The following is a 47,817-nucleotide window of genomic DNA, read 5'->3' on the forward strand; positions in this document are numbered from 1 at the left end:
ATCCTGTATCTCCTTAAATCTATATTTTTTTTAAATAAAATACAAACTCTAAGACTTTATTACGTAACATGTCGGGTAAAAGGAATATAAACAATAGTAAATCCCACAGGATACAATAATTAATTTTATTGTTAGCACAGGAGATAGACTAATATAGAAAAATAACAACGGATAAATATGTTGTTTATCTCTATCGGAGCTAATTCAGCTACCGAGAATATCTATCTTTACTAATAAATACCCCTTAGTTATGACAAAACAACAAATATACTTATATTATTTACAAATTTTTATATTCCTTATCTGACTACGATAGTACCACATATACAGAATATTTTCAAGTTTTTTTAATATAATTTACATCTATATTACAATACATAAAATGGCATTAAAGCTATGGTTAGTTGTACTGATTTTCAGCCATAAACTCTATTAGTAAACTCTATTAGCAAGCACAGTAAGTGCATATGCACTTAAGAAAAAATGGACTTTAGTGTTCCACAATGGAGCTGCTATTTTCGTCCATTTTGCTTGCTGGGGAAATCCCCAAACCCCTGTAAAAAATATAAAATATAAAATATAAAATAAGCAGAAAATCTTTACTTATATTTTATCTTGATTTATAATATAGCTAGTATCAATTATCACACAATATCAAAAAGGAGGAACGGCGTTTGAACATATTTAGAGAACTAAAAAATTTAGCTTTAGAAAAAATAAATGAAGGCAAATTGTCCTATACTTTTGGAGATTTAAATTTTCAATTTTATGAAAGTAATGTGTGTGAATTTAATATTTCTACCATTACAGCAGATTTCCCTGTAATAAAATTTGAAGAAAGAAGCGATGAAATATTTACAGTTGCTGTTGCAGAAAAAAATGGAACTGAGGAAATATTATATGCAAAATCAAAGCAATTCCAAATGGATGACAGTATAACCACTTTATTACGATATTTTGATTATGGAAAAGATATAAATATTGTCGTCGGAGATTTATTAAAGTTGTAAATCAGGAGTTTTCTTGACAAAGAAATATAAAAATAAATGAAACCTGTATATCAAGTTTGTGCTTGATTTTACAGGTTTTTTCTTTTGTAAACTTTTAAATACATCTATGAATTTGGAGGTTATAATATGGCAAACAGAACAAGAAATAACGGAATATACCTTATGCTTTCCGATGATGAACTTAAAATTTTAAACAAAAAATATGAGCTCTCCGGTTGTAAAACTTTGCGTCAGTTTATTATGAAATGCATCCTTGGCAAGGATATTTTTGTATTGGATATGACAGTTTTTAGGGAACTTTCCGCAAGTATAGGTAGAATAACTGGCAGCATAAATCAGATTGCAAAGCGGGTAAATTCCACTGCAGTGATTTATAAAGATGACATCCTTGATATACAGGAGCTACTAAAAAAGCAGGGAAAAGATATTTACTCTCTGCGAAAAAAACTATATGACCTTGGAAATTTAGAAACCATAAATACGGAGGAGATATAATGGCTGTTACAAAGATTCATCCCATAAAAAAAACTTTGCACTTAGCCCTAAACTACATAATGAATGCTGATAAAACTGATGAAAAAATCCTTATTTCCTCTTTTAACTGCAATCCTAAGCTGGCTCATCTTGAGTTTGATCAGACAAAAAGAGAATGTAATTCCAAGGCAAAAATATTGGCAAGGCATTTAATTCAATCTTTTGCTCCCGGAGAAACCACTCCTGAACAGGCACACAAAATAGGTCTTGAACTATGTGAAAAGGTCTTTCAAGGAAAGTATGAGTATGTACTCACTACCCACATAGATAAGGGGCATCTTCATAATCATATTTTATTTAATAATGTAAGTTTTGTAACAGGTAAGGCATATCAAAGCAACAAAAGAAGTTATCATCAAATCAGAACTGTCAGTGATGAGATTTGTAAGGAAAACGGTTTATCTGTCATTGATGAAAACTATAAAAAATTCAAGAACAGATATTCCACAAACGGTAAAAGCTATATTGAATATATGGAATTTAAGAAAGGCGGTTCTTGGAAAAACAAGCTTCACCTTGCTATTGATAAAGCAATTCTAAAATCCGGTACTTACGAAGAGTTTTTAAAAGCAATGGAAGATTTAGGATATGAAATTAAGATTGGAAAGTATCTTTCATTCCGCCATAAAGACAAAAAAGATAGCGGAAGATTTACAAGAGCAAAGGCAAATGTACTTGGAGAAGATTATACAAAAGAGCGAATTAAAGAAAGAATTGAAGATCCGACTAAACAGCAGATTTATAATAAAGAACAGCTTTATGACAAACTCTCTTATAAAAAGCCTGATACTATTGTAAATGTAAAGAACAATGAAAAGGTAAAATCCTCAAAAGGTTATGAAGTGTGGGCAGGTAAACATAACATGAAAACAATGGCTTCATCCTTAAACGAAATGAGAAGATATGGAATAAACACCTATGAAGAACTGGAATTAAAATTAAAGAAGGCAGCCTCAGACAGGCAACAATTATTAGATCGAATAAAGCAAGTTGAACAGGAAATGAAATCCATATATTCTGTGATAGAGAATAAAAACACCCTTTCTAAAAATCAGCTGATCTATGACATGTATATTGAAGATAAAGAAAATATCACCTTTTATGAAGAATACAAGCCACAGATTATTGCCTATGAAATCGCCTTAAAAGAACTTGAAAAATCAGGATACTGTACATTAAGTATTCCGGAACTGTCAGATAAATATGCTGTTTTGGAACAGAAAAAAATTAGCCTTATGGAAGAATACTCCTATCAAAACTTCATGCTCCACGATCTTCAACAAGCAAAGAAAAATACGGATATATACCTTAATAACCATCTGGAAAAATAAAAGAAGGAGACCACTCCTACCTGATTTTTGGTAGAAAGCAGCCTCCTTCTTTATAAGTAACAAAAACATATAGACATAGTGGTAGACTTTTTCTTATAGGCTAATTCAAAACAGTATGATTACCCCCAGTGTTAAATTTTTCTGCAAGATCTGTTTTTTAATAACACTGTTTTCTTATACCTTGTCCATTTCTATAAGATAATCTTCTCTTCTTTTCCATACAACTAAAGAGATTATACCTATTATGATATAGTTTACCACCTGATTGGCTAAATCATTGTTTAAAAGGGGTAGGAAATAAGATTTTTCATTTGTAATAAACCCATTTACCAAAATACAATACACTGTCATAGAGCTGAAGAATGAAATGGCTAAATTAAGAATCTTTCCAATCAACCCAAATTTATCATGAATGAGCTTAAATAAGACAGAATATAGCACTACAGCCACTATTGCTGCTAATATATCCCAAAAATATACTGCATATTCGGATGAAAACTTGATGGAAAAATAATTGTGAGTATAGTACCAACTTGCTATAAATACCGCAAGCTTATCCATTGCAAATAAGCTTATTTTTACAAATGTTGTTCCTACAAACAGGATAACTCCCAAATATAGTATAATTAAGGCTATAAAAATAACAATCATATCATTTCATCCTTTCTACTAAATAATCCTATTTCTTATAATATAACGCCCCTCTCCTTTTTTAGCAAACCCTTATTTTAAGTTTAAAAGAGAATCAAAAAAAACAGGGGAAAGCAACTTATCAGGCTGCAATCCCCCTACTTTTATCTTTCTATCCCTTTTTCACTTTTCATTTTCCCTTGTTCTTGTGATCTGCCATCCGTTTTTTCTTTATAATCATTTAGTTTTTTAAGTGTTGAAACCTTCTCCTTTGTATCTTGAGATTGTCCTCTGGCTTTTAACAGCTTGGCGGAATATACCTTAAAGTTTGTATATTGCTTTCCATTCTTTCCGGTACTAAGCTTTTCTTTTCCTGAAAGCGAAACAAAATCACCTTTTCTAAAGTCCTTTACTGCTTGAACCTGCTCATTATAGGCAAAGCAATTCATAAACTTTACATTCCCCATTCCGTCATTTTGAGCAATAGAAAAGCTTGCCACTCTAAAATCCTGTCCCTCATTTGATCTTAGATCCTTTATTTCAACATCGGCGGTAAGATTACCTTTTATATACTGCTTTTCTTGATCCCCGTTATCTTTCATACCTGTGTTTGCTTTTTCAACATTGTTCTGTGTTGTAGACTTCCTATTCTCACTTACTTTTTGTCCGGTTTGCTCCTGTGTGCCTGCCTCTTTTTGTACCTCTTCCTGCCTCGTATCTTTCATTGTTTCCAATCCTTCATCAATAAAGTCCATAAATCTTTCATCAATCAACCCCATATAAGAGTCATTCATATAGTTGTCATAGGCATTATCAAGTATATCTTCATTATTTATATCTGTTTCCAGTGATATTATTCCCTTGATGAAATCACTATGATTGTATTCCGCCAAGAATGATAGCGTTTCTTTCATACTTTCAAAGCTGTTGTTTTGCATATTTGAAATACTTTTTAAATCATTTGCATATCTTCCGTTTACCCACTCAAACTTACCGTTTTCTTTATTTTCTTTAATTCCTGATGCTATAACAAATTGTTCACCTGTAAATAATACTGCCTGATTTTTCTTTACATCTAATACCGTTGTATGTTCTCCCAGTGCCGTTTTAATAATATCTCCTTTTTTTAAGTTCATAAATTCCTCCATTTCTGTCTTTACACTTTATTTTTCTATTAAGATTGAGAAAAGAGTACCCATAAAAGATACTCTCTTCCCATATTTTCATATGATATTTTTTATCCGGATCCTACCTTGCCTCCTCAAAGTATTCTAATTGATTTTCCCTTGCACCTGTTTGACTGATTTGTTCCTTATACCCGTTTAATTTATCTACTACAGAGTTTCTATCTCTTTTATTAAAATCTCCGATACTTTGTACCTTGCTGTCTCTAAAGTCGGCATCGTACCTGTCCGCTACACCGTCCAAGTCCGTATCTTTTTCTAACGGATCATAAAAATTCCCATCATCATCGATTTCAAGCCCAAGTGCCTCTTTTAACTTTTCTTCATCCACATAAATAAGCTCATTAAAATCCCAAAAACCTATGTTTGCCTTTATCTGCACAAGCTCACTTCTATCACTTGCATCAAGAGGATCATAGGTATACTGAAAGCTGTTAACTAAAGTATTATCAACATAGGTATTCATTTTATAATTGATTAAATCAAGGCTTGTCTGTATTTCATGCTTTTCATCCGGTGTAGTTGTATAAGCAAGCCCTATATCACTTAAATCGGGAAACAAAGTATCAAAATCCTCTATACTATGGTTTTCCTCATACTCCTTATTTAAGAAATGAATCAATTCTTCTTTTACCTCTTCAAGTAACGGATTTTTCCCTTCTGTTACTGCTTCTTTTTGCCCCATATCCAGTAGATTATTTACCTCAGCAAGCCTTAATGTCTTTTCTTTTAGAAGCTGTGCCTGAGAAAATTTCTTCTGAATTTCAAGTTTTGCGGTTTCAAGTTGACTTTCAGTATCATTAAGCTTACCTAAAGTTTGCTCCAGTCTCTCAGGCATTTTATCAAGGACATTATCCATTCTCGTTATATTTCCTATACCATCCGCTCCAAATTCACCATAATGATTCTCTTCGCCTTTTAGATTAAATTTATACTGATTTGAAAAGCTGTCATAGTATGCAAATAAATCAAAGTTTCTGTACTCTCCGATTTTTACTTCTTCCGACTTAAAATCATCCGTCTTTTTTATGCTTTTTATCTTGCTTATCAAAAATTCTCCGGCTTGTCTTTTATCCGTATATTTTTTGCCGTCAAGAATAAGAGAGGTGAATTTTGATACTGCTTCTTTATCCGACTTTTTCTCTGTTTCTATTGAATTTTCCCCTACATTCTCCAAACTTGACTGAATATATACTGCCTTATCTGTATTTTCTTCTCTATATGGCTCTACTGCTTTTATATCTTTTTTCAGATTTTCTATTTTATTTTTTAAATTTTCTATTTCTTTAGGGTAAACCTTTACCACCTTATCCTCAAGTTTATACAGGTTTGACTTGAAGTTGGACTCAAGCATTTTTAACTTAGATACCTCCACATCAAGATCCATCTTCTCACGAATTAAAGGATTACCTGTAGCAAGTGCCTTTATTTCAGCATAATTTAATGTAGCCTCATCCACATCTTCTGCAACTCTTACCGGTGTTTTACTTGTCATTATCTGTGAAATATACTTTTGTTTATTTTCAAGTGTTTGGAAAAGATAAGCATCAAAGGTGTTTTCAGTTACATATCTGAAGATATAAACATCCTTATTTTCATTTCCCTGTCTTACGATTCTTCCGGCTCTTTGAGAAAGATCCGCAGGTCTCCATGGGACATCAAGATCATGAATGGCAATGAGTTTATCTTGTGCATTGGTTCCTGCTCCCATCCTCTGTGTGGAACCTAAAAGCACACGAATTTCTCCTTTCCTTACCTTATCAAAGATAGCATCCTTTTCTCTGTTGTTGTTTGCATTATGGATAAATTCAATTTCCCCTTCAGGGATACCCATTACTATAAGCTTGTTTTTGATATCATCATAAATATTAAACTCGCTTGAGGGTGTAGACATATCACAAAAGACAAGCTGAGCCGACCTTTTATCTGCATATTTATCCCATATGCTGAAGATATTTTTTACACAAGTATTTACCTTGCTGTTCTCATCATCGGGAAGTAAGGGATTTATAAGCCTCTGATCAAGTGCCATCTTCTTTCCGTCATTAGTAATAAGCAGCATATTATCGACAGAGGAATCCACCTGTTTTGCTCGAACCTTATCCGCCCTTTCTGAAAAAGTTTCAAGTATTTGCTTTTGCTCCTCGGTAGGCTTTGTCTTTATGGTTTCAAAATGTGCATTTGGAACGGGAAGATTTAATACATCCGCCGTTTTTATATCCATGAACTGCTTAACCATGTTCATAAGCTCCGGGAGGTTGTAAAACTTTGAAAATCTTGTCTTACTTCTATATCCGTTCCCTTCAGGATTAAGCTCTATTGCCGTAACCGTTTCTCCAAAAGTAGATGCCCACGAATCAAAGTGCTGAAGGTGCATTTTTTTAAGTCCGTCATACTGAAGATACCTTTGCATGGTATAAAGTTCAGCCATACTGTTGCTAACCGGAGTTCCTGTTGCAAAAACAACTCCCTTACCACCTGTTATCTCATCCATATATCTGCACTTCATAAGCATATCACTTGACTTTTGCGAATCCGTTGCACTGATTCCTGAAACATTTCTCATTTTTGAAAACAGGTACAGATTTTTATATGCATGGGCTTCATCCACAAAAAGCTTATCAATTCCCAGTTCCTCAAAGGTTACCACATCATCTTTTTTATAATCATCATTAAGTTTCTTTAATTTTGCTTCCAGACTTTTCTTTGTTTTTTCAAGCTGTTTTACACTAAATCTTTGATCCCTGTCTCTTTTATACTCTCCAATAAATTCCACAATCTCATCGATCTGACTTTTAAGTTCATACTCCTGTCTTTCCTTTGAAATCGGAATTTTCTCAAATTGACTATGTCCGATAATCACCGCATCATAGTCTCCTGTTGCAATCCTACTGCAAAATCTTTTCCGCTTGTCCGGTGTAAAGTCCTTTTCCGTAGCACAAAGTATATTGGCTGCCGGATAAAGCTCGTTAAACTCACGCCCGAACTGTTCCACGATATGATTTGGAACTACAAACATGGCTTTAGAACTCATCCCAAGCCTTTTAGACTCCATCGCAATTCCTATCATCTCAAAGGTCTTTCCCGCCCCTACTTCATGTGCAAGCAGGGTATTCCCTCCAAAAAGTCCCCTTGCTATTGCATCTTTTTGATGTGGTCTAAGCTTAATTTCAGGATTTATTCCATCAAAAGGCAAATGCCTTCCGTCATACTCCCTTAATCGAATGGAATTAAATCTTTCATTATATTTTTTCACCAGTCTGTTTCTTCTGTCCACATCCTCAAAGATCCAGTTTTTAAATTCTTCTTTTATAATTTCCTGTTTACTCCTTGCAAGCATGGTCTCTTTTTGATTTAGAACTGATGTTTTTCTTCCATCCGAATCAATTATCTGGTCATATACTTTAGTATCTCTAAGATTTAGACTATCCTCTATAAGCTTATATGCACTCACTCTGCTTGTTCCATATGTGAAATTAGCCAGGTCGTTATTTTTATCTGTGCTTTTTCCCTCTACCCTATACTCTCCCGTAAAATCAGTATATTTAATATCTATATTCCATCTGTTTGATGCGGAGGTCTTTAACAGATTAAACATAAAGCTCTTATAGTCTTTTTCAGGTATCCATGTAGAACCCATCTTGACAGTTATATCACTTGCTTCAAGAGTTTTCGGCATTACTTCTTCTAACTTTTTCTTTTGATAATTAAGAGCTGATAATTCCTGTTTTAATACCGAAATTTTCTCTGTTATTTCTGATTTATGTGATAATTCTTCCTGCTTGGATCTTCCCCCGTCAATACCCGATTGTAATACCTGAGGCTTATCTAACTCCTCTTTATTTTTATTAACTTCATAATCTATATTTTTTATATATGCGTCTACTACTTCTATTTTCTCTCTGATATTACCTGATAAGTATTCATCTGCACTGACATATTCTCTTGAAAAATCCAATAAATCCAAAGCTGATGAAAAAGGCGTAATATCACTTGGTTCAAAACTGTCAAGATTTAAGAATATCTCTCCTTTTAGCCCTTCTATCAGCTCTTTTCTTATCTTTCCTGTAAGCTCCTCCATATACTCAAAGTTTACATTCCCTTTTTGAGATATAGAAAGAATCAGTGCTTCGCTTAAGCTATCCGTATGTTCAATTACCATAGCTTTTTTAATAGTTCTTTTTGTAAAAATGTCAGACTTACCGATAAAGTTACCCTCTTTATCTAGGTTTTCCAAGGTGGATACTAAAGAGTAGTTGGCATCCTCCTGAAGTAGTCTTTTATTTGCCCTTGAATTAATCAGTCCATATTTATTAGAAAAATCATCATAAAGCTTATTTAATCTCCCCTGTAAGGCTTTTATTTCCTCTTCCGGATAATCTTCCTTTTGATAGGTAATTACTCCTCTTAACGCTTTTTCTATTTCAAGATATGCTCCTATCTTCTCCTCATCAGCTTTATTTAAAAGTAACCTTTGCATAATGGAGTTTTCTCTAAAGAACACCTTATCTTCAATCACTGCATAGGAATAATTTTTAACATTGTCATCAGCCGAAAGTATTTCTGTTTCAAGTTCTTCATTTAACTTCGCCTTTTCATAAGTGCCTTTGATATTTTTAATTGCATCCTCAAGCTGCTCTTTTATTGATTTACTTTCATCTGCAATGCAAGCAAGAGTAGTGCCGAACCTGCCCGGTACTTCCTGCATACTACCAAGTACCATCTGTGGATTATCTACAAAGTATTTGTTATAGCTTAGTCCCTGCCTGTTCTTATCAAGCTTAACCCAGTCCTCATCTATCTTTAACAGCCTGTCTCTTTTCTTTAAGAAAATAATATCACTTGTAACCTCTGTGCCTGCTTCACCTTTAAATGTATTATTCGGCAGTCTTATAGCTCCCAGAAACTCTGCCCGCTCACTTATATATCTTCTTATGTCCTCATTTCTTTTATCCATTGTGCCTGATGAAGTTATAAAAGCAATCACTCCTTTGCTACGCACCTTATCCAGTGTTTTGGCAAAAAAATAATCGTGAATAAGAAAGTTGTTTTTTTCATACTCACGATCGGATACCCTATACTCTCCAAAGGGTACATTTCCTACAGCTATGTCAAAAAGATTATTTGAAAAAGCAGTTTCTTCAAAGCCTTTTACCTGAATATTTGCATTAGGGTATAACTTTTTAGCAATCTGTCCGCTGATACTGTCAAGCTCTATACCGTAAAACTTTGACTTTTGCATTGACTCCGGTAGGTTTCCTATAAACCTTCCCGTTCCCATACTTGGCTCTAAGATATTTCCACTCTCAAATCCCATATCCGATAAAGTATGATAAATAGCATCTATTACTACCTTTGGTGTATAAAAGGCGGTTAGCGTACTTTCTTTAGCAGCCTCATACTCTGACTGTGATAGGTTTTCTTTTAAGAACATCCTTGCCTCCTGCCACTGACCTCCCCGCTCTTCATCAAATACATCTGAAAGACCTCCCCAACCTACATAGCGGCTTAAAATATCCTGCTCTTCTTTACTTGCATTTCTGTTTTCTTTATTAAGTCTCTTTAGTACCTTTATTGCCTCAATGTTGTTTTTTAATCGCTCTGAGGGTGGTAGGACTTCATCTTCTCTTGTTATCCTGTAATTTGCAGGTATAATGTTTTTTGTATGTTCTCTACCTGTATATACATCTTCTTGTTTTAATGTTTCACTTAAAGATTCTTTATTTAAGACAGGTAAAGCTTCTTTATCTACACTTTTCTCCGGTGATTTTTCTTCTGTGGAAAGTATCTCAAAGTCAAGTTCGTTTTCATTTCTAAATGTCAGGATCTCACTTCCTGTAACAAAGCCGCTAAGATACTCTTCATTATCATCCAATTTTATTGTTTTACAGTTTCCATAATCACTTATTTCTGAAATCAGGTATTCCTTTCCTTGATATCTTACCTGCATACCTTCTTTAAAAATCGGCTCATTTACATTTTCTTGTTCATTTGCCTTTTTAATCTGTTCATTTATATAACCTGTAAGAAGTACATTTCTATGGTTATCATCAAGCAAGTAAGAGAGGTTTTGAAGCATTTCATGATAACTTTCATACTCGATTGCACGATTAGAATTAAGCATATATCCATTGTATCTCAGGTTTTGCTTTAGCTGTCTGTTTTTCATATCTAAAACAAGCTCCGCTTCATATCCGACTTTCCCGTCTATGCTGTTCGTTATATGCTCCGGTACTTTTAAGTTTCCTTCATCTACAGTCTTTTTAAGCAAAGTAAATTCTTCATTTTGTGGGTTGAATTGATATTCATCCTCTTTCTTTACTTCCTTAAAAGTCAGAGCAGATATAATCTCATTTTTAGCTCTAAGCTCTGATGCCTTTTTATTTTCTTCTTTTGATTTTGGCTGTTTTTGTACATCGGACACAATATCCTTATTTTCATATCGATCATTCTTTATTAAGTCTTTAATCCTTACTGCCACTTGACTCCAGCTAAGCATAACTTCCGGAGAGTTTCCCTTTTTAAGCCCGATTCCCTTAGCATCATGCCATTCACTGCTTTCCATATTTCCTGATAAAGCATGAGTTCTTCCACCTGTGCCGTACTCATTTTTTAAAAACTCCGCCTGTTCTGAAAGTGTATGATTTTCTCTAAAAAAGTCGGCAATCCGTTTTTCACCTCCTGAAATACCGCTTCCTCTTCTTAAATTTTCATCTATCTCATCTTCTGTGATAAATTCTTTTATCTTTGGTAGTTCAATAAGACCTGAACTAAATTCCTTCCTTGGTATCTCCAAATCATTCAGACTTTTTAAAATCTCTTCCACCTTGTGAAAATGAAATCTTAATATCCCCTTATTTTCCATATAGTCCTGTAAAAATATGCTATATTCTTCTCTAAGCTTATTTCTAAATTCAGGACTTCTAAGCTTTTCTGAAAGTTCTTCGGTTTCGTCAGGAAATCCGTTTTTTTCTGTTCGGTCAAGAACCTGTAGGTAAGCTTCTTTTACATCATCTGCAAAATCTCTTTTTAAGTACCACAATTTTTCTACAAGTTTTTTTCTTTCATAGTAAAAGGCTTCCGCCACCTCTACATTGGTTGCATATTCACCGCTTTCAATAAGTTCTCCTATACGTTTCGCTGCATTACTCCATGATAAAATCTGCATCGGATTTGTTTTTGATGAAATATCATTGGATAAGTAAACTCCTTCTTTATCATACCATGCACAAACCTTATTCCCGGCTACCTCATAACCGTTTCCACCTCTAAAGCTGCTTTGAAGGAAATCAGCTAATTCTTCTATACTTTTTCCCTTAGAATACTCAGCCAAAATCTTTAATCTTAGGTCTTCTTCATTTCCTCCATAAATTAAAACCGTATCTACTTCTTTTTGCTGTAAGGGCAAGTTAAATCGCACCTGACCGCCCTCATTCCCGGCAAAAGAAAAGGAAGTCTTTTCAACTTCCCTTTCAATATTTCTGATATTTAGTCGTGAATCACTTTCTATGCCCAGACTATCTGTTCCAATACCATCCTTGTAAGTGTCATATCGAGATTTTTCTTCAGTCCCATATATTTCAGAAAATCCTCCGACTTCAGTTCGTTTGTCAGCCCCCAGATTTGCATCATTTTCGGCTCTTCCTTCTCCAAAAACTCCTGTGCCTGTTCCTCTATATTTAGAAGATGCTCCATCAGTGTCTCTTTGTAATACATACTCTGATACTGATTCTCCCTGTTCTCCTTCAGGAATTTGAGCCTCTCCCTGCCAAATCTGTTCAGTCTGCTCTGATCTACTATCTTTGGCATCTTTATATTCGGTATCAAAACTTCCTCTCCATCTTCCATCTTCTCCAAACTGTATGTTCCCCCCTGTTTCTCGAACAGATTCTCTTTGACTATCGGGGTGTGGGTTTCTTCCTCCAAAAGATATTCCCTGTTCGCCAGTATTACTGTTTCTCTCATCAGCCAAGCCTCCTTTATTTTCTTCTATCTCATTATTTATTGCTCCGGTATTTTCACTGCTATCATTTACATTATAATGCTCCTTGTCGGTCTTTGTCTGCTCTTTTATCTCTATTTCTTTAAGTTTTTCTCTCTCACCTATCCTCCCTATTTCTCTTCCGATAGCTATAAGCATTTCTTTAGAAATTAAAGATATTTCTCCAAGAAGGCTGTCAATATCCTGTCCATGCTTAATACCTGATACGGTTTCCAGTTTGCCCTCATCAACAGGAATACCTATATCCATTCTTTGTGCAAGTGAAACCTTTATGGATTCTGTGATAAATTGCATCAATTCTACTTTGGTATAACTCTTAAGCGTATCATCCGTCATCATATCAAAGATGGTATATATCTTTTTCCTAACATATAAATCTATAAGTGCGGTTATCTTTTCTTCCTGTGAAAAAAGTAGCCTGCTGTTTCTTTCTTTAAAGCTGTCAATCAGTGAATCTACAGCTAAAGTATGCTTCTCAGGTTCATATTTCCACAGTTTTACTTCATTGATCTTATTTCCTATACTGACTGTTTGACTGACATCAAATACATACTTTACCTTTGGTATGCTTCTACTTAAATCAAGAATCGGTATTCCCTTTTCTCCTCTTTTTACACTTCTTCCAAGCTTTTTCCAAAAATCATACTCCGCACAGGCAGTTGCTCTCTTGTAGGTACTGTAAATACTTAACTGGTGCATATATGAGTATTTATAGTTATTTCCCATTGTCTTTAGAAAATCTTTGTAGGCACTTACATCCCTTCTGATTTCCTCTAAAGAGTGAGATAAAATATCACTGATTTTTTCAGTTGAATATCTTGGCATCTTTCCCTCCTTCTTATTTTCAGTCTCTTCTTGTTTTACATTATTTATAATATCGGCCTTTTCTTTATTCCAATCATAAAACTTTCTTATGCCGTTCATTGCCCTGTCTGCAATATAGTGTATATAGTCCGTACTTCCTCGCCTTTTATACCACTTATTTCTTTTAAGCCCGCTATTTTCCATAAGGCTGATTGACTTTTCCACATCTGAGGTGTAATAAAGCAACCTCCCAAGCATAAAAAAATCAGCCTCAGACCGGCTGTTAAAATAGTTTTGATAATTCCCGTTATATATTTGTCTTAGATCTTCTCCGCTATAGTTAAAGTATCTCCTATTAAAAAGTATGTTTAGAATATCATCTTGTGAAAATCTGTTTTTATCAGCCAAACTGCTTGGACTTAAATTAATCCTACCGACTTTGGATTCCCCATAATCTATCCTTGACATATATGTTTTATAAAGTGGCAACAGCTCCTGATTGATATTTACTATTTTACTTCTGTCTTTATCCTTTAATATATTCCCGGTTATCGTAAAAAATCTGTCCCTGTCATAAATTTCAAGGTTTTTATATCGCTTCCTTTCTCCCGGTACTTTACCCTTTCCTATAAAATGCAGTCCTGTTTTTGACGGAGAGATTTCCGCATAGGTGGAAATCCCTCTTAGAAAATCTGCTGTCATGGAAGCGGCATTTAAGTCCATACTGTATTCCATTATCTCATCACTTACCTTATCTATATCAATTCCTATATACCCGTCCCCTAAGAAAAATCCCAAGCCGGTTTCTTGATTTTTACATAAAGTATCCATGCAATCATCAAAACTGTGCCAAGTTTTTCTATCATTTGACTTGGCAGGTTTTCCATTTGGCATAATAGGCATTTTTGTGTTTTTTCCGTCTCTTACAATGATTTTATAAAGGCACCATCTTTTCTCTTGCTTTAATTCATCAGGAATATTTTTATATTTGATAAGGTCGGCTTCTTTCATTATATTTCCATTCTCTTATCCTTTTTTACTGTCTTTTCTCCTTTCCCATTTTCTTCCTGCCTGATCTTTTGCTGATTTTCTTTAAGTGTTTTTAATACGGAAGGTTTTCTTTCCATACTTTTAGGCTTTTTCTCATTGCTTTTTTGAATGTTTGTACCTTGCCTTTCACCTCCATTTCTCACAGCTGTTTTTTCACTTGTCTTAATGTCTTTATTTTCATTATCCGATTGACTAATCTCTTCCTTATTTCCCTTATTTAACTTTTCCTCATCCTTTTGTATCTCTTTAGATAAGGTATCCAGTTTTTCAAGGCAGTTATTAAGCTTCTTTTGCTGCTCTTTTATGAAACTTTGCATTGAGTTTACAAGTCCCTTTACAATTCCTATTTTCATCTCAACAAACTTTTCCTGTGCCTTCGTAAGGTTATAGGTAAGCTGATGTTTCATACTGTCATAAAGGTGCTTAATACTTCCTACCGCCTTTTCCTGAAGATTAATAAGAGATTTCCCTACTGCCCTAATATCCTTGGCAATAAGGGAGCTAAGGCTTATATTATCCATTTCATTAAGTCTTTTGATCTCCGCCTTAAGACCTGTTATTTCATCTTTAAGTGCCTTTAACTCTTCAATATTTACATCAAAGTCATTATTTTTTAGCTCTTCTTTAAGCTCCCCGGCAATTTTAAGCTGTGTATCCGTATTATCTTCTAAAAAGTCGGCTGTTTTTGTATATTCTTTTTTGATCTCATTTATAACTTCCTTGGTCTGTTCTTCCTGTCTTTGAATGTTTTTATTATCGTTCATTTCGTCCTCCTTAAATTCTGTTCTTTATTGTTTTTATAAGATCCATTGTAGTTGCGTAATTCCTGTATAACCTACTTCCCATATAAACCATGCAAATGCAATGGCATTGCTTTTATACTTTTCAAACTCGGCATTTTTAGCACAGTTAAGTCTTTTGGAAAATACATATACCTTTTTTATAGGATATTTTTTAAATAACTCATATCTTTTTTGTCCCTCCAAAAATGCTAAGCGAAAAAGCATTGCTATTTTTACTTTCGGGGCAGATATTTCAAGGGCGTGTTTTAGAAATTTATCCGCACAAAAATAAGGCGGATTGGTTACTATGTCTAAGGTATTTTCCTTAATCGTAAAAAAATCCACCTCTCTTTTGCTTCCATATCCTCTGTAACAAATATCCTCCGCTTTTACCCTGTATCCATGCTCTACCAGTACTTTTCCAATATGCCCCTGACCGCAGGCAGGCTCATATATTGTTTCTCTGAAATTTTCTCTTATTAAAAGCTCCTTTGTTGCTCTTTTATCTGTGGCATAAAAATCCAAGACCTCTCTGTCTTTACCAAGTTTCATCAATGTATCAAACATAGATTATCTTCCCTGATACTTGGCAATAGTTTCTTTTATCTCGGTTTCAACACACGATAAAAATGCTTCATTTGATGCTTTACCCAGTGCTATATCAGACAAGTTCATTTCCCACTTGGCTGTTGTTTTAGCTGACTTAAAGTTATCCTCCACTATCTCTATAAGAGCTTTTCCTTTTTTGGTTGCAATAAGATTTTTCTTATCTCTTTCTATGAAATCCTTGGAAATTAAATTTTCTATAATACCTGCTCTTGTTGCCGGTGTTCCAAGTCCCCTTCGCTCAACCTCAATTCCCTTTTGCAGTGCATCATTACCTGCAATCTCCATAGCCTTAAGAAGAGTATCCTCTGTAAAATGCTTTGGTGGTATCGTATATTTTTCTTTTATCTCTTTATCCTTGATTTTAAGTACATCTCCCACATTTATATCAGGTAATACAACATCTTCATTTTTCTTTGAACCGTACTGTTTAAGATATTTGGTAAAACCTTCATCTGTAATGACCTTACCGCTTACCTTAAATTCAAATATATCACCCTGACTTTCATATACCGCAACAATCTTTGTTATATTTTCAATTAAGGGATAGCCTGTACTTGCATGGAGTTTATTTAAGATAAGGTTATATATTTTTCTTTCACTTTCAGGAATTGTGGACATATCTTCCTCTAAAGAACTTACTGTAGGTATGATTGCATGGTGATCCGTTACCTTAGCTGAGTTAAAAATAACTTTAATTCTCTCCGTATCAAAGTCATTTTTACCAAGTATGTTATTTATCGTATTTATAATCATATCTTCCGAAAGATATCGGCTGTCCGTCCTGGGATATGTAATCATTTTCTTTTCATAAAGGCTTTGTGCATAGTCAAGTGTCTGTTTTGCACTGTATCCGAAGTACTTGTTACATTCTCTTTGAAGTGTTGTAAGATCAAACGGCAAGTCAGGTTTTGTAAGCTTTTCCTTTTTCTCCACATTTCTTACTGTGATTGTATTTCCTACCACATTTACTAAATCTTCTACAATTTCAAGGCTGTCTATTCTGTCTGTTGAAAGAGTAAAACCGGTAAAATAAAGCTCACCTATATAATATTTTTCTTTCTTAAAAGCTGTTATTTCATCATCTCTTTTTACTATCATGGCAAGCGTGGGTGTTTGTACTCTTCCAACAGAATAATTTTGATTGTAAATAAGGGAATACAGCCTGCTCATGTTCATGCCGACAAGCCAATCCGCCTTACTTCTGGCAAGAGCTGATTGGTATAGATCTTCATACTCTTTTCCCTCTTTTAGCTGCTTAAAGCCTTCTTTAATTGCCACATCTTCCATTGATGAGATCCAAAGTCTTTTGATATTCTTTTTACAACCTGCCTGCTCATACACAAGCCTAAAGATCAACTCTCCCTCACGCCCTGCATCACAGGCATTAATAACAGCCTCAATCTCTTTAGAGTTCATCAGCTTTTTAAGAGTGTTAAACTGCCCCCTAGTTGCCTTTAAAACCTCATACTTATACTCACCCGGAATAATCGGTAAATCCTCCAAGCTCCACTTGCCATACTTTTCATCATAAGCTGAAGGACTTGCCATCTGTATTAAATGTCCCACACACCAACTTACAATATATCCACCTCCTTCATAGTATCCGTCCTGTCTGCCGGTTGCACCGATTACCTTTGCAATACTCATTGCGACACTCGGCTTTTCACATATCACTAAATTCATTTATAAATCCTCCTTTTTTTGCATGAAAAAAGGCAATCCGAGTTTTTCCTTCTGATTGCCTTTTGGTTTTTGGTGTTTAATTGTTCAAAAATATAATTTTGGCTTAAATCTATTACGGTTTACTTTCATGTGATTTTACCCCTTTAACTCTTTCTCTCAAACTTAACTGTATACATATTAACAATATCATCTTTTCTAAGCTTATATATATGCAGCAATTCATTAATTTTATTTATATCATTGATATTCCCGTTATGACACAAAGTACTATAAAAATCACGTAGATTCTTTCTAAAAAATGTCAGTTCTTTCTCAGTCATAACTCTCATATTTTCATTTGGAGAAGCAACTATATCAACAAATTTAGATGGGTGAACAATTATTGGTATACATTCATTTGGGTATACATAATTCTCCTTAAACCAATGAACCGATCCTGATAATTGATTACAATAATCTTTCTTTATTGTTTGAGTAGTAGCCTCCGTCTTACATTCAATTACCAAATACTTACTTGAATCAATAGCCCATAAATTATCTGGTCCATATCCTCCAGTTTCTTTGTCTGGTCTCGAACATACAAAACCAAGAGATACCCCAACTTGATTTAGTGCTTCCTCAAATTTCTCATATTCACTCTCCATACATAAATTTGACAAAATTCCGTCTATATATACTAATAATTCATTTAACCCAAGCTTTCTTGCAGATATATTTGTGCTAATAGCTTGTGCTTGCGGAATTGTATTAATTGTTCTTTTATACTGTATACCTCTAATAGGTGAAAGAATAGCTGCACTTAAATTCTTTCCAACTGTTAATATTTCTTGAGCAAGAACAGGGTCTGTTTTATTTGTATATTCAGCCTGAATCTGACATAAATATCCTTTTGTTCTTTTGTCATCCTCTTTATCCTTAACCATTTTAATAGTTTCTGCAGCATCAATCCATTGCATATTTATGGATTTTTCAAAAGCTTTTCTTTGAGCAACTATCCTTTCATCTACCCTCGCCTCATTTGAATACTTAACCGTGGCTAAACTCTCCTTGCAAGTTTTTATCCATTCTGGATTTTTTTCTAAAGAATAATTTGCAAGTTCAAATATCTGATCAATTGTTGGCTTTGAACCTGTTTCACTCACTAATAAATCCCATAATTGTTTTGAAAGATCATATTGACATTTCGTAGCCGCACTAAAATAATCTATTCCCTTACCTCTTGATAACACATCTGAAAGTTCATCCCCCATAAGAACAACACAACATTCATCATCATTAAAACGCACTCCTCGTCCCATACCTTGTTCAATTCTTTGAACTTGCTCTCGTAGCAGAATAGTACTTTGAGGAGCTACACTTTGAATATATCTATCTTTAATACTATTTAAAGGCGGAAGTCCATCAATGACCAACATTCTACAAGCATCACCTGGCAAATCAATCCCATCATATCTATTAACAAAAATCACTTTTCCTAAATGAACACCGCTTTTTAATTTATTAACTACTTTATCTATATTATCTTTTGTCGCTGTTCGTTCCCTTTGTTCATCCCAAAATTCCGCTCTAGAAAAAGAAGGCACAAGTATCACTACATTATATTTTTTAGCTATTTCCTCAACTTTTTTCTTTATCTCAACTTCTGATATCTCGCTGTTTATATGCTTAGGAAAGATAACTAATCTATCTCCAATATCATTAGCATTTTCTGGTGTGATAATATTTTTCATATCCCCTATATCTAATCCAAGTGCAGAAATAAACACACTATCATCGGCTAGTGTTGCACTCATATATATACGTCTACTTGCATCTTCAAGACTAGATATATTATATAAATCAATTCCTTTAGGAGATATTTCAATCGTAGAAGCTGTAATTATACAATCACATGTATCCAAACTTCTCTCTAGCAATGGTAGTCCAAAGTATATTTCGCTATTATCCTTATTATTATATTTCTTTAATATTCTATAAACATTGTCTTGCTGTCTTTGCCATTCCCAATATGGAACCAGTATATTTTTTCGACAATCTTTCATTTCAACAACATCAATGTAACTCTTTGGATTATAATCTCTTAATGACGAACTAAATATAGCTATTAGTTCCCTATATGCATCCGTTCCAGCATTAATTCTTATCATAAATTGGTCAGTAATTTTATCCATACATGCATGAACATCATCAATAATAATACTTCCTATTGGATAATTCCCACACTCTCTCATCCCAAAATAACTATGACCATTTACAATAGTCTGAATAGAGGTAACAAGAATTGCTTTTGAGTTTGAATAGTTATAATCATCTTTGTCCGCTGTTACAAAAATTCCTAATCTCTTAGCTTCATCAATAACCTGCATAACCAAGTAATTATCAGGTACCACATATATAGCTGGTCCTTTTCCCTCGTTTAAACAACTCTGAAGCATAATTAACCCAACTACTGTTTTTCCACTACCCGTATTCATTTTCAAAATTACATTTTTTTTCATTTCTTACATCAAACCATTTTTTCCATACCTCACTTTGAACATCCCGAGGATACCCGTACCCCATTGCTTTTGAAGGTAATGTCATAAAAATCTCTCTAGGCTCAATCGTTTTTGTCTTTGAACTAGAATTAAGTTTTGATAAAAGATTCATTGTATACTCCTTGAATTTTAAATTATAGTATATTTACAATTATTGTACCTCAAATACTAAGTATAGTATTTTTTTATTTACTTAAAATCTTTAGCTCTAGTTTCTTCTCTTCACATAAGCTTACAACACTCATTATACGACATCAAAATTTCGGAAATATTTTCTTTAGAACAGAGTATAACCTCTGTATCTACCTGAAGAAAATAGTATACAGCTTTACATTTATTGAAGAATTTTCTATCTACAGTAAATAACTTATCTGCTTTTGTTGCATATATTGCATGTGAAACATCATGAATTCCTGAAATCGTTGTATCCTCTTTTTTTTCTGCATTATAGCCATTTATATTTAGTATACGAAATAGTATCTCTATTATAAATTCTAATACCTTATGAGAATCCTTTATTTTAGAATACATCCCTGAGTATATCTTTAAATCTTCCGGTAAGTCTTTATCTACACCGCACAATTTAAAAACCGAATTTTCATACCTGTTATTATGTTTTTTTATAATATCTTTCATATTAGTATTTAATTGACTTATTGCATTAACCATATCCTCATACTCCCAAATTTTGTCAAATTCAATATTAGAGATATTTTGATATTTTTTCTCTTTATCACAAAGTTCTTTGTAATGCTCTTTGTCTACTTTATACTTATGTTTACCATCAATCTCTATCCTTTGAGTTGTATCATATTTTACTATACGTTCATAGCAAATAAAAGGCGATTCTTTTTTAATTATTATACTTGTCATAGATGGCAAATACTCCATATCATTAGTAAATTTAGAAATTTGCGAAAGAATATTTTTTTTATTTTCTAAATAATTACTATCCCCTTTTTTTAATGCCTTATAAACTTCTTCAATATGGGCTGGGCTATAACAAAAGTTCACAGACTTTTTTAATAAGTCTACTGCTGAAACTATTGATTTATCTATTAATGAGTAAATATAAATATTATGATCCAGATAAAAATCCATAATAAATCTCCTTTTAATTTGATGTTTCTTATAGATAATAGCTTATCTATGATTAGTAAATACTTTTATATTTGTATCTATAAATATCATACTATATATGAATAAAAAATGCACTATATTCTTTATCCTTTTCTACTCATCATCATCTTCCTCATAAGCATCTATTGCCATATCATCAACTTCTTCCTGCTCCGTTTCCTCTTGTATTTCTTCCGGTTCTTCTATATTATCCTCGCTTTCATAATCATCCTCAAGTTCATTATAGTCTTCATCCTCACTTTCTTCCTGTTTTTTCTTATAAATCTTAAAATAATATCCTGCTCCGGCAACTGCCATAACAAGCAATCCTAAAAATATATAAAGTCCTCCTCCTTTACCTTCTTCCTTCTTTTTAGGCTCTTCCTTTACCGGTTCTTCTTTTGTTACTTTTGTTGGTGGCGGTACCTCTTCTATCTTTTTTACTTCCTCTTTAGGTTTTTCTTTTGCTTCAACCATATTTAATAAATCATCTTCGCTTACTTCTGTAAGCAGCATGACATTTTGTCCTTCTTCATCATAATTAATGATTAGATGAAAGGTCTTTCCGGACTTTGTTTTAAATGTAATGAACTGTCTGGCATCGGCAAAATATTTACCACTTTCATCCCCCGTATTTTCTCCATGATAAATAGGATAGCTTTGATTAGCATTATTTACATTTTCTATAAGATCCGCCTTGGCACTGCCCTCTGCTGTAGGAATACCTTTATTTATACCATCACTTTGGCTACCTAACTGATTATCACTTGGAGGCTCTTTTGCATCCAGTTTATTCGGAAAGCGTACTTCCCTTTCTTCTTTATTATCTTTACTTGCTGTTTCCTTAATTGCCTCAGTTTCTATTTCACTTTCATTAACCTGTGCAAAAATATATGTAGGGTAAACATTCCCTATAATAAACATCACAAGTAGGCAAATAACTCCTACCAATCTTTTCACCCTGTTCTTTTTAGATTTCATTTCCTTCATTTGTATCCTCCATGATTTTTTCTCTGTTTTCCTCTACTCCTTTAGAATTTTCCGGCTCTTTCATTTTCTTTTCACTTTGCCTTTCCTTTTTGTAATTTCTCATCATTTCTAAAAACTCATCAAGTGAAATATCAATGCTTCTATATTCTTTTAGAACCTCGACTTGCTCCATTTCCTCCTGCTCTTCTTTAAGTATTTCCTGCCTCAGCCTAAGTTCTTCTATTTTTTCTTCTATTGCCTTTTGATTTTCGATATTCTTTTGATACTTTTTATTCAACTTCTTCCTCCTGTTATTTAACTCTACCGAAACCATAGAAATGTTCTATCCAGTAAGGTGTATTTATACTTACAAAACGAATAGGATTGCCTGCATGTATCATCATTCCGTCTCCTGCATAGATACCTACATGGGATATCGGACTATTGCTGTTATAAGTGTTTTTAAAGAAGATAATATCCCCCGCCTTTGCTTCACTTGGAGATACAGGATTACAATAAGTTTTATAAATCCCCCAAGCAGTGGTTCTTGGCATATTTTTAACTCCTGAATGCGTAAAACTCCAGCATACAAAGGACGAACAATCAAAGTTATTCGGTCCGTTTGCTCCAAATACATATTTTTTACCTATATGTTTCTCCGCTTCGTTAAACAATGCCTTAACCGTTACATCATCAAAGGCAATTCCCGGATTTGAAAAGTCGGGATTGTTTATAATCTCTGATAAGTTCCCGTTACCACTTCCAAAAACAAGCTCCATATTACCTTTACTTGAAAGCAGTGCTTCATAGTGGGCTAAATTGTTGGGATAAGAATTAAATACTTCTCTTATGATATCGTCCATTTCTCTTTTTTCTAAGTTTACAATGAGTTTTTTATATTCATAAGCTTCTTCATGGCTTTCTGTCTGCTCATTCCCTGCTTCATCAATATAGCTTGATGTAACGGTTTTATATCTGATTTCAATTTCTTCATTATAGGTCAATGTATACATTTGATTAAACAGCTGTTGTATTTCTCCGGCTATTTCAGATATTTCTTTTACCACACCATAGCGGGAAGTGATGTATGAGAGCAACTCATGGACATTATGACTGATTTTTTCTTTCCCGTTTATTATATATTCATCATATCCCGGATGTGTCTCTTCTACGCTTTCCATTTCCTCTTGCAGTCCTTGCTCCAAGGAAGAAAATTCCTGATTGATATTCCTTAAGGTATCTTCTGAGGAAAGATAGGTTGTAGAAACGGTATCACTGATTGTTCCCGTTCCTATATCCATCACCATGCTTCCTACCTGAAAGAGCATAAAAAATGTCCCTACCACCAAAAGTATTAGGAACATTATCTTTTTACTTCTTTCTTTTATAAATTCTGCAAACCTTTTACTTCCCTTTGCTAAGGATTTTTTAAGCCCGTTCTTTATCCTTTCTTTGTATTTCTTTTGAAGTTGCTTTTTATACTGCCTCCTTTTAAAAAACTGTCTTAACCTTGAAGTGTTTTGATACTCACTACTTTTCTTAAATTCTTCCATATTTTTCTTGAAAAACAGCTTTTTTTCCTGATTTTCAATATCTTTTTCAAGCCTTACTACCCTTTTTTGTCTTTTTGATGCCCTACCTTTTCCATGATTGTGGGCTTTTCTTGCAAGACTTTCTATGCCGTCTGTCGTCTTATGAGCGGCGCTGACACCGGCATTGTCCTCTTGTCCACTTTCAAGATACCTGTTTACCGCTCCTACTACAACTATTGCACTCTTAGAAGATATGCCGTCTTTACCTTTATTTTTAAGTTTCTTTTCAAAGCTTTGCTTTTTATGCTGAAGCTTTAAAATCTTCTTTTCCTGTTTTCTAAATTTATCATTGGCTTTTTTTGAATATTCTTTAGGCTTAGGCTTTGAATTATCCGCTATTTCTCCTTTATTATCGTTTTTTTCTTTTACACCATCATTTGTGTTTAGAGGTTTTTTCTTATTCTTAGTCCTTGTAAATTCTTCATCTTCAAAGTTACTTTTAAAATATTTCTTTGGACGATCTTTTAAGCTTAAATCTTCTTTGTCATGGTTTTCTTGCAAAATTTTCTTATATCTTTTCCTATTTGCTTTTACTTTATTTTTAGGCTTATCAGAATATGCGTTTACAGTTTTTTCTTTGTATCTTTGTTCCTTGGCTGATACCTTTTGTAAAGCTTTATCATCCCTAAAGCCCATATCACACTGATTAGAAGCTATATTTTTATCCGTATCTTTAGATAATTCTTCATAGGTTTCTTTTTCTTTCTGATGAAATCTGCCTATCTGTTTTTGCCTGACCTTTTTATTCTTTTTTGGCTCAAGAAAAGATTTATTTTGACTTATCTTTCCCTTACCCGGTATCTCATAAGAATCCCTACCTTTATTTAAGTTATTTAAGTCCTTATATTTATCCTCTATATCCGTATGATTTATAAATGTTTTCTTAGATGAAGATGTCTTTACTTCAGTCGGCATATCATCTTTAATAAGAACACCCTGATTTTGAACATCTTCTTTTTTATAACCGGATTGACTTTCAGATAAAAAAGACTGTATCTCTTGATTTAAAGGCTTTTCTCTACTGTTTTTATACCTTATATTCTTTTTCTTTCTCAAGTTTTTTACCTCACTTTCTGTCTTTCTTCCAAATCCTATATATTCTGTATTTATCTTGGATTCTGCATACTGCTTCTCACTTTTTATCTTTTCCCGTTTCACTTAATTTTGTAGTAATCAATGAATACAGTTTTGTATTTTTAGGGAACCGGTCTATAAAAGGTACAATGGTATTTCCATAGAATATTAAGCCTTCTCCCTCATTGGAATTCGTTACATAGGAAAGCTGGTGCTTTGAAATATTAAGTTTCTTAGCCAGTGTATCTCTGTCCGTTCCCGCCTGATTAAGCATTAAAATAAAGTCGGTATTATCAAAGATATTTTCAATCTCCGGACTTGCAAGAAGATCTTTAATATTCTGTGTTAAACCTGTAGGCATACCTCCCCATTTTCTAAAACGCTTCCAAATCTCTATAGAATAGTTGGCTGTTTGCGGTTCTTTTAAAAGAAGGTGAAATTCATCAACAAAATATCTTGTTGCTTTTTTACTTGCCCTATTTATTGTTACTCTGTTCCAAACCTGATCTTGTATTATTAACATTCCTATTTTTTTAAGCTGTTTTCCAAGTTCTTTAATGTCATAGCAAACCACCCTGTTGTTTGTATCTACATTCGTTCTGTGATTAAATACATTAAGGCTTCCCTTTACATAGATCTCCATCTCTACCGCAAGTTTCTTTCCTATTTTCTCCTCCTGTTTTCTAAGAAGATTATATAAATCTTCCAGTATAGGCATATTTTCAGGTATCGGATTTTCAAAATAGGCTTTATAAAGAATTGGCAAGCACCTGTCAATAACTGAGATTTCTTCCGCACTTAACTTTTTCTCTCCAACCACAAGCTCAAAAAGGGACAGTATAAAATCAGATTTTAATGACAACGGATTATCTTCATCCGCATAGTCGGTGTTGATATCAAGGGGATTTATATAGTCTTTTGAAATCGGTGATATTTTAATAACCTGCCCTTTTAGGGCATTAACAAGAGGAGAATATTCAGCCTCAGGATCTGCAATAATAATATCATCATCAGTAATCAGGAAAGCATTGGTAATCTCTCTCTTTGCCGCAAAAGATTTTCCGCTACCCGGTGTTCCAAGTATCAGCCCGTTCGGATTTTTAAGTTTCTTTCTGTCAGCCATGATAATATTTCGACTTAACGCATTTAAACCGTAATACAAACTTTCACCCTTAATAAAGAGTTCCTCCGTTGTAAATGGAATAAATATAGCCACCGAACTTGTAGTAAGTCCTCTTTCTATTTCCACCTCATTTATTCCAAGCGGAAGACTTGCAACAAGCCCCTGTTCCTGCCTGTAGTTTAAGTTTTTAATGTTACAGTTGTGCCTGTTTGCAATAGATTTTAATGTAAACACGGTATTCTCAAGCTTAGTCCTACTTTTACCTGTACTCATAATAAGGATCGTTACTAAAAACATCTTTTCATCATGATTTTGAAGTTCAGAAAGTAAGTTCTTTGCCTCCGCACCATAAGTTACAAGATCACTTGGCAGTATGTCTATATCATATCCTGCTCTGATTGCTTTTTTATTTTCCTCAAGTTTCATCTTATCAAGATCTGTTATTTTTCTTTTTATATTTTTAATCGCTTCCATCCTGTCAACAGCTTTGATATGAAAGGTAACGATCATATTTTCTTCCACCTCTAAAAATTCTGAAAGCATTTCATCCTTTATATCCGATGCTAAAATCTGTAGAAAGTTTACTTCTGCAAATACTTCTCCCATCTTAAAATAGGTAGGCTTTGAAAAATTAAAGGAAGTCGGTACAATATATTCCTTTGTTGTAAGCCCGCTGTATTTCAAATCTTCAAAGTTAAAAATAAACCTGTCCTCAGGATTTAATATATCATGAATGACTTTTAAGCGTTCTTCTCCGTCAAGTACATAGCCCTTTACACCCATCTGCCTAAAGTTATTTAATATATCCGATTCTATTCTCTCTAATCTGCTTTTTGCCTGTTTTAAATCCTCAGCTTTTATGGTAAAGGTTAAATACATATTTTTTGACAGTCCGTTATTTCCCTTGCTACTTTGATTTAGGAGCATTTGTCTGTATTCATTTCTTATCTCATTAAAATCATCCTCGGTTTCTTTGATATTAATAAGCTCTTTCCTTTCTTCATTCTCACCTATGCTGTTAATATAGTTAAACTCCACTTCCACACTTGAATCAAAGAAATTAAGAAAAGAAGAAAAGTCGGCAAATATCCCCTCCTGATCCTCTTCTTCCATAAGCCTATAATTAATATCAAAAAAGCGAATGGTTTTATTGTATTTATCCTTTTCAACCTGACAGATCCCGTCCTTTAACATTCTTTTATAGGGAATTGTATCCTGTACCGTTTCCTTTTTCTTAGACTTTATCAGAAAGGGAAACCATCCCTTTTTTATGAATGATTCCCCGTCTTTTTTATTGCCTGTATTCTTTCTGCTTAACTTTCTTAACTCGGATAATTCCTTATTGTTTTTCCTAAGCTCCATTTCATCCCTTTGTATTCTTTGCTCTTGTTTTTTCTTCTTCTCCTTATTCAATTCTTCTCCTCCCATTACTCTTTAAGCCGGACTTATTTATAGTTATTTTATCTTTTATTTTATCTTTCTTATCAGTGTTATAAATGCTTTTTATCTTATATACCCTTATCTTTTCAGCCTTATGAAACCTTACTATATATGCCAAATGCTTTTCAAATGGCAGGTTATCTTTTTCATAAAGCGTTGCAAACAAAATCGGAAGTACTACTATACTCATCAGTATCATTGAAATATCCGTACTTAAAAAGTTTTTACATAACAGATAAACAGGAAAACCTAATAATCCTGCTATACTAAAGCCGATCAGCTGCCTTTTAGTAAGGTTAAGGGCTACCTTTGTTTTTACTTTGCTAAGATCCTTCGGTACTTTTACATATGCCATAAACTTTTCTCCCTTGATTTTTCGCTATTTGAAAGCGCTTCTATATGTTCCCAAAGTGAGATGATCTCCTCTTTTATCTTCTGCAATTCTTCTGCAAGTTCGAAATCAGCTTTACATAAGATATTTTCATCATCTTTTATTTTTACAAAGTCAAAATCTTTATCTAAAGGTACTGATATATCCTGCTTTTTCCTGCTTATGATCTTTCCAAGCAAAACCCCTATAAAAAGCATTACTCCTGCTCCTGATATTATTATCATTTTTTTATTTAATATTTTCATTGCTACCTCCCGGTACTTATATTTTTACTTAAACCTACTGTTTTAATTTCATCATTTCAATCTTTTACTTTTGCTCATTTTGAACAAAAGTCATCTAATGACTGTTAAGAATAGCCTTTGCTATACTTCCAGACTTCATCATCATTACTCCAAGTATCAGTCCGTATGCCAGCACCTTTAAAATACTTACATGAATATCCGTAAAGTTTACGGTTTTTACAAGTACCGCATAGATCCCGAAAAAGATTAAAATAAACAGTCCTTGAAGTCCAAGTGCAAACAAACTTTTTATATAATTTGTTCCTATACTGCTCCATTCCTTATTTCCCATTGTGGCAAAAGGAATAGCGGCTACGGAACAGTAAATATAAATTTCAATCATTCTTCCGTATAAGATTACTGTAATTAAAACAGAAAGTATTGTTAAAGAGATTTTAACAAGTCCTGTCTCAAGTGAAATTCCGATGAGTGTTCCAACACTTTTCTCTTTTAGGGCATCAACCATAGCATCAAAATCTCCTGGTGCAATATTCGCACTGCTTCCCACAACTCCGGCTGCCTTTCCTACCATGTCCTGTGCAACATCAAAGACCGCCATGGAAAACTCAAAGGCATGGGATACAAGCCATACAGCTACCCACATCTTGATGATGTATTTGAAAAACTCAAATGTATCCGTATCATGCATGGAGTTTTTTTGCATTACCACTTGAATTAATTCAATACAACAGATTGCTGTAAGGATTATTACTGCTATGGGTAAAACAACATTCTCATTGATTGATTTTATGAAGGCAAATACCTCCGAGTTCCATGAACTCGGAGTTTTGCCAACCTCTCCGGCAACTGTTCCCACTTTCTCATTAATATCTAAAAGCATTGCCGAGAGATTATCCTTAATTACATCAATCATGATATTCTTGAAAAACTCATCTATTTTTCCAAATAAATCCAACATCTTAATTAAGTACAGTGGCAAGTAGCGGAATCAGTTTTAGCCCTATTAAAACTATTCCTCCCCCTGCCATAAGCTGCTTTATTCCCTGTGATTTCGCTCCGGGGTTGTCATTTCCATAACCTTCAAGCAGGTTTATGACTCCCCATGCTCCAAGTCCTGCCCCTATTGCTGTTACCAAAATCTTTAATACATCTACCGCCTGTGTAAAAAATGCCATTATTCTTCCTCCTCATTTACTGTCTTATCTGCCTTGTTAAGATGTTTTACAATAAAGTTTCTATAACTTTTATCTTCCTTTTTAACCTCTTTAAAATAGCCGAAAACATGGATAAAATCGCCTTTTTCAAAGTCCTTTGTAAGCTCGGCTTTTTCACCGTAAACATTGCAATTTATATACTCCTTCTTTTTCTCTCCTACCTTTCCCATCTTTCTAAAGAGGGTAAAATTAGCAGCTTTAACTTCCCCGTCCTTACCATTGATAACTTTTATCTCCACCTCATTAATCAGATTTCCGTTGATGTTAAACATTTCTTTTTGCATATAATTTCTCCGTTTCCTATTTGATTTAATAAAAAAGACCATAGTCTTTTCAAGTTACCATAGACTTATTTATATTTTTTATGCTGACTTCTGCTCATTTTGAACTAAAGTCGGAGGGCTTCTTACCTTTGCTTTCACTTAACCATTTCTCCTTTTTTTCAACAAAAAAAGACTAAGATTTGATTTATCTTAATCCTTTACTTTGGCTGCTATATGCTTTATGAAATTCATTCTTAGCTTTTAGATGTTTGAGCTTTTGATTTAATATGCTTATTCTTATTTTTATCTGCCCTAACCTCTTCCCTGCTTTTTTAATTCTCATTTCTATCTTTTCCCATTCATCCATTTCTTAATATTCCTTCCAAAATCTATCCGTTAATAACTTTTGCTCATTTTGAACTAAAGTTATCACGAGCTTACCTATCAACCTCCACTACTTTTACCCGCATTTCTTCTTTTAAGTTGACCTTATCTCTTCTTTTTAAATATTTTTCTATATCAAAGGTATTTTTCTTGTTGTAGTCTGAAAGCAGCTTATAATTTTTATGCTTTGTAATATCGAATTTATCTGAATAAAAAGGTCTTGCTCCTCTTATCTCCAGTATGCACTTTCCACCATCCATCACTTTAAGTTCATCCCTGCTCATCAGTTCCTTTCCAAGCTTTTGATAGTTCAGTCCGAAAGATTTTTGATTTGACCTTGTTTCCGATGTGTTATACAGGTCTATGGTTTCTTTTCCTAAGTTTTCAGAAAGTTCTTTTATGGTTGTCCCTTCTTTTCCTCCCAAAAACAATTCGCTATCACAATTACCTGAAATCGTATCGGCATTATCTTTATATATAGCTTTAAGTTGTGATTTTGCTTGAAGGATTATGCTTGCAGATATTTCTCTTGAACGAATGGTTGCAATTAACTTTTCAAACTTTGGAATCTGACCGATGTTACTGAACTCATCCAATAAACACCTTACATGAACGGGAAGTCTGCCGTCATAGACATCATCCGCCTTATCACAAAGTAGATTAAATAGCTGAGTATACATCATTGCCACTACAAAGTTAAATGTGTCATCGGTATCGGATATGATAATAAATAAGGCTGTTTTTTTATCTCCAATGGTATCAAGCCCCATCTCATCATACTCCATAAGGTTTTTAAGCTCCTCAATATCAAATGGAGCAAGCCTCGCACCACAGCTTATAAGAATCGATTTGGCAGTTTTTCCGGCTGCAAGCTTGTATTTACGGTATTGCTTTACCGCAAAGTGATTCGGCTTTTCTTTTTCTAGTGCATCAAAGATATAGTCAACTGCATTTTTAAAGTTTTCATCTTCTTCTCTTACCTCACTGGCATCAATAAAAGCAAGCAGTGTTTCAAAGTTTTGCTCTTCCTCCGGTGCTTCATAGTAAAGATATCCAATCAGTGCGGTGTAATAAAGTCGTTCGGCTTTACACCAAAAATCTTCAGTAGATTTTTCTCCTTCTCCCTTTGTGTTTACCATAATCGTCTGTACCAGTTTTAGAATATCTTTTTCACTTCTCAGATAGGCAAATGGATTGTAGTGCATGGATTTTTTGAAGTTTATAGTATTTAGCACTTTAATATCGTATCCGTTTTGCTCAAGCATCTTTCCACACTCTATAAGAACGGTACCCTTAGGATCTGTTACAACATAGGATGAGTGCATTTGCATAAGATTTGGCTTTAAGAAAAATCTGGTCTTTCCACTTCCTGATCCTCCCACTACAAGTATATTTTTATTTCTTGCATATTTAGGGTTTTTAGGTCTACCATTCATGGTAAGTCTTTCTGTATCAGTTAAAAGAATGTTATTTTCAAACTTTTCATCTACATACGGTTCTATATCTTTTGAGTTTCCCCATCTTGCTGATCCATACTCTTTACCTTGCCTAAACTTTTTGGCATTTTTTCCTTTGGTATAGACAATTACTTTGATTAGGGCTGCTACTATTATTCCCACCATTATATCTATTAAGTGAATACTTGGAATAAAACTTATTTTGCCAATTTCTAAAATCGCCTTGAAAATCTTATCTAAAATATCTCCGCCTATATAACTTCTAACATGTGCTGATAGGATGTTTCCCGGATAAAATAAAAAGAGATAAGGTAAGTTTTGAATTACAAACTTTTTCTTATCTCTTATATGAAATATATTTTTTATATCTTTTAGTATCCCTTTTACAATCTTCGTATTGATTCCTCCTTCCTGACTTACTCATCTTTATACCTAATTACAGGAACTTGCTTTGTTTTTTCACCTATCTTTTTCTTTTCTAATTCAAAAATCATATTCCCTGTTCTTTCAAAATATCCCATATCTTTATGATAGCTCATACCGCATTTACAATGTAACAGTCCTACAAACTGTTGCTTCATCTTACGATTACATCTTGGACATAAATTTTTCTTCACTGTAGGCAGCTTTCCTTTCTTTATCATCATTTCAATATTATATCACTTTTTACTTAATTCCACCGAATATTCCATCCTTTTGTTTTCATTATTGCAAATAATCCTAGTTTTCATGTATCTTCTACCAATTCTATGATTTTATTTCTTACAATACTCGACTTTTTACTATGTTAGCCCAATGGGAAGAAGATAAACTGAAAAACTTTGTTGGACTTTCTTTTATATATTCCTCTTTTAACTAAAAGACATATTTCTATAAGCTTTGCTCCTTAAGTTTTTCTTTAACCTTATCTTTTTTCGGTACGTTTTTCACCTTTTCTTTAAATTGATTTAGTTTACCCATTACCGATTCTCTTTTCTTATTCTTTCCGGCAAATTTTTCTACTGCTTCCTTAAACGCCTGTTCCATGACCTTTTCATCCTTTGCCTGAAAGAAGATAATGTTATTTCCTGTAGTAAGATCTTTTTTTATGCTGAATTTTACTCCGTTTTTATTCAGCTCTCTTTTTAAGCCCTTAAAGTCAAGGTCATTTAGTTCTAATGTTTCAACTTTCCCTTTCTTCACTAAATCTTTTACGGTTGTCGGTTTCTTTTCTTCTATAAATTCCTTTAGACTTTTCCCTTTTTTGGCTGCCATATTCAGCACCCTTTTCATAAGGTCTATTACCATTTTAGCTGTCCTTATATTTCCTCTTTCTACCACGGCAATAACCTGTCTGCTTACTTCTTCATTGATCAATATTTCACCTCTCTTATCCATTTATAAAAAACATGCTTACATTCCTATTTCTTTCTTCCTCTTTCACCTTGACAATTCTTTTTAACCAATTTCATATCTTTTCATTTGCCAGTATTAATATAAAAAAGGAGCAGTTTCATTTCTACGCCAAGTTCTGAATCTGCTTCCTATCACTATCATATTAATATTTATTTTCTAAAATATTGTTTTAACAAATATTCCTTATCTGCTTCCATATTATATTCTATATCAATATCCAAAATATAAAGCACTAACGTAATTGCATCTGCCAATGATTCATTTGAAATAATTTCTTTCATGCTTTTGCCCCTCAGCTTACATATCAAAACTGACCTTCTCTTCATTCCTTTTCTTTTCAATCATCTTAAACCATTTATCACTGTGCATATCATGATAAACAAGCTGAGTATAAAAGTTGTTCATTGTTGTAGGTGCATTAAAGAGTGTGGCAATCATATATTTCTTTATGTTATGGATTTCTCCAAGATTCTCTGAAAGCTTCCACATTGCATATTCAAGATGGCTTGCGTTCAAAGACATAAAACGTTTTTTTATAATGAACTGTGAATACTCTGTTCCTCCAATAACCAATTTATCACGCTTTCCTACTACCATTTCAACGATTATCTGGAACATTTCCTCATAGCGATTATTATATTCTGCATGATATCTGGATGCATATTCATCATAATCAATATTGACCTTAATTTGTTCTATGAGCTTTTCAACCTCACCTTCATCACTATCATATTGCGACTTATCCACTCTAATTTGTTCCCTTATGTTATTGCCGATACCTTGGATCAGATTATGATTAGTCTTATTAAACTCATTTGTCTTTAAATTAGTATTATTAGATACGGATTTTTCCACTTCTAAAGTTTGGTTTTTCATGTCTCTTGAAATTGATTTTTTCTCTTTCAAGAGTTTGGATTTTTCCTTCTCAGAAAAAAAAATTTCACAAACACCTGCTTTTTTTAATGGGGATATTTCCAATTTCTTAGTTACAAAGTTCTTCACATAAATAATGTCCGGTTTTCCCTGTCCTCTTCTTTTTTTCTCAATAAGTCCAAAATCAATGAGGTTTTTCAGTGTAGATCTTGCTTTATCAGGGCTGCAATTACACAGAAGCTTCTGAACTGATTCCAATGACCTTATAACATATGTTCTTCCGTATTCATCAACCCATCCATTCTTCTTTGAGAGAGCAACCTGTTCATGTAAAAAACCATACAAAATACATTCTGCCAAACCTAATTCTTCGTAATCAGAGTCTTCAAAAAACACCTTGGGTATCTTCAAAAATCGAAACTGTTCACTTTCCGCACCCGAGTAATAATCGTATTCAAACTTAGCCATAATCAAATACCTCCATGCTTCTTACGATAGTCTTCAAGAAGTCTTACAATGAGACTCTCTATTTCAGCATCACTCACTTCAGCAGGAAAATATTGCATAATGACCTCATGCTTAATTACCACATTTCTTTCCTTAATACTTGCTACTGAAAGCAGAGCATGAAGTGCTTCCTTAGTACATGACTTTTCTTGCGACAGTTTTTTTATTTGATGAGCTTGGGCTAAAGATGGAACCACATTATCTACTTTTATAACTTCTAAAAGTAAACATTGCTCGTTTGGGCTTATGTATGAAATTTCTACAGCGGGATTGAATTTTAATTTTTTATTGTCTACCATCTCCAATAGCTCGGGAAGCAACTCTGTAAGACGGATATATCTACGTACTTGGTTCTTGCTATCACCTACTGTTTCTCCAACCTTATTTGCTGTCTCCGACTTCCACCCAACTTGGGTGGAAGCTGCTAAGTCTTCTTTCTTACCCTGATGAGACAATGCATCAAGCTTCATCTTGTATGCATACGCCTTTTCACTTGGAAGAATCTCTTCTCTTTGGAGATTAGCATCCACCATAGCAATTACAGCTTCATCGTCTGTCAAATCTCTGATAATAACCGGAACCGTCTCAAGCCCAACTATTTCAGCAGCATGTTTACGCCTATGACCCGATATCACTTCATACCCACCCTTTAGTCTGTTACGAACCATAATCGGTACAAGGATACCATTTTCACGAATACTATCAACTGTCTGTAGCATCTTGTCATCATCCAGTACCTTAAATGGATGATTCTGAAATGGAAATAGATCTCTTATAGAGACTTCCAGTACCTGTCCTGTCTGTTCCTGGTTGATTCCAAATAATGAGTCAAGATTTTTAAGCTGAACCCGTTCAGGAAGAGTTTTCTTAACAGCCATGTTCCATTACCTCCCTTGTTAATTCTTCAAATGACTTTGCAACCTTGCCTTTGCCATCATACTTATAGATACTTACTCCAAAAGCAGTACATTCCTTTGCCCTCACCGACTCAGGAATCATAACATCAAAGATTTTTATCTGACCCCCATATGCTTCCCGAAGTTTGCCTATTATATCCTTCTCATGATTGGTACGAGTATTAACCTTATTTATGACAATTCCTTCGACTTCCAGCTTACGATTAAGTTTTCTCTTCGTTGAACCTATTGATGCAAGAAGCTGTTGTAACCCAGTCATCGAAAGATACGAAGCCTCTACAGGAATGATTACTGAATCAGATGCAGTCAACACATTGATTGTCACCAAGTTAAGGCTAGGTGAACAATCAATTAAAATATAATCATATTTATCCCTTACATTTGATACAAAGGCGTCAAGCAGATACTCTCTACTTAACGCATTCATAATCATATAGTCCATTCCTGCAAGTTTGATATTACATGGCATAATATCCACTCCCTCTTCATTATGCATAATATATTCTGACAGTTCAATCTGTCTCTCCGTTATCTCACGCTCTATGAATGATGCAAGAGTGTTCTCTAATTCATCTGCATTATCAATTCCAAGGCTAGATGTAAGATTACCCTGTGGATCTGCGTCTATAACCATTACCTTCTTTCCATTCATTGCAAGGCCTACACTTAGGTTGCTTGATACAGCGGTCTTGCCCACTCCGCCTTTCTGATTCGCTATTGCGATTACTTTTGACATAACCGTATCCCTCCATTACTATTCTACAGTCTTTGACTCTCTGGCAACTATCTTAGTTTTTTTATCAACATCTGTGAAAACTCGAAAAATCCTATTAGTTCCTTTATTTTTCAATGGCCGTGACTTGCTTATAATCTGATAAATTTTATCTTTCTTCATATGTTCAAGGTAATCCTTAAGTTCATACGTAGCCCCCGAAATTCTTATTTTCAACATATTTTCATTCCTCCTATAATTGGACATAATTTCTGTTTCATTTTGGGAACGGTTATTCTTTGCATCGCATCCACCGCACCTATCGCTGTACAAATTCCCATGTTTTTTCCTCCTAAAGTTTTTTACTAAATTTATTCTAACCATAACAAAAAAGACACTCTCAAAAGATTTCTCTTTTAGAAAGTGTCCTTAATTTTGCAAATATTAATTGACTCACCAAGATTTAAATGCATTATCATGTATTATCCTGCATTTACTATTGGAACTTTTATGGTACTTTTGTGGTACACAAGCTCTCCTTACCACTCAAAACCCTTGGTTTTTCCGGGGTTTATCACCTACTTGACTTTAATGTAGGGAAGAGCAATACATCTCTGATAGCAGGTGAGTTTGTAAGCAACATAACAAGTCTGTCGATACCGTATCCGATACCTCCTGTAGGCGGCATACCTATCTCGAGAGCATTTAAGAAGTCTTCATCTGTATGATTTGCTTCCTCATCTCCTGCTGCAAATGCTTCTTCCTGTGCCTGGAATCTCTCTCTTTGGTCGATAGGATCGTTAAGCTCAGAGTACGCATTTGCCATCTCTCTACCGTAGATAAAGAGCTCAAATCTTTCTACATATCTTGGATCGCTTGGCTTTTTCTTTGTAAGTGGTGACACCTCTATAGGATGATCCATTACAAATGTAGGCTGTATAAGTTTCTCCTCTACAAACTCCTCAAAGAAGAGATTGATGATATCGCCTCTTGAGTGACGCTCTTCAAACTCAATACCTTTTTCCTTTGCAAGTGCCTTTGCTTCCTCTGTTGTCTCTATTTGGTCAAAGTCAATTCCTGAGTATCTCTTTATAGCCTCAACCATTGTAATTCTCTCAAAAGGCTTTCCAAGGTCAATCATTGCCTCGGCATAAGGTATTGTAGTAGTACCGCAAACTTGCTCTGCAAGGTATCTGAACATATTTTCTGTAAGGTCCATCATACCGTGATAATCTGTATATGCCTGGTAAAGCTCCATAAGTGTAAACTCAGGGTTATGTCTTGTATCAACTCCCTCGTTTCTGAATACTCTTCCTATCTCATATACTCTCTCAAGTCCGCCGACAATTAGTCTCTTAAGATAAAGCTCAAGTGAAATACGAAGCTTTACATCTTCATTTAACGCATTGAAATGTGTGTTAAAAGGTCTTGCTGCCGCACCGCCTGCATTGCTTACAAGCATAGGGGTCTCAACTTCCATGAATCCCTGACCGTCAAGGAATTTTCTGATCTCTGTTATTATTTTTGATCTCTTTATGAATGTGTCTTTAACATCCTCATTCATTATAAGATCCACATATCTCTGACGATATCTTGTATCTGTATCTGTAAGTCCGTGGAATTTCTCAGGAAGCGGCTTCAAACTCTTTGAAAGCAGTACCACATCTGTAGCATGAAGACTTATCTCACCTGTCTGTGTTTTAAATACCGTACCTGTAACACCTACAATATCACCGATATCAAGCTTTTTGAAAGCCTTATACTCGTCCTCTCCTACAGAATCTCTTGCTACATATGCCTGTATCCTTCCTGTTAAGTCCTGTACATGGCAAAAAGATGCTTTACCCATGACACGCTTTGACATAAGTCTTCCGGCAATCTTGACACTTTTTCCGTCCAACTCATCAAAGTCATCCTTTATATCTGCACTGTGCTTGTCCACATCGTACTTTGTGATAAAGAACGGATCGTTATTTGCCGCCTGTAACTCGGAAAGTTTGTCTATTCTTGCTTTTAAAATGTGATTCAAATCCTCACTTGCCATTGGTTCATTGCTCTTTGCCATATTTCCTCCTTAAGATACCCTTTGTATTTCTAATACTATATATTCTGAAACACCTGCCTGTGTTTCTACTACCGCTGTTTCACCGACCTTTTTACCAAGTAGCGCCTTACCAAGCGGTGACTCGTTGCTTATCTTTCCTGCAAGTGAGTCCGCCTCTGTAGAACCTACTATTTTGAAATCAAGTTCCTCGTCAAAGTCCTTATCAAGTACCTTAACCATACAGCCGATACCTATTGTATCCAAATCAACTTCGTCTTCTACAACTACTTCAGCGTTTTTAAGTAGTGCCTCAAGCTGTTCTATTCTTGCCTCTATATCTCTTTGTTCATCCTTGGCAGCATCATATTCTGCATTCTCTGAGAGATCGCCCTGTTCTCTGGCCTCTTTTATCTTTCCGGCTATTTCTTTTCTCTTATTTACCTTCAGATCCTGTAGCTCTTCCTCTAAGTTTCTAAGTCCCTCATAAGTTAATATATGCTTTTTCTCTGCCATATTTCCTCCATTTTGACTTCTATTTCACTCCTGCTTAAGTAAAACTGTCCTTATATTTTTATTTTGAAGTCAAAACTTTAACTTCAATCTGTCAACTCGTTTAAGATTAGAAAAAAACCACTATACCGGCGTATGTGGCGAATTTAATACATAATCTAACTAGTTCCGATGCATTATACAATGGACTTTGTAAACTGTCAAGTGGTAAAATCTCATATTTTAAGCCGATTTTTAAGTGTTTTGCACCATATATATTATGTATAAATATTTATTCCAAATAAAAAGACAGGCTTGCTCAAGGCCTGTCTTTTAAGTAAGAGGAAATTTCAATATGTGTAACACTGTATATTATCAAATAAGGTTGCTCAAGTCTTACTTGATATATATGATAGCCGCCCATATTAAATAACAGCTATCATATCTTAAATTAGGAAAACCTAATATTAAGACCTAAAATTAAAATGCAGCTAACTGCTTTCCTGCCGCCTCGAGTGCAGCTTTTGCGTCTTCATCCGGCTCAAGGTTTGCTATAATGCCTTCTCCACCTATGATATTGGCACCTGCATTCTGCATACGCTCAACCCATAGTCTCATCCACTCTCCGTCGCCCCAATCATATGAACCGAACAGAAGAATATTCTTGCCTGATACCTTGCCTTCAATCTCTGTTACAAAGCTATCTACCGATTCGTCTAACTCCTCGGCACCCATTGCAGGGCATCCGATAGCAAATGCAGGCTGCGCCAGTAACTCGTCAACATTTACACTGTCAACAAATACAAGCTCAGGTGTTCCGCCTGCAACCTTTACTCCTTCAGCTATCGCATTTGCCATAGCCTCTGTGTTTCCTGTTGAACTCCAATAAACAATAATTGCTTTATCCATTTTTTCTCCTTATTTCTAGGCTGAAATTATTATCAACAAGCTATACTCTCCAACTCTCTGCCGGATAAAAACTCATCAATAGCAATCTCTCTCGCCTCATCATAGCTTAGAAACTTTTTTCTGGTCTCCTCCAAGTTGCCGTATATTTTCCAATAACCGCTATGTAAATATCTCTCTCCCTTGTTCTCAAGAAAGCCCTTTATATCACATATCGGATATCCCAGGAATACGCCGACCTCATGTGGAAACTCTTTCATCTTATTATAAAAGCCGTTCATCCTTTGATGCAGTCTAATAAGATTTGATATAAAATCATCTCTCCTATAACCAAACTCTCTCAGGTAGTCACTAACCTCTTTACTCCTCAGATGTTCTTCCAACTCTTTTGCTCTGTATACCATCACCAAATGTCGTTTCTTACAGGTACAAAGGATAATCAAGCTGATATTCGTATTATGCAGTTTCATACTTATTCTGGCCAACTCTTTGTCATTTAAAAAGAGCATACCGGAAATCCTTTTCCCCTTCAGCACTGCGGCATTTTGAATGATAAGTCTGAGTTCTACACTGTTCTCACCATCAGTTGCCAGCTTATTTACTATCTCAACCGGCATACCTACCTCCGTTTTATTTTTCAAGGAAATTTATTCCTCTTGGTTAGTACTCCCTAACTTTATCATTTTAATTGCACTTTGTCAATAGTTTTTTTCTGATTTTCTTAAAAATCCGCATCTATTTTAAAATTCATGTTTTTACCTGTCTTAGGATGATTGAAACTTAGCTCTACAGCCGCCAAAGTAAGCACTTTATCGTATTCCGACTTTTCTTTTGCCAATCTCTTATTGTATTTATAATCACCGAAAAGCGGAAAACCGTGAGCGGCACACTGAAGCCTTATCTGGTGATGCCTTCCTGTAAGCAGATTTATTCTCAGCCTTGTAATATCCTTACCTTCACTGTGCTTTGTCTCCACAACCTTATATTCAAGTATTGCTTCCTTAGCATCCTTGGTGTTTTTATCCGCTATCCTACTGATGTTGTTGTTTTCTTTCTTTATAAAGTCTGTAAGCCTGCCTGTATCTTCACTTGGCAATCCTTCCACCAAAGCTTCGTATGTCTTTCCTATATTCTTCTTTTTAAGATCACTGCAAAGTATATCTGTAGCCTTTTTATTCTTTCCATAGACCATTATACCGTATACAGGCTTGTCAAGTCTGTGTATTACTCCTATATAACCGTCCCTTCCCAAATGTTTCTTTAAAAGGCTTACCATATCCTCTTCAAAGCTTGAACTTGACTGACTCAAAACGCCTCTGGGCTTTACTACCACCACAATATCCTTATCCTCATACAATATCTTCAATGCCATTTATCAATCTTTCCTTTTGCAATTTTGTCAATTGTTTTATCTCGTATTCCCTTTTCATCGCAATTATCTTATCCTCATATACCTCAAAGTAAACAAGTTTGACCGGAAGCCTTGTTTTGGTATATTTTGCCCCTTTTCCTGTATTATGCACTTTCACTCTTTTTGATAAATCGGAGCTCCATCCGCAGTACAGGCTGTTGTCATTGCAACGAAGTAGGTATACAAATGCTTTTTCTTCTAAAAAAGCAGACAAGTCGGAAATCGAATGCCCGACTCCCAATTGTCTGCTGTATATGTCCAATTCCATTAAATTACCCAATCAGTAAATTCCGTAGTATCTCTGTTAGTTTCCAAGCTGCTCGTATCAATGCCGTTTTTCTTAAGCAATTCTTCCATCTGACTCAGTCTTTCATTGAGGATATCAATAGTCTCTGCCAACTTTGATATATCGGCATTTACCTGCGCAAGCTTATGCTTTTTCTCAACCGCCTGACCGTTCAGCTTAACCGGTCTTGCAGGTATTCCGACAGCCGTCGAATCGCTCTCCAAAGGCTTTAAAAGTACGGAATTTGCTCCTATAGATGCATTGTCACCTACTTCAAATGAGCCCAGAATCTTTGCACCTGCGCCTACCATAACATTTTTACCGAGAGTAGGATGTCTCTTACCTTTGGCGGTACCTACACCTCCCAAGGTTACACCCTGATAGAGTGTACAATTGTCACCGACAACCGCCGTCTCTCCTATTACGGTACCGCAACCATGGTCTATAAGCACTCCTGTACCTATCTCGGCTCCCGGATGAATTTCTATCAGTGTAAAAAATCTTGAAACCTGTGATATCCATCTTGCTATAAAGAACATATGCTTTTTATAAAACCAATGTGCAATCCTATGCATAATCAGGGCATGGATACCTTGATATAAAAATAATACTTCAAATGCATTTCTGGCCGCCGGATCTCTTTCCTTTACAGCCTTTACATCCTTCCAAACATCCTTAAAAAACATAACCTCTCCAAAATTATGAAACTATATAAGACCCAGTTCCTTCATTGCCGAATATATTCCATCCTCCGATACTTTTTTTGCAAAAAATGTCGCATATTCCTCCAATGCGGTATCATGCTCACCAAGTACAATTCTGTTCTTTGCACCACAGGTAAACATAGGCAAATCATTCATACTGTCACCGAACACATAGGCATCTTCCAATGCTATATTATAATAATCAAGAACTTTTAAAACGCCTTCACCCTTTGAGCAAGGATACGGTACACATTCATAAAATCCTGCACCGCGATCTATAATATCAAAATCGCCGCACTCGGCAAAGAACGATTTTAAATCACTTTTTGAAAATCTGGGATCGTCAAATATGCAAAACTTGTCAAAGTCATAATCATCCTTGTCAAATTCACCTACAGACGGCTCTATAACTGTACTTATTGCATCCAGACCTCTCTCAGTTATCTCCGGATATATAAAAGGTTTGGCAGGAAAATAAATTCCCTGCCTTGCCTCTAACATACCTTCAACATTGAATTTCTTCAATAGTTTCTTTATTTCAATGCCTCTTTTATGATCTACCCTCTTCTCAAAGATGGTCTTATCTCCTACGACTATCTGTGTACCGCATCCGCATATATAGCCGTCCATTTGGAAACGACTCTTTATATTGCCGATGATACACTCTACACGGCCGGTATTGATAAATGTCAAATGTCCCGCTTGCCTTGCCTCTTTTATAGCTTTAAGTGCTGACTTAGGCACTTGTTTGGTCTCATTGTCAATCAAAGTTCCATCTATATCAAAGAAAAGTGCTTTCATTAATGTGCAGCCTCACTGCTCTGTGCAGATTCACTCTCTGCTGCGGTAGTCTCTTCAGATTGACTCTCTGCAGCACTGCTCTCTGCAGCTTCGCCTGCGCTCTCTGCACTTGTCTGTCCTTCTTCACTACCCACAGTCTCACCGTTTAAGTTTACGGTAGATGCACTTCTCTTTGCCTTTTCTACAAGGAAGTTTACAACCTTGTATGACTTTACAGCCTGCTCTACCTTGTCTTTACCATACTGCTTTATAAGCTCATCCTTTGTTGTGGTAAGTCCGCTTGCTTCTATAATCTTTTGATAATCTTCATCCTTTAAAGACATCTTCTCTTTCTTATAGATTGCATCTATTGTAACTCTTTCCTTTGCAACGCTCTCAGCCTGCTCTCTGACCTTAGCCTTAAGACCTTCTTCATCTGTACCGTATGCCTGTGCGTACTGCTCAATTGTCATACCGTACTGCTTGATCATATTGTTGATAGGCTCCATAGCTGAATCGTACTCATAATCTACAGCCTTATCATTAAGCTTATAAGTAGAATTCTTCATTACAGCTGTCAAGGCATTGTACTGATCCTGTTGCTCTGCACTCTTCTTTCTCTGGTCCTCAATCTGCTTTTTAACCTCAGCCTTATATGCATCAACTGTTGTCTGAGCACCGCTTGTATGCTTGCTTACCCACTCGTCTGTAAGTGTAGCCGGCTTTGAAACTGAGATAGAATTGATCTTTACATCAAATACTACTGCGGCACCTGCCAAATCCTTGTTGTTATAATCTGAAGGGAATGTAAGATTAAGCTGTACATCTTCACCGATATTGTGGCCTATAAGTCCGCTCTCAAAACCTTCAATAAAGTTGTTGCTGCCGATAACCAAATCATAACCCTTTGCACTACCGCCGTCAAAAGCAACTCCGTCCTTTGTTCCTGTGTAGTCAATATTTACAGTATCGCCTTCCTGAACGGCTCTGTCTGTAATCTGCTCTTTGTCAGGGTCCTGCTGTAACTCTGTATTTATCTGTGCATCTACATCCTGATCACTTACAGATGTATCTATATTAGGTATTTCTACTCCGATATAATCTCCAAGCTCTACACTTCCGTAATCACTTGGTGCCTTTTCATCTGTCTTTGCCTCTGTGGCTGTCTTTGCGTCGGTACTGTCGGTACTGTCTGTGCTGCTTTTTTTGCTGACACCGCAGGCACTCATTGTAGCCAAGACTACCATACTCATCAAAGCTAACTTCTTTAATCTCATAAAATAAAACCTTTCAATTATAAATAAAATGCCTTAAAAGCAAGATATGTATTGTATAAATCCAGTTTGGATATTACTTCATAAGGTGAATGCATAGATATAACAGGTACACCAAGGTCCACTACATCTATATTCATCATTGCTACAAACTTTGCGATAGTTCCGCCGCCGCCGACATCTACCGCTCCAAGTTCACCTATCTGCCAATGCACTTTATTCTCATCCATAATAGAGATGACCTTATTCATAAACTCAGCACTTGCATCTGATGAACTGCTCTTTCCTCTGGCTCCTGTATACTTTGTAAGTACACATCCCTTATTCAGATATGCGGAGTTGTTAGGCTCATACACATCAGGGAATGTAGGATCGAATGCGGCATTTACATCTGATGAAAGACAAGCGGACTTTTCACATACTTCCTTTACATCCGCTCCGAAGCACTGTGAAAGATACTCTATATAATCGTATACATAGTGTGAATCCAAACCTGTATTGCCTTCAGAACCTATCTCTTCTTTATCTGCAAGAATTGTAAGTGTAGTATGCTTAGGTGCCTTTGCCTCAATCTCGGCAATTATAGCGAGATATGCACAAACTCTGTCGTCATGACCGTATCCGGCTACAAGTGAGCGGTCAAATCCTACATCTCTTGCCTTTAATGCAGGCACAAACTCTATCTCCGCTCTTGCAAAGTCTCTCTCTGTGATACCGAACATTTTATTTAAGATCTCAAGAGTCTTTAGCTTTACACTTTCCTTAACATCATCGCTGTCGTCAAAAGGCAATGTACCAAGGAAAATATTGAGCTCTTCTCCCTTGATTCCTTCATCAAGTGTTCTCTTATCCTGTTTCTTTGACAGATGAGGAAGCAGATCACTTATATAAAATACAGGATCCTCTTCATCTTCACCTATGTTTATCTCTACAAAACTTCCGTCTTTTTTGAAAATAACTCCATGCATTGAAAGAGGTATGGTTGCCCACTGATACTTCTTTACTCCGCCATAGTAATGTGTCTTAAAGTAAGATATCTCACTCTTTTCATAGAGCGGATTCGGTCTGAGGTCAAGTCTTGGAGAGTCTATATGCGCCCCATTGATTCTTATGCCTTCAGTAATAGGCTCGGTACCTATTGTAGAAGCGAGTATCGCCTTTTTTCTGTTTACTTTATAAATCTTATCTCCCGGCTTATAGCTCTTTTTCGGATCAAAAACTGTATATCCGTTTGCCTCAAGTAAACTTGTAACCTCTTTTACAACTTCTCTTTCAGTCTTTGACTTATTCAAGAAATTCTTATAACCCTTTGCAAACTCTGCAGCCTTTTCTATATGCTCAGGAGTTGCCTTGGCTATATGCGGATATTCATATGAAAGTTCTTTTTTCAGAGCTTTTGCTTTACTTTCTGCCATTTAAAACCTCCTTAGTCTAACTTAATGTCCTTTAAAAGTCCTGCCAATGATGTAGATGCAACACCTTTTTCTACATACTTAAATCCTCTTGAAGGATCCTTTTGCTCTACATTCTCCTCAAGTACCTTCTTTGAAAGTGAAATCTTTCCGTCTTTGATTCCTGTAACTTTTACCTTTATGCTCTCACCCTCTTTGAGTACGGCTGCAGGATTCTTTACTCTCTGATTTGAAATCTGTGATACATGAAGCAATCCTGAGATACCGTCACCAAGATCGATGAATGCGCCGTAGTCCTTGATTGAATCTACTTTACCTTCAAGTACATCGCCAACCTTAACGCTGTCAAGCTTAGCCTGTCTTTCCTTCTTTGCCTCTTCCTTTTCAAGAACTCTGTGGCTTAGAACGAGCTTTTTCTTAGCCGGCTCCGCTGTAATAACTACAACCTCAAGACTCTTACCGAGGTAATCGTCAAGGTTCTCAACATACTGACTTGACAGCTGACTTGCAGGGATAAATCCTCTTACTTCCTCCAAGAAAGCGATACATCCGCCCTTAACCACTTCTGTGATCTTAACCTTTGAAACTGTCTTATCAGCTAACATCTGCTCAAAAACTTCCCACTTATTTGCCTGTGGATCCTCTTTTGTATCCATATTTTTATATGACTCTTCAAGCTCCTTTTCAAAGTCCTTCATTGTCTCTTCTGCCATATTGACCTCCAAATATTTTTTTCGTTTTAACCGCGGCAAGTTTTCATGCCGCCTTTGTATCATAAAACAATAGATAGTATTATAACACACCTTTACTGCATTTGACTATAGTTCTGTTAAATATTAAAGGCCCCCCAATTGCTTGAGGAGCCTAACTTATATAAGATTTTATACTATTTACAGTTTATTTTAGTAGTTTACAGTCATTCTCTCAAAATATGCCTGTGGATGAGCACAACATGGACATACTGTAGGAGCCTCTGCACCCTCATGGATATATCCACAGTTACGGCACTTCCAACCAAGAGGAGCATCTCCCTTGAATGTACCGTCGTTCTTTAAATGCTCAAGAAGCTGAAGATATCTCTTCTCATGACTTGCCTCTACTTTAGCTACAAGCTCAAACTTCTTTGCAAGAGCCTCGAAGCCTTCTTCTCTTGCTTCTCTTGCCATACGAGCATACATATCTGTCCACTCGAAGTTCTCTCCTGCAGCTGCATCTACAAGGTTCTCCTCAGGTGTTCCGATACCGTGGAACTCCTTAAACCACATCTTTGCATGCTCCTTCTCCTGATCTGCTGTCTCAAGGTAAAGAGCTGCCATCTGCTCATATCCGGCCTTCTTAGCTACTGAAGCATAATATGTGTATTTATTTCTAGCCTGTGACTCACCTGCAAATGCATCCATTAAGTTCTTCTCTGTTTTTGTTCCTGCGTACTTTGACATAAAAATTTCCTCCTTATAAATATCAAATTATTACTATATTTGTATGAAATATTATCTTAATTCAAAAGCTATACTGCTTTTTTTGAATCAATATAGAGCATCTTTTGATAACATTCCTTACAATATCCGTATAAGATGAGCGAATGACTCTCCACAATTCCGATATCTTCATGCTTGAACATATTGTCTAAACCGACTATTGTAGCTGCCGGTAAATCCATAAGCTTTGAGCAAGCCTTGCAAGCAAAGTGATAATGATCTGTGGTATTGTAATCATATCTCTCAATTCCGTTTATATCAGATAACTTTCTTATCTTACCGATCTCAGTGAGCAAACCGAGATTTCTATAAACGGTACCTAAGCTAATCTTAGGATCATCTTTGCGTAGTGACTGAAAGAGCATATCAGCTGTAGGATGATCGACTCTAGACTTCAAGTTGTCTAAAATAGCCTCCCTTTGTCTACTGTATTTTAGATCCTTCATGTATATCCCTTTCTAAAAATAAGAATCATTACTGTTTTAGTATATCATCAATTTTTAGAATGTCAAGACAAAATAAAAAACTTATTTGTACTTATTTATAGACAACCGGTTATTTTAAAACCGTTTTCAAGTCTGTTTTTAAGTTCTTTGCAAAACAAAAAGCCTTGTAAAAACAAGACTTCTAAAATAAAAAAGAGCGCGAGACGGGACTCGAACCCGCGACCCCGACCTTGGCAAGGTCGTACTCCACCAACTGAGCCACTCGCGCATACAACTATTATATCAATATAATAAATACTTGTAAAGGAAATACTATGAACTTACTACGTAAGTTCAAGTACGCTATTTTTCTAAGTTCGTACTTCACTACGCTCGTACTCACTAAGAAAGGCTAATGTAGCACTATGACTTTACTATGTAAAGTCAAGTGTACTTTTCTTCTAAAACTCAAACTGCACTTCGTTTGTTTTCGTTAAGAAGAAAATGCACCTTCAAAACTGCCTACCAAACTACTTTTCTCACTTAGCGAAAACTTTGTTTGAGCTTTAGTGAGAAAGTACACCTCAAATTCGCTTGCGGATTTGATGGTGTTTCCGATTATATACATAAATTTTTTCCTATCTTTTGGTTAAACCCTCGACCTATTAGTAACCATCAACTCAATACATTACTGTACTTACATCTTGGCCCTATCTACCTCGTAGTCTTCAAGGGGTCTTACTGTTTTCACATGAGATATCCCATCTTGAGGGGGGC

Annotated in this window: 42 protein-coding genes, 1 tRNA gene, 1 rRNA gene and 3 pseudogenes; 3 read left to right on the top strand and 44 right to left on the bottom strand. The window is 35.1% G+C overall.

The window, feature by feature from the left end; translation table 11 throughout:
- Positions 1-674 precede the first annotated feature (674 nt).
- The 3 genes from EHW90_RS12905 (at position 675) to EHW90_RS12915 (ending at position 2,875) form a co-directional block, all read left to right on the top strand.
- Positions 675-1,010, top strand: coding sequence for a hypothetical protein (locus EHW90_RS12905; RefSeq protein WP_124953078.1), 336 nt, complete (start codon positions 675-677; stop codon positions 1,008-1,010).
- A 126-nt stretch (positions 1,011-1,136) separates the two neighbouring features.
- A complete protein-coding gene (locus EHW90_RS12910) occupies positions 1,137-1,505 on the top strand; it encodes a plasmid mobilization protein (RefSeq protein WP_124953079.1) in 369 nt (122 codons plus the stop codon).
- Positions 1,505-2,875, top strand: coding sequence for a relaxase/mobilization nuclease domain-containing protein (locus EHW90_RS12915; protein WP_124953080.1), 1,371 nt, complete (start codon positions 1,505-1,507; stop codon positions 2,873-2,875). The genes EHW90_RS12910 and EHW90_RS12915 overlap by 1 nt, the downstream gene beginning before the upstream one ends.
- Positions 2,876-3,049: 174 nt before the next feature.
- Here the strand turns inward: EHW90_RS12915 and EHW90_RS12920 are convergent, their stop codons facing one another.
- The 44 genes and pseudogenes from EHW90_RS12920 to EHW90_RS13115 form a co-directional block, all read right to left on the bottom strand.
- Positions 3,050-3,526, bottom strand: coding sequence for a conjugal transfer protein (locus EHW90_RS12920; protein WP_124953081.1), 477 nt, complete (start codon positions 3,524-3,526; stop codon positions 3,050-3,052).
- Positions 3,527-3,669: 143 nt separating this feature from the next.
- Positions 3,670-4,641, bottom strand: a complete 972-nt coding sequence (locus tag EHW90_RS12925) for a single-stranded DNA-binding protein (protein ID WP_124953082.1) — start codon at positions 4,639-4,641, stop codon at positions 3,670-3,672.
- Positions 4,642-4,753: 112 nt separating this feature from the next.
- Positions 4,754-11,515 carry a helicase-related protein gene (locus EHW90_RS12930; RefSeq protein ID WP_408610048.1) on the bottom strand — a complete coding sequence of 2,254 codons (6,762 nt, stop codon included), beginning with the start codon at positions 11,513-11,515 and terminating at the stop codon, positions 4,754-4,756.
- A gap of 680 nt (positions 11,516-12,195) precedes the next feature.
- Positions 12,196-12,654 carry a TnpV protein gene (locus tag EHW90_RS13905; RefSeq protein ID WP_408610049.1) on the bottom strand — a complete coding sequence of 153 codons (459 nt, stop codon included), beginning with the start codon at positions 12,652-12,654 and terminating at the stop codon, positions 12,196-12,198.
- Between the two features lie 946 nt (positions 12,655-13,600).
- Positions 13,601-14,506, bottom strand: a pseudogene (locus EHW90_RS13910) (hypothetical protein); the annotation flags it as partial.
- The gene (locus EHW90_RS12935) at positions 14,506-15,309 is read right to left on the bottom strand and encodes a conjugal transfer protein (RefSeq protein ID WP_124953083.1); all 804 of its coding nucleotides are present in this window, start codon (positions 15,307-15,309) and stop codon (positions 14,506-14,508) included. The gene EHW90_RS12935 and the pseudogene EHW90_RS13910, both read right to left, overlap by 1 nt.
- Before the next feature lie 33 nt (positions 15,310-15,342).
- The gene (locus tag EHW90_RS12940; protein ID WP_124953084.1) at positions 15,343-15,894 is read right to left on the bottom strand and encodes an NAD(P)-dependent oxidoreductase; all 552 of its coding nucleotides are present in this window, start codon (positions 15,892-15,894) and stop codon (positions 15,343-15,345) included.
- 3 nt (positions 15,895-15,897) lie between these two features.
- Positions 15,898-17,619, bottom strand: a complete 1,722-nt coding sequence (locus EHW90_RS12945) for a DNA topoisomerase 3 (protein WP_124953085.1) — start codon at positions 17,617-17,619, stop codon at positions 15,898-15,900.
- Between the two features lie 143 nt (positions 17,620-17,762).
- Positions 17,763-20,117, bottom strand: coding sequence for a DEAD/DEAH box helicase (locus EHW90_RS12950; protein WP_124953086.1), 2,355 nt, complete (start codon positions 20,115-20,117; stop codon positions 17,763-17,765).
- Positions 20,080-20,268, bottom strand: coding sequence for a hypothetical protein (locus tag EHW90_RS12955; RefSeq protein WP_124953087.1), 189 nt, complete (start codon positions 20,266-20,268; stop codon positions 20,080-20,082). The genes EHW90_RS12950 and EHW90_RS12955 overlap by 38 nt, the downstream gene beginning before the upstream one ends.
- Before the next feature lie 110 nt (positions 20,269-20,378).
- The gene (locus EHW90_RS12960; RefSeq protein WP_124953088.1) at positions 20,379-21,257 is read right to left on the bottom strand and encodes a hypothetical protein; all 879 of its coding nucleotides are present in this window, start codon (positions 21,255-21,257) and stop codon (positions 20,379-20,381) included.
- A gap of 132 nt (positions 21,258-21,389) precedes the next feature.
- The gene (locus tag EHW90_RS12965; RefSeq protein WP_124953089.1) at positions 21,390-22,265 is read right to left on the bottom strand and encodes a CD1107 family mobile element protein; all 876 of its coding nucleotides are present in this window, start codon (positions 22,263-22,265) and stop codon (positions 21,390-21,392) included.
- Positions 22,246-22,542, bottom strand: coding sequence for a conjugal transfer protein (locus EHW90_RS12970; RefSeq protein WP_124953090.1), 297 nt, complete (start codon positions 22,540-22,542; stop codon positions 22,246-22,248). The genes EHW90_RS12965 and EHW90_RS12970 overlap by 20 nt, the downstream gene beginning before the upstream one ends.
- 13 nt (positions 22,543-22,555) lie before the next feature.
- Positions 22,556-24,892 carry a C40 family peptidase gene (locus EHW90_RS12975; protein ID WP_207667065.1) on the bottom strand — a complete coding sequence of 779 codons (2,337 nt, stop codon included), beginning with the start codon at positions 24,890-24,892 and terminating at the stop codon, positions 22,556-22,558.
- A gap of 76 nt (positions 24,893-24,968) precedes the next feature.
- Positions 24,969-27,395 (bottom strand): VirB4-like conjugal transfer ATPase, CD1110 family, encoded by a 2,427-nt coding sequence (locus tag EHW90_RS12980; RefSeq protein ID WP_330507930.1) that lies wholly within the window; start codon positions 27,393-27,395, stop codon positions 24,969-24,971.
- A 43-nt stretch (positions 27,396-27,438) separates the two neighbouring features.
- The gene (locus tag EHW90_RS12985; RefSeq protein WP_124953092.1) at positions 27,439-27,828 is read right to left on the bottom strand and encodes a PrgI family protein; all 390 of its coding nucleotides are present in this window, start codon (positions 27,826-27,828) and stop codon (positions 27,439-27,441) included.
- The gene (locus tag EHW90_RS12990) at positions 27,816-28,109 is read right to left on the bottom strand and encodes a hypothetical protein (RefSeq protein WP_124953093.1); all 294 of its coding nucleotides are present in this window, start codon (positions 28,107-28,109) and stop codon (positions 27,816-27,818) included. The genes EHW90_RS12985 and EHW90_RS12990 overlap by 13 nt, the downstream gene beginning before the upstream one ends.
- A 94-nt stretch (positions 28,110-28,203) precedes the next feature.
- Positions 28,204-29,067 (bottom strand): VirB6/TrbL-like conjugal transfer protein, CD1112 family, encoded by an 864-nt coding sequence (locus EHW90_RS12995; RefSeq protein ID WP_034215282.1) that lies wholly within the window; start codon positions 29,065-29,067, stop codon positions 28,204-28,206.
- Between the two features lies 1 nt (position 29,068).
- Complete coding sequence (locus EHW90_RS13000; RefSeq protein ID WP_005541812.1) at positions 29,069-29,284, bottom strand: Maff2 family mobile element protein; 216 nt, start codon at positions 29,282-29,284, stop codon at positions 29,069-29,071.
- Positions 29,284-29,607, bottom strand: a complete 324-nt coding sequence (locus EHW90_RS13005) for a single-stranded DNA-binding protein (protein WP_124953094.1) — start codon at positions 29,605-29,607, stop codon at positions 29,284-29,286. Before EHW90_RS13005 ends, EHW90_RS13000 begins: the two co-directional genes overlap by 1 nt.
- Before the next feature lie 184 nt (positions 29,608-29,791).
- Positions 29,792-29,953, bottom strand: a complete 162-nt coding sequence (locus tag EHW90_RS13320) for a hypothetical protein (protein ID WP_009662834.1) — start codon at positions 29,951-29,953, stop codon at positions 29,792-29,794.
- Between the two features lie 70 nt (positions 29,954-30,023).
- A pseudogene (locus EHW90_RS13010) lies at positions 30,024-31,553 on the bottom strand (VirD4-like conjugal transfer protein, CD1115 family); the annotation flags it as partial.
- A 290-nt stretch (positions 31,554-31,843) separates the two neighbouring features.
- Complete coding sequence (locus tag EHW90_RS13015) at positions 31,844-32,074, bottom strand: hypothetical protein (protein ID WP_207667064.1); 231 nt, start codon at positions 32,072-32,074, stop codon at positions 31,844-31,846.
- Between the two features lie 223 nt (positions 32,075-32,297).
- Complete coding sequence (locus EHW90_RS13020) at positions 32,298-32,804, bottom strand: PcfB family protein (RefSeq protein WP_330507929.1); 507 nt, start codon at positions 32,802-32,804, stop codon at positions 32,298-32,300.
- A 167-nt stretch (positions 32,805-32,971) separates the two neighbouring features.
- Positions 32,972-33,103 carry a hypothetical protein gene (locus EHW90_RS13675; RefSeq protein WP_279221911.1) on the bottom strand — a complete coding sequence of 44 codons (132 nt, stop codon included), beginning with the start codon at positions 33,101-33,103 and terminating at the stop codon, positions 32,972-32,974.
- Between the two features lie 16 nt (positions 33,104-33,119).
- The gene (locus EHW90_RS13025; protein ID WP_124953096.1) at positions 33,120-34,163 is read right to left on the bottom strand and encodes a DUF6017 domain-containing protein; all 1,044 of its coding nucleotides are present in this window, start codon (positions 34,161-34,163) and stop codon (positions 33,120-33,122) included.
- 2 nt (positions 34,164-34,165) lie between these two features.
- A complete protein-coding gene (locus EHW90_RS13030) occupies positions 34,166-35,080 on the bottom strand; it encodes a ParB/RepB/Spo0J family partition protein (RefSeq protein ID WP_124953097.1) in 915 nt (304 codons plus the stop codon).
- Positions 35,070-35,855, bottom strand: a complete 786-nt coding sequence (locus tag EHW90_RS13035) for a ParA family protein (RefSeq protein WP_124953098.1) — start codon at positions 35,853-35,855, stop codon at positions 35,070-35,072. Before EHW90_RS13035 ends, EHW90_RS13030 begins: the two co-directional genes overlap by 11 nt.
- Before the next feature lie 18 nt (positions 35,856-35,873).
- Positions 35,874-36,071, bottom strand: a complete 198-nt coding sequence (locus tag EHW90_RS13040) for a hypothetical protein (protein ID WP_040461463.1) — start codon at positions 36,069-36,071, stop codon at positions 35,874-35,876.
- A gap of 343 nt (positions 36,072-36,414) precedes the next feature.
- Positions 36,415-37,896 (bottom strand): annotated as a pseudogene (lysS, locus tag EHW90_RS13045) (lysine--tRNA ligase); the annotation flags it as partial.
- A 9-nt stretch (positions 37,897-37,905) separates the two neighbouring features.
- On the bottom strand, positions 37,906-38,388 hold the full coding sequence (gene greA, locus EHW90_RS13050) for a transcription elongation factor GreA (RefSeq protein WP_009446981.1): 483 nt from the start codon (positions 38,386-38,388) through the stop codon (positions 37,906-37,908).
- Between the two features lie 456 nt (positions 38,389-38,844).
- A complete protein-coding gene (locus tag EHW90_RS13055; protein ID WP_124953100.1) occupies positions 38,845-39,273 on the bottom strand; it encodes a flavodoxin in 429 nt (142 codons plus the stop codon).
- Between the two features lie 32 nt (positions 39,274-39,305).
- Complete coding sequence (locus tag EHW90_RS13060; protein ID WP_040458322.1) at positions 39,306-39,887, bottom strand: DUF3793 family protein; 582 nt, start codon at positions 39,885-39,887, stop codon at positions 39,306-39,308.
- Positions 39,888-39,991: 104 nt separating this feature from the next.
- Positions 39,992-40,642 (bottom strand): RluA family pseudouridine synthase, encoded by a 651-nt coding sequence (locus EHW90_RS13065; RefSeq protein ID WP_124953101.1) that lies wholly within the window; start codon positions 40,640-40,642, stop codon positions 39,992-39,994.
- The gene (locus tag EHW90_RS13070) at positions 40,620-40,949 is read right to left on the bottom strand and encodes a GIY-YIG nuclease family protein (RefSeq protein ID WP_009446977.1); all 330 of its coding nucleotides are present in this window, start codon (positions 40,947-40,949) and stop codon (positions 40,620-40,622) included. The genes EHW90_RS13065 and EHW90_RS13070 overlap by 23 nt, the downstream gene beginning before the upstream one ends.
- On the bottom strand, positions 40,949-41,653 hold the full coding sequence (gene cysE, locus EHW90_RS13075; protein WP_060930569.1) for a serine O-acetyltransferase: 705 nt from the start codon (positions 41,651-41,653) through the stop codon (positions 40,949-40,951). The genes EHW90_RS13070 and cysE overlap by 1 nt, the downstream gene beginning before the upstream one ends.
- 21 nt (positions 41,654-41,674) lie before the next feature.
- Positions 41,675-42,472 (bottom strand): HAD hydrolase family protein, encoded by a 798-nt coding sequence (locus tag EHW90_RS13080; protein WP_124953102.1) that lies wholly within the window; start codon positions 42,470-42,472, stop codon positions 41,675-41,677.
- A complete protein-coding gene (gene tig, locus EHW90_RS13085) occupies positions 42,472-43,728 on the bottom strand; it encodes a trigger factor (RefSeq protein WP_124953103.1) in 1,257 nt (418 codons plus the stop codon). Before tig ends, EHW90_RS13080 begins: the two co-directional genes overlap by 1 nt.
- Before the next feature lie 17 nt (positions 43,729-43,745).
- Complete coding sequence (locus tag EHW90_RS13090; RefSeq protein WP_124953104.1) at positions 43,746-45,140, bottom strand: aminopeptidase; 1,395 nt, start codon at positions 45,138-45,140, stop codon at positions 43,746-43,748.
- An 11-nt stretch (positions 45,141-45,151) separates the two neighbouring features.
- Entirely contained in the window at positions 45,152-45,850 is a 699-nt protein-coding gene (locus tag EHW90_RS13095) for a S1 RNA-binding domain-containing protein (protein WP_124953105.1), read from the bottom strand.
- A 189-nt stretch (positions 45,851-46,039) separates the two neighbouring features.
- Positions 46,040-46,576: a rubrerythrin gene (rbr, locus tag EHW90_RS13100; RefSeq protein ID WP_009446971.1), complete on the bottom strand. Its 537-nt coding sequence runs from the start codon at positions 46,574-46,576 to the stop codon at positions 46,040-46,042.
- A 68-nt stretch (positions 46,577-46,644) separates the two neighbouring features.
- On the bottom strand, positions 46,645-47,061 hold the full coding sequence (locus EHW90_RS13105) for a Fur family transcriptional regulator (protein ID WP_009446970.1): 417 nt from the start codon (positions 47,059-47,061) through the stop codon (positions 46,645-46,647).
- A 195-nt stretch (positions 47,062-47,256) separates the two neighbouring features.
- Positions 47,257-47,329 (bottom strand) — tRNA-Gly (locus EHW90_RS13110).
- A gap of 356 nt (positions 47,330-47,685) precedes the next feature.
- A 23S ribosomal RNA gene (locus EHW90_RS13115) occupies positions 47,686-47,817 on the bottom strand; the annotation flags it as partial.

The organism is Lachnoanaerobaculum orale (assembly GCF_003862485.1).
In the GTDB taxonomy this organism is placed as follows: Bacteria; Bacillota; Clostridia; order Lachnospirales; family Lachnospiraceae; genus Lachnoanaerobaculum; species Lachnoanaerobaculum orale.

What these genes read in the sequence shown, in the direction of transcription:
- EHW90_RS12910 (WP_124953079.1), top strand. Translation starts at nt 1,137, where the DNA reads ATGGCAAACAGAACAAGAAATAACGGAATATACCTTATGCTTTCCGAT.
- EHW90_RS12915 (WP_124953080.1), top strand. Translation starts at nt 1,505, where the DNA reads ATGGCTGTTACAAAGATTCATCCCATAAAAAAAACTTTGCACTTAGCC.
- EHW90_RS12920 (WP_124953081.1), bottom strand. Translation starts at nt 3,526, where the DNA reads ATGATTGTTATTTTTATAGCCTTAATTATACTATATTTGGGAGTTATC.
- EHW90_RS12925 (WP_124953082.1), bottom strand. Translation starts at nt 4,641, where the DNA reads ATGAACTTAAAAAAAGGAGATATTATTAAAACGGCACTGGGAGAACAT.
- EHW90_RS13905 (WP_408610049.1), bottom strand. Translation starts at nt 12,654, where the DNA reads ATGAGAGAAACAGTAATACTGGCGAACAGGGAATATCTTTTGGAGGAA.
- EHW90_RS12935 (WP_124953083.1), bottom strand. Translation starts at nt 15,309, where the DNA reads ATGAACGATAATAAAAACATTCAAAGACAGGAAGAACAGACCAAGGAA.
- EHW90_RS12940 (WP_124953084.1), bottom strand. Translation starts at nt 15,894, where the DNA reads ATGTTTGATACATTGATGAAACTTGGTAAAGACAGAGAGGTCTTGGAT.
- EHW90_RS12945 (WP_124953085.1), bottom strand. Translation starts at nt 17,619, where the DNA reads ATGAATTTAGTGATATGTGAAAAGCCGAGTGTCGCAATGAGTATTGCA.
- EHW90_RS12950 (WP_124953086.1), bottom strand. Translation starts at nt 20,117, where the DNA reads ATGAAAAAAAATGTAATTTTGAAAATGAATACGGGTAGTGGAAAAACA.
- EHW90_RS12955 (WP_124953087.1), bottom strand. Translation starts at nt 20,268, where the DNA reads ATGAATCTTTTATCAAAACTTAATTCTAGTTCAAAGACAAAAACGATT.
- EHW90_RS12960 (WP_124953088.1), bottom strand. Translation starts at nt 21,257, where the DNA reads ATGGATTTTTATCTGGATCATAATATTTATATTTACTCATTAATAGAT.
- EHW90_RS12965 (WP_124953089.1), bottom strand. Translation starts at nt 22,265, where the DNA reads ATGAAGGAAATGAAATCTAAAAAGAACAGGGTGAAAAGATTGGTAGGA.
- EHW90_RS12980 (WP_330507930.1), bottom strand. Translation starts at nt 27,395, where the DNA reads ATGGAGCTTAGGAAAAACAATAAGGAATTATCCGAGTTAAGAAAGTTA.
- EHW90_RS12985 (WP_124953092.1), bottom strand. Translation starts at nt 27,828, where the DNA reads ATGGCATATGTAAAAGTACCGAAGGATCTTAGCAAAGTAAAAACAAAG.
- EHW90_RS12990 (WP_124953093.1), bottom strand. Translation starts at nt 28,109, where the DNA reads ATGAAAATATTAAATAAAAAAATGATAATAATATCAGGAGCAGGAGTA.
- EHW90_RS12995 (WP_034215282.1), bottom strand. Translation starts at nt 29,067, where the DNA reads ATGTTGGATTTATTTGGAAAAATAGATGAGTTTTTCAAGAATATCATG.
- EHW90_RS13000 (WP_005541812.1), bottom strand. Translation starts at nt 29,284, where the DNA reads ATGGCATTTTTTACACAGGCGGTAGATGTATTAAAGATTTTGGTAACA.
- EHW90_RS13005 (WP_124953094.1), bottom strand. Translation starts at nt 29,607, where the DNA reads ATGCAAAAAGAAATGTTTAACATCAACGGAAATCTGATTAATGAGGTG.
- EHW90_RS13320 (WP_009662834.1), bottom strand. Translation starts at nt 29,953, where the DNA reads ATGGATGAATGGGAAAAGATAGAAATGAGAATTAAAAAAGCAGGGAAG.
- EHW90_RS13015 (WP_207667064.1), bottom strand. Translation starts at nt 32,074, where the DNA reads ATGATGATAAAGAAAGGAAAGCTGCCTACAGTGAAGAAAAATTTATGT.
- EHW90_RS13020 (WP_330507929.1), bottom strand. Translation starts at nt 32,804, where the DNA reads ATGGATAAGAGAGGTGAAATATTGATCAATGAAGAAGTAAGCAGACAG.
- EHW90_RS13675 (WP_279221911.1), bottom strand. Translation starts at nt 33,103, where the DNA reads ATGAAAGAAATTATTTCAAATGAATCATTGGCAGATGCAATTACGTTA.
- EHW90_RS13025 (WP_124953096.1), bottom strand. Translation starts at nt 34,163, where the DNA reads ATGGCTAAGTTTGAATACGATTATTACTCGGGTGCGGAAAGTGAACAG.
- EHW90_RS13030 (WP_124953097.1), bottom strand. Translation starts at nt 35,080, where the DNA reads ATGGCTGTTAAGAAAACTCTTCCTGAACGGGTTCAGCTTAAAAATCTT.
- EHW90_RS13035 (WP_124953098.1), bottom strand. Translation starts at nt 35,855, where the DNA reads ATGTCAAAAGTAATCGCAATAGCGAATCAGAAAGGCGGAGTGGGCAAG.
- EHW90_RS13040 (WP_040461463.1), bottom strand. Translation starts at nt 36,071, where the DNA reads ATGTTGAAAATAAGAATTTCGGGGGCTACGTATGAACTTAAGGATTAC.
- greA (WP_009446981.1), bottom strand. Translation starts at nt 38,388, where the DNA reads ATGGCAGAGAAAAAGCATATATTAACTTATGAGGGACTTAGAAACTTA.
- EHW90_RS13055 (WP_124953100.1), bottom strand. Translation starts at nt 39,273, where the DNA reads ATGGATAAAGCAATTATTGTTTATTGGAGTTCAACAGGAAACACAGAG.
- EHW90_RS13060 (WP_040458322.1), bottom strand. Translation starts at nt 39,887, where the DNA reads ATGCCGGTTGAGATAGTAAATAAGCTGGCAACTGATGGTGAGAACAGT.
- EHW90_RS13065 (WP_124953101.1), bottom strand. Translation starts at nt 40,642, where the DNA reads ATGGCATTGAAGATATTGTATGAGGATAAGGATATTGTGGTGGTAGTA.
- EHW90_RS13070 (WP_009446977.1), bottom strand. Translation starts at nt 40,949, where the DNA reads ATGGAATTGGACATATACAGCAGACAATTGGGAGTCGGGCATTCGATT.
- cysE (WP_060930569.1), bottom strand. Translation starts at nt 41,653, where the DNA reads ATGTTTTTTAAGGATGTTTGGAAGGATGTAAAGGCTGTAAAGGAAAGA.
- EHW90_RS13080 (WP_124953102.1), bottom strand. Translation starts at nt 42,472, where the DNA reads ATGAAAGCACTTTTCTTTGATATAGATGGAACTTTGATTGACAATGAG.
- tig (WP_124953103.1), bottom strand. Translation starts at nt 43,728, where the DNA reads ATGAGATTAAAGAAGTTAGCTTTGATGAGTATGGTAGTCTTGGCTACA.
- EHW90_RS13090 (WP_124953104.1), bottom strand. Translation starts at nt 45,140, where the DNA reads ATGGCAGAAAGTAAAGCAAAAGCTCTGAAAAAAGAACTTTCATATGAA.
- EHW90_RS13095 (WP_124953105.1), bottom strand. Translation starts at nt 45,850, where the DNA reads ATGGCAGAAGAGACAATGAAGGACTTTGAAAAGGAGCTTGAAGAGTCA.
- rbr (WP_009446971.1), bottom strand. Translation starts at nt 46,576, where the DNA reads ATGTCAAAGTACGCAGGAACAAAAACAGAGAAGAACTTAATGGATGCA.
- EHW90_RS13105 (WP_009446970.1), bottom strand. Translation starts at nt 47,061, where the DNA reads ATGAAGGATCTAAAATACAGTAGACAAAGGGAGGCTATTTTAGACAAC.